At 69.3% G+C, this 57,671-nt stretch carries 54 protein-coding genes (2 of these 54 only partly in view); all 54 read right to left on the bottom strand.

Annotated features, from left to right (window positions below):
- On the bottom strand, positions 1–440 hold the beginning of the coding sequence (gene purL, locus QN206_10230; protein MDR7615185.1) for a phosphoribosylformylglycinamidine synthase subunit PurL. It extends 1,723 nt beyond the left edge of the window; the window shows 440 of its 2,163 coding nt (coding positions 1–440); the start codon lies at positions 438–440; its stop codon lies beyond the left edge, outside the window.
- Entirely contained in the window at positions 425–1,123 is a 699-nt protein-coding gene (gene purQ / locus QN206_10225; GenBank protein MDR7615184.1) for a phosphoribosylformylglycinamidine synthase subunit PurQ, read from the bottom strand. Before purQ ends, purL begins: the two co-directional genes overlap by 16 nt.
- A gap of 1 nt (position 1,124) precedes the next feature.
- A complete protein-coding gene (gene purS, locus QN206_10220; GenBank protein ID MDR7615183.1) occupies positions 1,125–1,346 on the bottom strand; it encodes a phosphoribosylformylglycinamidine synthase subunit PurS in 222 nt (73 codons plus the stop codon).
- Positions 1,343–2,236 (bottom strand): phosphoribosylaminoimidazolesuccinocarboxamide synthase, encoded by an 894-nt coding sequence (locus QN206_10215; GenBank protein MDR7615182.1) that lies wholly within the window; start codon positions 2,234–2,236, stop codon positions 1,343–1,345. The genes purS and QN206_10215 overlap by 4 nt, the downstream gene beginning before the upstream one ends.
- Entirely contained in the window at positions 2,233–3,561 is a 1,329-nt protein-coding gene (gene purB / locus QN206_10210) for an adenylosuccinate lyase (GenBank protein ID MDR7615181.1), read from the bottom strand. Before purB ends, QN206_10215 begins: the two co-directional genes overlap by 4 nt.
- Complete coding sequence (locus QN206_10205) at positions 3,558–4,832, bottom strand: adenylosuccinate synthase (GenBank protein ID MDR7615180.1); 1,275 nt, start codon at positions 4,830–4,832, stop codon at positions 3,558–3,560. Before QN206_10205 ends, purB begins: the two co-directional genes overlap by 4 nt.
- A 10-nt stretch (positions 4,833–4,842) precedes the next feature.
- Entirely contained in the window at positions 4,843–6,120 is a 1,278-nt protein-coding gene (gene purD, locus QN206_10200; GenBank protein MDR7615179.1) for a phosphoribosylamine--glycine ligase, read from the bottom strand.
- A 135-nt stretch (positions 6,121–6,255) separates the two neighbouring features.
- Positions 6,256–7,974 carry an amidohydrolase family protein gene (locus QN206_10195; protein MDR7615178.1) on the bottom strand — a complete coding sequence of 573 codons (1,719 nt, stop codon included), beginning with the start codon at positions 7,972–7,974 and terminating at the stop codon, positions 6,256–6,258.
- A 32-nt stretch (positions 7,975–8,006) separates the two neighbouring features.
- Positions 8,007–8,954 (bottom strand): DUF6282 family protein, encoded by a 948-nt coding sequence (locus QN206_10190; GenBank protein MDR7615177.1) that lies wholly within the window; start codon positions 8,952–8,954, stop codon positions 8,007–8,009.
- A gap of 34 nt (positions 8,955–8,988) precedes the next feature.
- Positions 8,989–9,456, bottom strand: a complete 468-nt coding sequence (locus QN206_10185) for a Rid family hydrolase (protein MDR7615176.1) — start codon at positions 9,454–9,456, stop codon at positions 8,989–8,991.
- 10 nt (positions 9,457–9,466) lie between these two features.
- Positions 9,467–10,402, bottom strand: coding sequence for a fumarylacetoacetate hydrolase family protein (locus tag QN206_10180; GenBank protein ID MDR7615175.1), 936 nt, complete (start codon positions 10,400–10,402; stop codon positions 9,467–9,469).
- 105 nt (positions 10,403–10,507) lie between these two features.
- Positions 10,508–11,347: a VOC family protein gene (locus QN206_10175; GenBank protein MDR7615174.1), complete on the bottom strand. Its 840-nt coding sequence runs from the start codon at positions 11,345–11,347 to the stop codon at positions 10,508–10,510.
- Positions 11,348–11,433: 86 nt separating this feature from the next.
- The gene (locus QN206_10170) at positions 11,434–13,197 is read right to left on the bottom strand and encodes a thiamine pyrophosphate-binding protein (GenBank protein MDR7615173.1); all 1,764 of its coding nucleotides are present in this window, start codon (positions 13,195–13,197) and stop codon (positions 11,434–11,436) included.
- A 2-nt stretch (positions 13,198–13,199) separates the two neighbouring features.
- The gene (locus QN206_10165; GenBank protein MDR7615172.1) at positions 13,200–14,603 is read right to left on the bottom strand and encodes an aminomethyl transferase family protein; all 1,404 of its coding nucleotides are present in this window, start codon (positions 14,601–14,603) and stop codon (positions 13,200–13,202) included.
- Positions 14,604–14,614: 11 nt separating this feature from the next.
- Positions 14,615–15,622 (bottom strand): ABC transporter substrate-binding protein, encoded by a 1,008-nt coding sequence (locus tag QN206_10160; protein ID MDR7615171.1) that lies wholly within the window; start codon positions 15,620–15,622, stop codon positions 14,615–14,617.
- Positions 15,610–16,638 carry an ABC transporter substrate-binding protein gene (locus QN206_10155; GenBank protein MDR7615170.1) on the bottom strand — a complete coding sequence of 343 codons (1,029 nt, stop codon included), beginning with the start codon at positions 16,636–16,638 and terminating at the stop codon, positions 15,610–15,612. The genes QN206_10160 and QN206_10155 overlap by 13 nt, the downstream gene beginning before the upstream one ends.
- A 15-nt stretch (positions 16,639–16,653) precedes the next feature.
- Positions 16,654–17,475, bottom strand: a complete 822-nt coding sequence (locus QN206_10150) for an ABC transporter permease (GenBank protein ID MDR7615169.1) — start codon at positions 17,473–17,475, stop codon at positions 16,654–16,656.
- A complete protein-coding gene (locus tag QN206_10145) occupies positions 17,472–18,284 on the bottom strand; it encodes an ABC transporter ATP-binding protein (protein MDR7615168.1) in 813 nt (270 codons plus the stop codon). Before QN206_10145 ends, QN206_10150 begins: the two co-directional genes overlap by 4 nt.
- A 39-nt stretch (positions 18,285–18,323) precedes the next feature.
- Positions 18,324–20,630 carry a xanthine dehydrogenase family protein molybdopterin-binding subunit gene (locus QN206_10140; GenBank protein MDR7615167.1) on the bottom strand — a complete coding sequence of 769 codons (2,307 nt, stop codon included), beginning with the start codon at positions 20,628–20,630 and terminating at the stop codon, positions 18,324–18,326.
- A gap of 95 nt (positions 20,631–20,725) precedes the next feature.
- Positions 20,726–22,159 carry an aldehyde dehydrogenase family protein gene (locus QN206_10135; protein ID MDR7615166.1) on the bottom strand — a complete coding sequence of 478 codons (1,434 nt, stop codon included), beginning with the start codon at positions 22,157–22,159 and terminating at the stop codon, positions 20,726–20,728.
- A 40-nt stretch (positions 22,160–22,199) separates the two neighbouring features.
- On the bottom strand, positions 22,200–22,976 hold the full coding sequence (locus tag QN206_10130) for an SDR family oxidoreductase (protein ID MDR7615165.1): 777 nt from the start codon (positions 22,974–22,976) through the stop codon (positions 22,200–22,202).
- A 7-nt stretch (positions 22,977–22,983) separates the two neighbouring features.
- Positions 22,984–24,147, bottom strand: a complete 1,164-nt coding sequence (locus QN206_10125) for a dihydrolipoamide acetyltransferase family protein (GenBank protein MDR7615164.1) — start codon at positions 24,145–24,147, stop codon at positions 22,984–22,986.
- 13 nt (positions 24,148–24,160) lie between these two features.
- The gene (locus tag QN206_10120) at positions 24,161–25,498 is read right to left on the bottom strand and encodes a Xaa-Pro peptidase family protein (GenBank protein ID MDR7615163.1); all 1,338 of its coding nucleotides are present in this window, start codon (positions 25,496–25,498) and stop codon (positions 24,161–24,163) included.
- A gap of 27 nt (positions 25,499–25,525) precedes the next feature.
- Positions 25,526–26,506, bottom strand: coding sequence for an alpha-ketoacid dehydrogenase subunit beta (locus tag QN206_10115; protein MDR7615162.1), 981 nt, complete (start codon positions 26,504–26,506; stop codon positions 25,526–25,528).
- A gap of 31 nt (positions 26,507–26,537) precedes the next feature.
- Positions 26,538–27,473: a thiamine pyrophosphate-dependent dehydrogenase E1 component subunit alpha gene (locus tag QN206_10110; protein MDR7615161.1), complete on the bottom strand. Its 936-nt coding sequence runs from the start codon at positions 27,471–27,473 to the stop codon at positions 26,538–26,540.
- A 92-nt stretch (positions 27,474–27,565) separates the two neighbouring features.
- Positions 27,566–28,456, bottom strand: coding sequence for an NAD(P)-dependent oxidoreductase (locus QN206_10105; protein MDR7615160.1), 891 nt, complete (start codon positions 28,454–28,456; stop codon positions 27,566–27,568).
- Positions 28,457–28,490: 34 nt separating this feature from the next.
- On the bottom strand, positions 28,491–29,198 hold the full coding sequence (locus QN206_10100; GenBank protein ID MDR7615159.1) for an ABC transporter ATP-binding protein: 708 nt from the start codon (positions 29,196–29,198) through the stop codon (positions 28,491–28,493).
- The gene (locus QN206_10095; GenBank protein MDR7615158.1) at positions 29,191–29,934 is read right to left on the bottom strand and encodes an ABC transporter ATP-binding protein; all 744 of its coding nucleotides are present in this window, start codon (positions 29,932–29,934) and stop codon (positions 29,191–29,193) included. Before QN206_10095 ends, QN206_10100 begins: the two co-directional genes overlap by 8 nt.
- Positions 29,927–31,057 carry a branched-chain amino acid ABC transporter permease gene (locus tag QN206_10090; GenBank protein MDR7615157.1) on the bottom strand — a complete coding sequence of 377 codons (1,131 nt, stop codon included), beginning with the start codon at positions 31,055–31,057 and terminating at the stop codon, positions 29,927–29,929. Before QN206_10090 ends, QN206_10095 begins: the two co-directional genes overlap by 8 nt.
- The gene (locus QN206_10085; GenBank protein MDR7615156.1) at positions 31,054–31,932 is read right to left on the bottom strand and encodes a branched-chain amino acid ABC transporter permease; all 879 of its coding nucleotides are present in this window, start codon (positions 31,930–31,932) and stop codon (positions 31,054–31,056) included. Before QN206_10085 ends, QN206_10090 begins: the two co-directional genes overlap by 4 nt.
- 25 nt (positions 31,933–31,957) lie before the next feature.
- Positions 31,958–33,175, bottom strand: coding sequence for an amino acid ABC transporter substrate-binding protein (locus QN206_10080; protein MDR7615155.1), 1,218 nt, complete (start codon positions 33,173–33,175; stop codon positions 31,958–31,960).
- A 27-nt stretch (positions 33,176–33,202) separates the two neighbouring features.
- Positions 33,203–34,144, bottom strand: a complete 942-nt coding sequence (locus tag QN206_10075; protein MDR7615154.1) for a cupin domain-containing protein — start codon at positions 34,142–34,144, stop codon at positions 33,203–33,205.
- Positions 34,145–34,186: 42 nt separating this feature from the next.
- A complete protein-coding gene (locus tag QN206_10070; GenBank protein MDR7615153.1) occupies positions 34,187–34,888 on the bottom strand; it encodes an SDR family oxidoreductase in 702 nt (233 codons plus the stop codon).
- 58 nt (positions 34,889–34,946) lie between these two features.
- Positions 34,947–36,290, bottom strand: a complete 1,344-nt coding sequence (locus QN206_10065; GenBank protein MDR7615152.1) for an amidohydrolase family protein — start codon at positions 36,288–36,290, stop codon at positions 34,947–34,949.
- A 107-nt stretch (positions 36,291–36,397) separates the two neighbouring features.
- Positions 36,398–37,150: a FadR/GntR family transcriptional regulator gene (locus tag QN206_10060; GenBank protein MDR7615151.1), complete on the bottom strand. Its 753-nt coding sequence runs from the start codon at positions 37,148–37,150 to the stop codon at positions 36,398–36,400.
- On the bottom strand, positions 37,147–38,208 hold the full coding sequence (locus QN206_10055) for an alcohol dehydrogenase catalytic domain-containing protein (GenBank protein MDR7615150.1): 1,062 nt from the start codon (positions 38,206–38,208) through the stop codon (positions 37,147–37,149). Before QN206_10055 ends, QN206_10060 begins: the two co-directional genes overlap by 4 nt.
- A complete protein-coding gene (locus QN206_10050; protein ID MDR7615149.1) occupies positions 38,208–39,224 on the bottom strand; it encodes a branched-chain amino acid ABC transporter permease in 1,017 nt (338 codons plus the stop codon). Before QN206_10050 ends, QN206_10055 begins: the two co-directional genes overlap by 1 nt.
- Positions 39,225–39,228: 4 nt before the next feature.
- Positions 39,229–40,107: a branched-chain amino acid ABC transporter permease gene (locus tag QN206_10045; protein MDR7615148.1), complete on the bottom strand. Its 879-nt coding sequence runs from the start codon at positions 40,105–40,107 to the stop codon at positions 39,229–39,231.
- Between the two features lie 7 nt (positions 40,108–40,114).
- Positions 40,115–40,840 carry an ABC transporter ATP-binding protein gene (locus tag QN206_10040; protein MDR7615147.1) on the bottom strand — a complete coding sequence of 242 codons (726 nt, stop codon included), beginning with the start codon at positions 40,838–40,840 and terminating at the stop codon, positions 40,115–40,117.
- The gene (locus QN206_10035; protein ID MDR7615146.1) at positions 40,821–41,558 is read right to left on the bottom strand and encodes an ABC transporter ATP-binding protein; all 738 of its coding nucleotides are present in this window, start codon (positions 41,556–41,558) and stop codon (positions 40,821–40,823) included. Before QN206_10035 ends, QN206_10040 begins: the two co-directional genes overlap by 20 nt.
- A complete protein-coding gene (locus QN206_10030) occupies positions 41,555–42,796 on the bottom strand; it encodes an amino acid ABC transporter substrate-binding protein (protein MDR7615145.1) in 1,242 nt (413 codons plus the stop codon). The genes QN206_10035 and QN206_10030 overlap by 4 nt, the downstream gene beginning before the upstream one ends.
- 86 nt (positions 42,797–42,882) lie before the next feature.
- The gene (locus QN206_10025) at positions 42,883–44,772 is read right to left on the bottom strand and encodes a TRAP transporter fused permease subunit (GenBank protein ID MDR7615144.1); all 1,890 of its coding nucleotides are present in this window, start codon (positions 44,770–44,772) and stop codon (positions 42,883–42,885) included.
- Between the two features lie 13 nt (positions 44,773–44,785).
- On the bottom strand, positions 44,786–45,772 hold the full coding sequence (locus QN206_10020) for a TAXI family TRAP transporter solute-binding subunit (GenBank protein ID MDR7615143.1): 987 nt from the start codon (positions 45,770–45,772) through the stop codon (positions 44,786–44,788).
- A gap of 103 nt (positions 45,773–45,875) precedes the next feature.
- On the bottom strand, positions 45,876–46,433 hold the full coding sequence (locus QN206_10015) for a nucleotidyltransferase family protein (GenBank protein MDR7615142.1): 558 nt from the start codon (positions 46,431–46,433) through the stop codon (positions 45,876–45,878).
- Positions 46,434–46,450: 17 nt separating this feature from the next.
- The gene (locus QN206_10010) at positions 46,451–47,569 is read right to left on the bottom strand and encodes an XdhC family protein (GenBank protein MDR7615141.1); all 1,119 of its coding nucleotides are present in this window, start codon (positions 47,567–47,569) and stop codon (positions 46,451–46,453) included.
- Positions 47,570–47,571: 2 nt separating this feature from the next.
- Positions 47,572–48,723, bottom strand: a complete 1,152-nt coding sequence (locus QN206_10005; protein ID MDR7615140.1) for a VWA domain-containing protein — start codon at positions 48,721–48,723, stop codon at positions 47,572–47,574.
- Positions 48,720–49,673 (bottom strand): MoxR family ATPase, encoded by a 954-nt coding sequence (locus tag QN206_10000; protein ID MDR7615139.1) that lies wholly within the window; start codon positions 49,671–49,673, stop codon positions 48,720–48,722. The genes QN206_10005 and QN206_10000 overlap by 4 nt, the downstream gene beginning before the upstream one ends.
- 29 nt (positions 49,674–49,702) lie before the next feature.
- Positions 49,703–51,823, bottom strand: coding sequence for a TRAP transporter fused permease subunit (locus tag QN206_09995; protein ID MDR7615138.1), 2,121 nt, complete (start codon positions 51,821–51,823; stop codon positions 49,703–49,705).
- Between the two features lie 18 nt (positions 51,824–51,841).
- Positions 51,842–52,816 (bottom strand): TAXI family TRAP transporter solute-binding subunit, encoded by a 975-nt coding sequence (locus QN206_09990; protein MDR7615137.1) that lies wholly within the window; start codon positions 52,814–52,816, stop codon positions 51,842–51,844.
- Between the two features lie 94 nt (positions 52,817–52,910).
- On the bottom strand, positions 52,911–53,327 hold the full coding sequence (locus tag QN206_09985) for a hypothetical protein (GenBank protein ID MDR7615136.1): 417 nt from the start codon (positions 53,325–53,327) through the stop codon (positions 52,911–52,913).
- Positions 53,328–53,342: 15 nt separating this feature from the next.
- Positions 53,343–54,560: an ABC transporter permease gene (locus tag QN206_09980; GenBank protein ID MDR7615135.1), complete on the bottom strand. Its 1,218-nt coding sequence runs from the start codon at positions 54,558–54,560 to the stop codon at positions 53,343–53,345.
- Positions 54,557–55,258, bottom strand: a complete 702-nt coding sequence (locus QN206_09975) for an ABC transporter ATP-binding protein (protein ID MDR7615134.1) — start codon at positions 55,256–55,258, stop codon at positions 54,557–54,559. The genes QN206_09980 and QN206_09975 overlap by 4 nt, the downstream gene beginning before the upstream one ends.
- Complete coding sequence (locus QN206_09970; GenBank protein ID MDR7615133.1) at positions 55,255–56,913, bottom strand: efflux RND transporter periplasmic adaptor subunit; 1,659 nt, start codon at positions 56,911–56,913, stop codon at positions 55,255–55,257. Before QN206_09970 ends, QN206_09975 begins: the two co-directional genes overlap by 4 nt.
- A 9-nt stretch (positions 56,914–56,922) precedes the next feature.
- Positions 56,923–57,671: the 3' portion of a TolC family protein gene (locus QN206_09965; protein ID MDR7615132.1), read on the bottom strand. The gene runs 496 nt beyond the window's last position; the window shows 749 of its 1,245 coding nt (coding positions 497–1,245); its start codon lies off the right edge, out of view; it ends in the stop codon at positions 56,923–56,925.

The raw sequence follows: 57,671 nt of genomic DNA, 5'->3' as shown, positions 1-57,671 counted from the left end.
TGGGCGATCCCGGCCACCACGCCTTCCAGGAGCCGCCGCGCCCTCGGGCCATCCCCGAACCGCAGGGAATCAAGCAGGGCCACGGGCCGGGCCCCCATGGCGAGCACGTCCCGGATGATCCCGCCCACCCCCGTGGCGGCGCCGTGGAAGGGGTCCACGGCGCTGGGATGGTTGTGGCTCTCGATCTTCATGGCCACCGCCCACCCGGGCGCGACCTCCACCACGCCCGCATTCCCCCCGGGTCCCCGCAGCACACCGGGCCCTTCCGTGGGCAGGATCCGGAGGTAGGGACGGGAGTGCTTGTAGGAGCAGTGCTCGGACCACAAGGCCTCGAACACCCGCCACTCCACGGAGTTCGGTTCCCGTCCAAGCCGCCGCCGGATCTCCGCCACCTCGTCGGGGAAAAGGCGCAGGTTGCGCTCCGCTACGACCTCCGCCATACCGCCTCCCTGCGATGGGTGCGGATCCAGTCCACCATGCTCTCAAACAGCCGTCGGCCGTCCTCCCCGCCCAGAATCCCCTCCGCGCACCGCTCGGGGTGCGGCATGAGGCCCAACACGTTTCCGGCCTCGTTGCAGATCCCCGCGATCCCGCTGAGGGATCCGTTGGGGTTCTCGCCCTCGTACCGGAACACCACCCTCCCCGTTGCCTCCAGCCGCTCCCGCGTGGCAGGGTCCACGTGGTAACGGCCTTCCCGGTGGGCGATGGGCATGCGTAGAACCTCTCCCGGCCGGTATCGGGAGGTAAAGGGCGTGTCCGTGCGCTCCACCCGAACCTGCACCCACCCGCACCGGAACCGGGCCTGGAGGTTGGTGAGCAGGGCGCCGGGCAGTAGCCTTGCCTCCAACAGGATCTGGAACCCGTTGCAGATCCCCAGCACCAGCCCTCCCCGGGCGGCGAACTCCCGCACCGCCCGCATCACCGGGCTCGTGGCCGCGATGGCACCCGCCCGGAGGTAGTCGCCGTAGGAGAACCCGCCGGGCAGGACCACGGCGTCGAGACCCGTGAGATCCGTCTCCTCATGCCACACGGGCTCCGCCTCGACCCCCACCACCTTCTCCAGCACCCACCGGCAGTCCGCATCACAGTTGGACCCTGGGAAGGTCACCACGCCGAACCGCACCTCACGCCTCCTCCACCCGCCACTCCTCGATGAGGGGATTGGCGAGGAACCGCTCGCACATCTCCATCACGTCCGTCCCATCCGGGAGCACGAGCTCCACCGCACGGCCCACCCGGACCTCCCCCACCTCGTAGCCCAAAGCCCGCAGCCCCGTGGCCACCGCCTGACCCTGGGCGTCCAGAACCCCGGGCTTGAGGAAGATCACCACCCGAACCCGCCTCACCGTAGCCCCCACGCGGGGATCTGCCCCGTGAGACGGCGGTAGGCCTCCAGGTACCGGGAGCGGGTGGCCTCCACCACCTCCGGCGGAAGCGGAGGGGCGGGAGGCTGCTTGCTCCACCCGATGCGCTCCAGGTAGTCCCGCACGAACTGCTTGTCGAAGGAGGCCATGGATCCCCCGCGCTCGTACGCCTCTCGGTCCCAGTACCGGGAGGAGTCCGGGGTGCCGAGCTCGTCGATGAGCATCAGCGCATCTTTGCGCATCCCGAACTCGAATTTGGTGTCCGCCAGGATCAATCCCCGGTCGTACGCGTGGTCGTGGAGGACCCGGTACAGCACAAGACTCACCTCCCGCAGGCGTTGGGCCAGTTCCTCCCCCAACGCCTCCGCCACGGCCTCGAAGGGCACGTTCTCGTCGTGTCCCCCCTCGTTCTTGGTGGCGGGGGTGAAGATGGGCTCCGGGAGCCGCTCCCCTTCCCGAAGCCCCCGCGGAAGCCGGATCCCGCACACCGCCCCCGTCCGTACGTAATCCCGCCACCCGGACCCCGCGAGATACCCCCGCACCACGCACTCGAAGGGGATCCGCCGCGCCCGCCACACCAGCATGGTGCGATCCTCCAGCTCCGCGAGGCCCTCCACGGGCTGACCCAGGGCCTCCGCGATGGCCCTCAGGTCCGTGGTGATGAGATGGTTCCAGATGACGGGAACGGTGCGGGAGAACCAGAAGGCCGAGAGCTGCGTGAGCACCTTGCCCCGGTCCGGGATGGGGGTGGGGAGCACACAGTCGAAGGCGCTCAGGCGGTCCGTGGTCACCATGAGCAGCCGATCCCCCAGGTCGTACACGTCCCGCACCTTGCCCCGGAGGTACAGGGGGAGGGAGAGCACGGCGTTCATGCGCGCTTCTCCTTCGGCGGGATTCCGGCCCGGCTCAGGATCTCATCCACGTGCGCGAGGTACGGCGTGAGATCGAAGCAACCGCGCAGGGCCGCCTCGTCCGCGTACCGCCGGACGACCGGGTCTTCCAGGAGGGCGTGCAGGAAGGCATCCGGAGCCCGATGCGGATCCTCCTCGACCCGGAAGGCGGCCCGCTGCACGGCCCGGTACGCTTCTTCCCGGGGCATGCCCCGCGCCACCAGGAGGAGCAGGACCCGGTGGGAGTACACGAGGCCGCCCGTGCGGTCAAGGTTTCGGCGCATGGCCTCCGGATCCACCCGCAGGTGTTCGAGGACGTAGCGCATCTGCCGCAGGGCGTAGTGGAGGAGGGTGGTGGCCCCGGGCAGGGTGAGGCGCTCGTTGCTGGAGTGGCTGAGGTCCCGCTCGCCCCACAAGGCCTCGTTCTCCAGGGCCACGAGGCCCATCCCCCGCAGCATCCGGGCAAGCCCCGTGATCCGCTCGCAGAGGATGGGGTTGCGCTTGTGCGGCATGGCACTGCTCCCCGTCTGGCCCGCCTCGAAGGGTTCCTCCACCTCGTGGATCTCCGTGCGCTGGAGGTTGCGGATCTCCGTGGCGATGCGCTCGAGGCTTCCCGCGGTGACCGCGATGGCGCACAGCAGCTCCGCATGCCGGTCCCGCGAGACGATCTGGGTAGAGACCGTCTCCGGTACCAGGCCCAGCCGCTCGCACACGTACGCCTCGGCCCACGGTGGAAGGTGCGCGTAGTTGCCCACCTCTCCGGAGAGCTTCCCCACCCGCACCGCCTCCCGGGCCCGCAGAAGGCGCTCGCGGTTCCGCCGCATCTCCGCGAGCCAGCTCGCCACCTTGAGCCCGAAGGTGGTGGGCTCCGCCACCATCCCGTGGGTGCGGCCCGGCATCAGGGTGTGGCGATACCGGTCCGCGAGCTCGACGAGCACCCGGAGCAGCCCGTCCAGTTCCTGCAGGAGGAGGTCCGTGGCCCGCACGAGGAGCACCGCGGTGGCGGTGTCCACCACGTCGCTGGACCCGATGCCCCGGTGCAGGTAGCGGGCGTCCTCCCCGAGGTCTTCCGAGACCACCTCCAGGAAGGCCACCACGTCGTGCCGGGTACGCCCCTCCGCCTCCCGCACCCGTTCGGGGTCGGGGGTCCGGGCCCGGGCCCGCAGGCGCGAGGCGGTCTCCTGCGGAACAAGGCCGTGCGCGGCCTGGGCCTCCACGGCCAGCAGCTCCACCTCGAGCCAGGTGGCGAGCTTCGTGCGCTCGCTCCACAGCTCCGCCATCTCCGGGGTGGTGTACCGGGGGATCACAGCACCCCTCCCGGGGTGTGGATGGTGTGCTCCCGCCGGGCACCCGTACCGATGAGGGTGACGGGTACTCCGCACAGCTCCTGGATCCGGCGCACGAAGGTCCGGGCCTCCGCAGGGAGATCCGAGAATCGGGCGATCCCAGAAGTGGGCGTGCGCCATCCCGGGAGCTCCTCGTACACGGGGCGAACCCGCTCCAGCACGGGGGTGGGCGGAACCGCCTCCAGGAGTTTTCCCCCGAGCTCGTAGGCCACGCAGATCCGGACGCGGTCAAACGCGTCGAGCACATCGAGCTTCATGAGGGCCACCTCCGTGCACCCGTTGAGTCGGGCCGCGAACCGGGCCGCCACGCCGTCAAACCACCCGCACCGGCGGGGTCGGCCTGTGGTGGCCCCGTACTCCCCGCCCAGTTCCCGCAGGCGTTCCCCCACCTCTCCCCGTTCCTCCGTGGGCAGGGGGCCTGATCCCACCGCGGTGGTGTACGCTTTCACCACGCCCACGATGCGGGTGATGCGATGTGGCGGGATCCCGGCGCCCGCGCAAGCCCCGCCCGCCAGGGTGGTGGAGGAGGTCACGTATGGGTACTCCCCCCAGTCCAGGTCCCGCATGGCGCCCAGGTGCCCCTCCAGGAGGACCGGGACGTCGCGTTCCAGGGCCTCCTGCACGACCTCAAACCCGTCCACGATGTGGGGGCGGAGGCGTTCCGCCCACCCCCGCAGCCGGGCCCGCAGGGCCTCGGCATCCACGGGCGCCTGCCCGTACAGGGCCTGCAGCAGGGCGTTGCGCCGTGCGAGGAGCACAGCCAGCTGCCGATCGCAGAACTCCGGATACAGCAGATCTCCTGCCCGCAGCCCGATGCGGGCCACCTTGTCCGCGTACGTGGGCCAGATGCCCTGGCGGGTGGTCCCGTGGGCGCGGGCCTCATCTTCCGCCACGTCCGTCTGGACGTGAAAGGGGAGGGTGAGATGGGCCCGGTCGGAGAGGAGCAGCGCTCCCCGCAGGAGGTTCCGCTCCTGCAGGACCTCCATCTCCTGGAGCAGCACTTCCGGGTTCACCACGCAGCCCGGGCCGATGAGGTTGCGGCACCCGGGATTGAAGATGCCGGAGGGGATGAGGTGCAGCCGGAAGGTTCCCCACTCGTTCACGATGGTGTGGCCCGCGTTGGCCCCTCCGTTGAACCGGATCACCAGCTGCGCCCGCTGCGCCAGCAGATCGATCACCTTGCCCTTCCCCTCGTCTCCCCAATGCAGTCCCACCACCGCGGTCACGGGCATGGCTCACCCCTCATGCTCCGATACCGGCCCGGGCCCGGCGGCCGATGTCCCGGCGGAACTGCATCCCCTCGAAGTGCACCTCCTCCACGGCCCGATACGCGACCTCGCAGGCGGCCTCCAGGGTCCCGCCGAGCCCCACCACGCTCAGGACCCGACCGCCCGCGGTGTAGAGGGCGGCGTCGCGCTCTTCCGTCCCCGCGTGGAACACCACAACCCCCGGCCGTCCCTCCAACCGCTCAAGGCCGTGGATCCGGCGCCCCCGCACGGGCTGCTCGGGGTACCCCTCGCTCGCGAGCACCACGCAGCAACTGGCCCCCTCTGCCCACCGGACGGACACCCGGTCGAGGGTCCCCGAACACGTGGCCAGAAGGATCTCGAGGAGATCGCTTTGAAGCAGGGGAAGCAGGGCCTGGGCCTCAGGGTCCCCCCACCGGGCGTTGAACTCCAGGACTTTCGGGCCCTCCGCGGTGAGCATGAGGCCCGCGTAAAGCACCCCGCAGAAGGGCGTTCCCTCCGTGCACAGGGCCCGGGCGGTGGGTTCCAGGATCTCCCGCACGATCCGCGCCTGCAACCCCGGAGAGACCCGTAACGGTGCGATGGCCCCCATCCCGCCCGTGTTGGGCCCTCGGTCTCCGTCCAGCAGGCGCTTGTGGTCCTGGGCCAGCGGGAGAGGGACCACGCACTCGCCGCTCACCAAGGCGAGCGCGGAGGCCTCTTCTCCCTCCAGGTACTCCTCGACCACCACCCGCCGACCGGCCTCCCCCAGCCGGCCCTGCACCATGAGGGCCTGGATGGCCGCCTCCGCTTCGAGGGAATCCCGGCACACCACGGATCCCTTGCCGGCCGCGAGCCCGTCCGCCTTCACCACGCAGGGACCTCTCCGGGTCCGGACCCACCGTACCGCCTCCTCGGGATCCTCGAAGATCCGGTACCCGGGCTGCGGGATCCCGTGGCGCCCGAGGAGTTCCTTGGCAAAGATCTTCGACGATTCGATGCGGGCCGCCCCCTGGGTGGGTCCGAAGACGGGAATGCCCCTCGCGCTGAGGGCATCCACGAGGCCCAGGGCTAGGGGTTCCTCCGGGCCCACCACGACCAGGTCCGGCCTGTGCTCCTCCGCGAGCGCCACGATTCCCGGGATGTCCGTGGCCCGCACGGGGAAACACCGGCCGTACCGCGCGATCCCCGGGTTTCCCGGGGCAGACAGGATCTCGGAGACCAGCCCACTCCGCCCGAGAGCCCACGCGAGCGCGTGCTCACGAGCTCCGGAGCCCACGAGGAGAACCCGCACCCTCGTTAACCCTCAACCGTTCGGGATTTGCGGATATCCTTTGCGATCCGGCCCCATCATAGCCACGAATCCCCCTGGGGTAAAGGCGAGCGACCAGGTAAAGTTCGCCTTTCGCCGCTAGGGGATGAGGCAGGTCTACGGGTTCGGGGAGGTTGTCCGGAGCAAGCCTTCGTCGTGCCCGGCCCTCCCGCCCACCAGGGTGAGGACGCTCCGGATGCCCTTGAGCCCTTCGTCCGGAACCTGGAACGGGTCGCGGTTGAGGACCACGAGATCCGCCCACTTGCCCACCTCGAGGCTCCCGAGGCGGTCCTCCTCCCGGAGGAACCAGCCGTTCGCGCGGGTGTACAGGCGCAGGGCCTCTTCCCGGGAGATCCGCTGGTCCTCGTTGATGGGTTCCCCGCGGGCGTTGACGCCGGTGGTGGCGTAGTAGATGTGCAGCCACGGGTTCATGGGCGCGATCTGCATGCCGTCCGAGCTCAGCCCCACGGGGATCCCGCTCTCCACGATCATCCGGAAGGGAGGGCCGTTGGCTTCCCGGGTACCCGCGAGGTACCGCCACCCGGTGAGGAAGAGGCCGCCCCCTAGGGCCTTGAGCCGGTCCACCCACTCCCGGGTGATGAAGGGGACGTGCGCGAGGACCCAGCGCAGCTCCCCGATGGGGAATTCCCGGTTCACCTCTTCCCAGCCCCGGATGATGGCCTGGTAGTCGGTCCGGGTCAGGGAGTGGTTCTCGTTCCGCCAGCCCGCCGCGGCCACGAGGCGGGTACCCACCCGCCAGGCCTCGCTGGGCTCCGCATGGGCGAAGAGCTCGAAGGGATCCCCCGCGGTGAACTCCCCGATCCCCACGGTCCGCACCCACTCGTCCCCGAAGTAGGGGAAGCTGTTGCGCAGGCGCTCCCGTAGGGTGGGGACCTCTGGGGAGAGGTCCGCGTGGAGGAAGTTGATCCGGATCCGGGCCGGGAGAGCTCCTTCCGCGTGCAGCTCAAAAAATGGCCTGTGCATGGTGTAGTTGTCCTCGTGCGCGGCCCCGTCCGCCGGGGTGTTCGTGGCCTGAAAGGCCCCCTGGTCCAGGTGGGTGGTCACCCCGAGGCTGAGGCCGTACCGCAAGGCGTCCAGGGCACTCCGCCGCCGTTCCTCGGGAGTCAGCAGCTCCCGGCGCAGGGCCAGCAGGGCCCGATTCGAGGCCTCCCCCGCGGCGATGGCCCCGTCCTCGCGCACGGGGATGCCCCGCTCCGAGAAGAAGCGCTGCCCCAGGGAGTTCGTCACGGAGGGTCCGCTGAAGCCGATGGAGAGGTACACGGGATTGTGCGGTACCGCCTCGTCCAGTTCCCGCCGCGTGGGCAGACGGCGCTCCCGGAACTGGTTGAAGTGGAACCCGCCGATGGTGGTGAGGAAGGCCCCCCGAGGCGCCGCGGCGGCCCGGGCGGCCAGGGTCTCCTGGACCTCCCGGACGGAGGCGCAGTTCTCCAGCGGCGTGTGGTATCCGGGACGGTTCCCCATCAGGGCGATGTGGTTGTGGTTGTCGATGATCCCGGGGATGACGGCCCGTCCCCGGAGGTCAACCTGTCGGGCCCCCAGACCCTGGACCGGGAGGGCGTTTCCCACGTACGCGATGCGGCCATCGCGGATCAGCACCACGGAGGCCCGAGGGTTGCGGGGATCCATGGTGTAGATCCTCCCGTTGAACAGGAGGAGATCCCGAGGAGCGGGGACCCGCTGCCCCCGGGCCTCCCCGCGGGAGCCTGCCGTCCGGGTCGCGTCCCACCGCCCGACGGACGCCACGCCCGCAAGGAATCCGAACCGCAGGAACTCCCTCCTGGAAAAGGTCTGCCCGACCCCGTGCCGCGTCTCCATGTTCGTCCCCCCTCCAGATGCTCCACCTGCCCTCACAGCCCCAAAAGGGCCGCGGGGTTCCGGCGTCCCATCCAGTCCAGTTCGCGGTCGGTGATCCCCAGGGCCCGGAGCTGGCGCACGAAGGCCAAATATCCCTCCGCGGGCCGAGGGAGGGGGGAGGCGCCGAGGTCGCTTGAGAGGATGCAGCGCTCAGCCCCCACCGCCTTGATGGCCGCGGCCATCTGCTCCACGGAGACCCCTCGCCAGGCCCGGAAGCGCTCCGCGGGGGAATCCGGCCCGAGGAAGACCCCACAGTACGCGTGCTCGATATAGGCCCCCAGCCGCGCCGCCTCCCGCTGTTCCTCCAGGGTCATGTTGATGGGATCGTAGTCCGCATGGGTGCACACGATGCGCTCCACGCCCATGGCCCGGGCCTCCCGGATGAGGGCGAGGGCCTCCTGCGGGGAGAGGTGCCCGGTCTGGAGCACGAGGTCGTACTCCGCACACAAAGCCAGGATCTCCCGGGCCGCGGGCAAAAGCCGGGTGCCGTCGAAGACCTCCACGCCCGGCTTGGGGATTCCGAACCGCTCGTGGTGGTTGCGGGCGTGGATGCTGGGCATCCACACCACCTTCCCGATCCCTTCCGCGCCGCCGCCCCGGAAGGCCACCATGGCCTCCACGGCCGCGGGGTTCAGGCCGCCCATGGGCCAGTTGAGGACCACGCCCCCGAACGCCCGGATGCCCCCGCCCACCTCCGCGTTGGCCTGCGCCGCGCGGGTCACCGTCTCGAAGGCCCCGCCCTTGAGCACCACGGCCCGCATGCCGAGCGCGCGGGCGGTTCGGGTGGCCTCCACCGCGTCCACGGTGCGGTCGAAGGTGTCCGGGAGGGTGTGCACGTGGAAGTCGATCATCCCCTCCGTGGCCTCCTCCCGCACGCGATTCAGGGTCTCCGGCTCAGAGGACGCGGGCGGCGCAGCCGCGTGGATCCGGGGGTACGGCACACAGGAAGCAAAGCTCCAGCACACGATCCGCCCCCTAGCCGAGAGGAACAGCGAGGGCCCGCGCCCGCTCCACGACCTCCGGGGGTCCTGCGGCCAGCACCTCGATCTCCACCCGGGCCTCGGGGATCACCAGGGAGGAGACCTGGACCGTGGTGCTGGCCACGGCGTGGTCTTTCAGGAACTCCCGCTGCACCTCGTTGAGCTCGTCCTGCTCCCGGATGTCCGTGAGGAACCGCGTGACCTTGACCACGTGCCGCCAGCTAAGCCCCAGGGCCGAAAGCGAGAGCTGGACGTTCTCGAAGGCCCGGCGGGCCTGCTCCCGCATGGAAGGCGGCAGCACGTGCTCCTCGGGGATGTGGGGGTGGTGGTGGTAAACGGGGGAGGCATGGCACCCCGAGATCACCACGAGGGCCGCCCCCGGCGGGACCACCACCGCAGGGGCATAGGGCATCCGGACCTTCCCGCGGAGGGGATGGTCCGGGTAAACGGGAATTCCGTGCATCCTTCCCTCCTCAGGCGAGTCCGTCTTCCCGGATGACCGGATTCACCAGTTCCCCGATTCCAGAGGCCCGCACCACCACCCGATCCCCAGGACGCAGGAACACCGGGGGGGTGCGGACGAACCCCACCCCCGCAGGCGTTCCCGTGGCGATGACATCCCCGGGCTCAATCCCACAGGTCTGAGAGACGAAGGAGACGATCTGGGGAACGGAGAAGATCATCTCCGAGGTCCGGCTCCGCTGCATCGTCTCCCCGTTCAGCTGGAGCTCCAGCTCGAGATCGTGCGGGTCCGGGATCTCGTCCGCGGTGACGATCCACGGCCCGAAAGGCGTGGAGCGGTAGAAATTCTTGCCCGCGGTCCACTGGCTCACCGCCCGCTGGTAGTCCCGCACGCTGACGTCGTTGAGGAGGCTGTAGCCGGCCACGTACCGCATGGCGTCTGCCTCGGAGACGTACCGGCCCGCCCGGCCCAGCACCACCACCAGCTCCGCTTCGTAGTCCACCTGATCGCTCAGCCGGGTGATGGGGATGGGATCCCCATGCCCGATCAGGCTCGTAGGGAACTTGCAGAACAGCACCGGGACCTTCGGGAGGGGCTGCCGGGCCTCCTCCGCGTGGTCGCGGTAGTTCAGGCCGAGGCAGATCACCTTCCCCGGGTCCGGGATGGGCGGCAACAGGCGCACCCCTTCCAGCGGAAGCACGGTCCACGGATCCCGGTGGGTGAGGGCATACTCCACCGCGGGACGAACCCGCTCCGCGGACTCCGGCCACCGGGCGAGGAAATCCCGGGCCCGCGGCGGGACCTCCCAGCCAGCCCGCTCCACCGCGTCCGAAGCGCCCCGTGCACGCAAGTAGGCGGCATACGCGGCGTTCGCGTCTACCACCTCCGACCCCTCCACGATCCCCAGGCGCGGCCCCAGGGGGCTCTGAAAGGTCACCAGCCGCATGCAACCCTCCTCACATTCGCGAGATGGAATCTGGACCGGAACTGTACGCCATGGATTCCGCAAGATCCTCCGCCGCATCCGGCCCCGCGCCCTCGTGAAACCGGGCTACTCCAGGAACTCCGGGGGTGGGGCCGGCCCCCACTGGTTGATGGTCTCGGGGCGGTCCTCCCAGACGAGCGGCGTGTACTCGTCGTCGTTCCAGATCTGGAGCATGTCCGCGAAGAGCTCGTTGAGGACCCCATCCGGGTTGCGGACGTACAGGAACAGGTTGAAGCCGGGGCCGTGCCGACCGGGTCCGTACAGGAGCCGGACGCCATGGTTCAGCATGTGGTCCGCCAGGGCCCGCAGCGCGCTCCAGTCCTGGACCTCCCAGGCCAGGTGGTGCAGATTCGCCCGGTCGGCCTGGATCCACGCCACGCCGTGATGGTCCGGACTGCAGCGCATCCACACCATCACGGAGGCCATCCAGTCGGAGACCCGGAACCCCAGCACCTTCTCGTAGAACGCCACCTGCCCGCGGATGTCCGTCACCTTCGCGGTGATGTGCCCGAACTTCCGGGGCGCCCACACGGGGAACCGTGTCCCGTCGTACCGTCTCCGCATGCCGCAGTAGATCCAGACGGGATATCCCTCCGGATCCTGGAACGCGATGGTCAGGCCCTGCCCCGGGACCGTCACCTCCACGGTCTCCACCCCTGCGCTCCGGAGCTCCTGGGCCGCCTGCTCCACCGCCCGCTCGTTTGGAGCTTCGAACCCGAAGTGGTGCGCCCCCGGAGGATTCCCCTCGTACAGGATCAGCCCGTGGTGAGTGGCATCACAGCTGAGGTATGCGGCTCCGTCCGCGCGCTCCGTGACCTCCAACCCCAGGATCTCCTGGTACCACCGGGTGCCCGCATCCAGGTTCCGGGCATAGAGGCCGATGTGCCCCACCCGCCGGATCTCCATGACTCCCCCTCCTTCCTCCCCGGAATCGTACCTCCTCCTGCGGCCCCGGACCACGTCCCTCAGAGAGCCCTCCCTCCGTGCCCTGCCTATCGGGGGGCGCACAGGACCTCCACCAGCGCAGGACACCGCTCCTCCATGCAGACCGTGACGGCCCTTCGGAGCGCTTCCGGAAGGGCCGTGGGGTCCTCCACCCGCCCTTCCGCGTACACGCCGAAGGACTCCGCCAGTTTCCGGTAGTCCACGTCCGGGTGATCCAGACGCGTCCCGATCCCCCGGTTCTCCACAGGCCGTCCCCGAAGGCGGGCCACCTCCGCTTGGTGCTCCTCATCGTTGTAGTACGAACGGTTGTTCACCAGGACGATCAACAAGGGCAATCGGTAAGCGCTCGCGGTGTACAGGGCTCCAGGCGTGTACAGGAAATCTCCCTCGGACTGAAGGTTCACCACGAGACGCTCCGTACTCCGATGCGCCAGGCAGGCGCCGATGGAGACTCCCATGCCGTACCCGAGCCCTGCCCCTTCGTTGTGCCCCAGGAAGCAATCGGGTTCCTCGAAGACCCACAGCCGCCGGGGCCACCCTCCCAGCCAGCCATTCGCCAGCTGCCAAGGGATCCCGCGGATGGCCTGCCAGACCTCGTACGCGAGACGAGGCGGGGAAACGGGCCGCTCCCCCCAGCGCTCCTCCAACCCGCGCCGGACCCCCTGCTGTAAGGACGTGTGCAGATCCTCCAGATACCGACGGCGCTGCTCCCGGGCCCCTCTGCCGGCTTCCGACCGTCTCAACCGCCTTCGCACCCGCTCAACCAGGAGCGGAAGCGTCACCGTGGTGTCCGCAAGGACGGTGAGCGTCGTGGGCTGCGGTTCGTTGATGTCGTGCACCCATCCCCGCGCATGCAGGTCTCCCAGGGTGATGTGGACGATCCGGGCGGTCGGGGCCACCAGGCTCCGGCTCTCCCGGGATCGGGGATGCACAGGCGCGCGAAGGGCCCCGAAGAGGTCGTACACCTCCAGGGCCACCACCAGGTCTGCCTGGGCCAGAACCTCCTCCCTCGCATCGCTCACATCGAGCGGGTGGGAGGAAGGGAAGTTGTGCCGGCGTCCCGTGTCCACCACCGCCGCCCCGACCTCCTCTGCGAGCTCCACCAGGTGCGGGATCGCTTGGGGGTCCCGTCCCACCCGATCCGCCAGGAGAACCGGGAACGAGCTCTCCACCAGCCACCGGGCCACCTGGTCCAGGGCTTCCTCCTCCGGTGCCAGGCGCGTCACCCGGAGGTACGATTCCGGGTCCGGGATCTCCACCGGCTCCTCTAACCGCGCCTCCTGTAACGCCACGTCGTAGCACAGGTATACTGGACCCCTGGGCTCCTGGATGGCCAGGCGGTATGCCCGGTAGAAGGAGGCGGGAATGGCCCGCAGGCTCGCGGGTTGGTCGTCCCACTTCACGTAGTCCCGGACCAGGTTGGCCTGCACGTGGGCGGTGTGTACCCAGTCGATCCAGGGGCGCCGCTGCGTGGCATCCAAGGGACCTGTTCCCCCGATGACCAACACAGGCTCCCGATCACACCATGCGTTGAAGATGGCCATGCTGGCGTGCTGGAGTCCCACCACGTCGTGGACCAGAGCCACCATGGGCCTATGCTTCGCTTTGGCATACCCGTGGGCCACGGCCACCGCGATCTCCTCGTGCGTACAGAGGATCAGCTCTGGGGAACGGTTGCCCGCGTAGTTCACGATGGAATCATGGATCCCCCGGAAGGTCGCTCCCGGGTTGAGGGCTGCATACTCGATCCCGCACCGGCGCATCAGCTCCACGATCAGGTCCGACCCGTACTCCGGCCCGCGCTCCCCCATCCTCATCTCCGGCCGCGCACCAGGGTCCGGTATTCCCGGGCCGCCTGGGAGTAGGGCACCGGCCCTACCGTGGCCCGGATCTCCACCTGCACGTGCCGCTCCACGCTGGGCTTGCGGGACCCACCGTCCGGCTCCCCCCACACCACGATGACCTCTGTTCCCGGCGCGCGGTACGCCTCCTCCACCATGGCCAGGGACAGCATGGCCCCCTCATTGGAGCTGTACCCGCACGAGGTGGAGAACCCGACGCACTCCCCCTTTCGATTCAGCACCTTATCGTACGGCCACATGCAGTACCGGGGCACGGGCAGATCCATGTACTTGGCCCGCTCGCCCTTGGGCTTCGTGAAGAGGTCACGGAACACTCCCGTGACGTCCTCCGGGTGCCACACCAGGGTCACCTTCTGGCGGTGAGGCTCTCCCACCTTCCGCTCCAAAGCCTCCCGCCCGATGAAGTCGTGGTCGAATTTCAGGATGTGTCCGTAGCCCAGATCCCAGGGGGTGAGGTAGTAGTCCTCGATGTTGGGGGAGTAGAAGCTCCCGCCCAAGGATCCCGTCGCCTCATAGCTCGTGGCCGGGAGCCACTCCCGGTACGCCCTCAGGGCAGGGCTCGTGTAGATGGCAGGCAAGACTCCGGAGATCCATCCGGATTCCAATGTGTTCGTGGCGTACGCCCGAGAGCCCACTTGCCGCAGCCCGAACGCCTCCCCTGCCTCCAGGATGGCCTCCCGCACCGCCTCCCGATCCTCCCACGGGCCGAAGATCTCCCCACCCGCCACGCCCGCCATGCCGTGGTGCAGGAACCGTGCCCGGCGTCCCCGGATTTGGAGCCAAGCCATGTGGAAGAACTTCACGTCCGGAAGGGGGCCCCCGTTCAGCGCCTCCAGCAGGGCCGGGGCAAGAGGTCCCTGCAGCTGAAACCGATACACCCGGCGGGGCCGATGGGGATCCACCAGGGACCACTCGTCCCGCTCAAAGCGCACACGGTAGCCGCCGGTCTCCCCGTGGTACTGCACCCAGTTGAGCGCGGAGGGACGCCCCACCAGCTGGAAGACCTCTGGCTCTAGGTAGAAGAGCACCGCGTCCCCGATCACATACCCCTCCGGGGAGCACACCACCAGCTGCTTGGCCTGTCCGGGCTCAAATCCCCGGAAGCTGTTTATGCCGAGGAAGTTCAGGAGCGGGAGGGCATCGGGTCCGTACACGTACAGGTCCGACATGTGGTACGAGAGATCCAGGAGCGCCACCGTCTCCCGCCACGCATGTTGCTCGTCCCGCCAGTTGGTGAACTCCGCGGGGACGACGGGGAAGGCTCGCGCTCCCGTCCGGTTGTTGTACAGATAGTCCGTGATGTTGGGGACCTGCTCCAGGATCTCCTGCAGATTCCGGGGTCCTGCGCTCCCCATCGCCTTCCTCCCTATTGCCCTTCGAAGACGTGGACAGGGGCAAATGCCTCCTCGAGAGGCATCGGCCGGGCCAACAGCCCCTGCTCCTGGAGGTACCGGAGCAGTGTCTCCAGAACCTTCCGGTTCGGCTCGATTCCGTACGGCCAGGGATCCGCCCCAAAGAGTTCCTGGAGCTCCTCCAGGTCCGCGTGCAGCCAGGGCAGGCTATAGCGCAGCGCGGGGCTGTAGGCCATGCGCTCGAACGCCACCTCCTTCGCCCGACAGAAGGCCCGATAGAGGCTCGTGGCCACCCAAGGGTGCTGGCGGAGCAATTCCTCCCGCACCACCACCGTGTGCATGATGGGGAAAATCCCCGTGCGGCGGTAGTACGCCCGCTCCACCTCCCGGTAGTTCGGGAAGAGCCGACGGATGCGGGGATCCACTCCGAAGGAGCGAGGGCGCACCGCCCCCATGTACGCATCCAACAGCCCTTCCACCAACATCCGGTCCAGGCTGTAGCCCTCCGGAGCGGGCTCCAACTTCCACCCCTCCCCCCGGGGCCGGCCGGAAATGACCGCCGGCCGGTGCCCAGGTCGGTTCGCCTCCCCTACCACCCACGTAATGGACCGAAGATCCACCCCGTACTCCTCCTGCAGGATTCCCCGGATCCAGACCAGGGCCGTCTGCGTGAACTCCGGAACGCCCACCCTTCTCCCTTCCAGATCCTTCGGGTGCTCGATCCCCCTCCCTTCCCGGACGAAGACGTACCCGTGCCGGAACATGCGGGAAGGGAAGACCGGCAGGGCCACGAAGGGAAAATCCCCTTCCGCCCGCCGGGAGAGGTACAGGGAGCAGCTGAGCTCGAAGGCGTCGAACTCCCCCGCGAGCCCCCGTAGGAACGCCTCTGGAGGTTCCTCCACAGGGACGTACACAAGCCGCATTCCCTCCGGCCTCACGGTACCGTCTCGGAGGGGCTCCAGACGGTCGTAGGGGCCCGCGGCCAGGGTCAGCGTGAGAGAGGGTTCCATCACCGGGCGCACACCCCCGCCCACCGGGGCTCCAGGGCCTCCTCGAAGGGCACGGGTTGCTTGATGACCCCCGTGTCCATCATGCGGCGCAACTCGGCTTCGTATCCTGTCCGGCTCAAGCACCCTGTCCCATACCCGTGTCGGATCCGGTTGATCATCTTCACCGCCAGCTCCGGAGCCACGCCCTGGAAGAGTTGAGCCGTCTTGGGGTCCCTGACCACCAGCTGCACGATCTCCTGGGAGGAGTGACTCCGGATGTACGCCAGCCCCTTCTGAACGGCCCGCACCATGGCCGCCACCACCTCCGGCTGGCTGCGGATCACGCTCTCCGTGGTCGCCAGGACGCCCACCAGAAGCAGATCGGTACCCATCCACCGCCTGAGCACGTAAGGATCGAAGATGTTCACCAGCATGAAGCCCACCCCGTCTACCTCCACTCGGCTCAGCACGGGCTCGCTGAAGGCCAAGGCGTCCACTCGTCCCGTCTGTAGGGCGGTATACATCACGCTTGCGTCGGTCCCAACCGGCAACAGCCGGACATCCCGCTCCGGCTCCAGTCCCGCCTTCTTCAAGAATGTCACCGCGATGGACCACGTAAAGGAGCCCGGTGCCGTAACGCCCACGGTCCGGCCCTTTAGGTCCTCCACGCGCCTCACCTGCCTCCGCAGGGCCGAGCGGACGATGAGGGTGACGTGCAGCCGGTCGTAGACGGGAGCGATCCCCTTCAGGGGAGCGCCCGCGAGTCGCGCGAGGGGAATGTGCTCCGTTCCGATGACCCCGAAAGACGTACGGCCACCGATGAGGAGGTTGCGGATCGCCACACCGCCGGACAGAAGAATCCGTCCGACCTCCACCCCCTCCCCACGGAAGTACCCTGCCGCTTCCGCCACCAAAACGGGCAACGCAGGCTCCACGGCAGCGACCACGGGGAGGTCCAGCTGCACGGGCCCCTGTTGTGCAATCCCGGGGGACACGCTTACCAGACCCACCAGCAACCCAATCAGAACCAGCAATTCCGATCTCCGCATGACCTCTCCTCCCGGTCAAGCCTCCCGCTGCCACCGCAGGAGCCTTCGCTCTACGGCAGTCGCCAGGCTCACGATGCTATACCCGACCGCGGCCAGGATCAACACGATGGCGAAGGTACGGGGCGTGTCCAGCACGCCCACGGAGATCACCATCCGGTAGCCGAGGCCCTGCACGGACCCCACGAACTCGCCCACCACCGCCACCCCCAGAGACACCCCGATGGAGGTCCGCAGGGCCGCCACCACCCAGCTCACCACGTACGGCAGGATCACGTAGCGGGCGATCTCCCGTGGTCCCCCGCCCATCACCTCAATTCCCCGCACCCAGTTGCGGTCGATCGTCTGTACCCCCTGGTACACGTTGAAGAACACCACGAAGAACACCGCGAAGAACACCAGGGCAACCTTGGACGCCATCCCAAGCCCGAACCAAATCACGAACAGGGGCGCGAGCGCGTACCGGGGCATGGCGTTCAGGGCCACCATCAGGGGCTCTGCCGCCTGGCCCAGCAGCCGCACGTAGGCGAACAGCACCCCCACCGCGATCCCGATGACGATGGCCAAGGCCAGGCCCCCCGTCGCCTCCGAAAGGGTGTAGAAGGCGTCGGCCGCTAGATCCCCGCTCTGCGCGTACGCCCACAGGGCCTTCAAAACCTCCCCGGGGGACGGCAGGAGGGCACGGGGCATGGCCCGCCAACCCGGCACCAGATCCCCGCTCACCGAGGCCCAGGCCAAGAGCATTGTTGCCACGAACCCGGCCCGCAGGGCCAGGATCCTTGCCCCGCCCCGGTACACCCCGACCCGGGCCCGCCGGGATGGAGAGAGCGCCAGGTTCACAGAACACCCTCCCGAAGGAGGTGCTGGTCCGCGCGCCGGAATTCCTCTGCGAGGCGTGACCACACCTCCGCCTGCAGCATGGCGAACTCCTTCCGTCCCTGGAGGTCCACCGGATCCCGTGGATACGGGAAGGGCACGGAGTACTCCGCCGTGACCCGGCCGGGCCGGTTGGAAAGCACCACGACCCGCTGTCCGAGAACGATGGCCTCGGAGAGGTCGTGGGTGACAAAGAGTATGGTGGCCCGATGCTCCGTCCAAAGGCCTGTGAGCTCCCGCTGGAGGTGCATCCGGGTGTGGGCGTCCAAGGCTCCAAAGGGCTCGTCCATCAGCATCACTTTCGGGCCGTACACCAGGGTGCGGGCCAACGACGCCCGCTGCCGCATCCCTCCGGACAGCTGGTGCGGAAAATGTCGTTCAAAGCCGCTCAGCCCGACCCGGGTAATCTCCTGGCGCGCCCGGCGGATCGCCTCGTGCGGCGGCACCTGCCGCACGCGCAGGCTCACCAGGACGTTCTGCTCCAAGGTGTACCAGGGAAGGAGGTTGTCCCGCTGGAACACGTAGCCCAACTCCCCCTTCCAATCCCGGTGGCTCCGGATCACCCGGCCCTGCCACCGCACCGTCCCTTCGATCTCCGGATTCCCGGGGAGTCCAAACCCCGCCACCACGTTGAGAAGGGTAGACTTTCCACAACCACTCGGCCCCACCAGGCAAACGAACTCTCCTTCTCCCACCTCTAGATCCACGCGGTCCAGCACGAGGAGGTCTCCGAACCGCAGGGAAAGCCCCTCGATCTGCAACCCTTCACCCACGGCCGTGCTCCTCAAGCGACATCCAGCTCCACACCCTGCCTAGGTCCGTGTCGCACGCTCCCGGATGGCCCGCCACACCCGCTCCGGCCGGAAGGGGAAGTCCAGGTGCCGTACCCCCAGCGGCCCCAGCGCGTCCATCACCGCGTTCGCCACCGCGGCAGGCATCCCGATGGTCCCCGCCTCCCCGAGTCCCTTGACCCCGAGGGGGGTCAGCGGGCTGGGCGTCTCCATGAACTCGGACGTCACCTCCGGAACCTGCTCCGCCCGCGGCAGGGCGTACTCCGCGAGGCTCGCGGTCAAAAGCTGCCCGTCTCCTCCGTACACCACCTCCTCCAGGAGCGCCTGTCCGATCCCCTGCGCGATCCCGCCCCGTACCTGTCCTTCCGCGAGGAGGGGGTTTACGATGCGTCCCGCGTCGTCCACCGCCACCAGCTTCAACAGCCGGACTTCCCCCGTCTCCCGATCCACCTCCACCACGGCCCCATACGCGCCGTAGGGGAACACGAGCCCTGGCAGGGCGAAGTACCCGTACGCGTTGAGCCCCGGCTCCACCTCCCGCGGAAGACGGCCGGGTTGATACGCGGCGGCTGCGATCTCCTGCCAGGAGATCGCCCGGTCGGGAGACCCACGCACCCGCAGCTTCCCCTCTGCCCACTCGAGGTCCGCCTCCGCCGCTTCCAGCAGGTGGGCGGCGATGTGCGCAGCCTTTTCCCGGATCTTCTCCAGCGCCACCACCAGGGCGGACCCCCCGATGGTGGTGGAACGGCTCCCGAAGGTTCCCACCCCCGGGGGGACCATCGCGGAGTCGCCGTACTGGACGGTGATGTCCGCCACGTCCAGGTGCAGGAGTTCCGCCGCGATCTGCGCGAAGGTGGTCTCGTGTCCCTGACCGTGGGCGGTGGACCCCGTGCGCACCACCACCCGGCCGGAGGGGAGCACGGAGACCGAGGCGCTCTCCCACTCCCGGGCTCCCACCCGCTCCACGTACAGCGCCACCCCGATCCCCACAAGCCTCCCTTCCACCCGGGCCCGCTCCCGCAAGGTCCGCCATCCCTCTGCCTCCAGGAGGGCCTGCAGGCGCTGCAGGGCCTGAGGGTAGTTCCCGGAGTCATAGGTGAACCCGAGGGGGGTGCGGTACGGAAAGGCGTCTGGAGGGATGAGGTTACGGAAGCGCAGCTCCACGGGATCCACGCCCATCTCCTGGGCCACGAGGTCCACCATGCGCTCCACGAGGTAGGCGGCCTCGGGACGCCCCGCGCCCCGGTAGGGTCCGGTCGGAACCTTGTTCGTGGCCACCCCCAGCACCGTGACCTCCGCAGCGGGGACGGTGTAGGCACCCGTGAGCAGCAGGGCGGTGGTAACGGGCGGGATGACGGTCGAAGGGTAGAGATAGGCACCCACGTCGGCCCATAGGGTGGCCCGCACCCCAGTGAAGCGCCCGGTCTCATCCACCGCCATCTCCACTTCCGCTTCCAGTCCCCGGCCCTGGTAGGAAGCTTGGAGGTTCTCCCGACGGGTTTCCACCCACTTCACGGGGCGCCCCAACCGCATGGCCAGCCATGCCGCGAGGGCCGCCTCCGGTGGCAGGCTCCCCTTGCTCCCGAAAGCCCCTCCCACGTCCGGCACCACCACCCGGATCCGGTCCTCGGGGAGCCGCAAAATCCGGCTGAGCTGCGCCCGGGGCTGGTGCGGTCCCTGGGCGGAGCACCACAGGGTGAGGGTCTCCGTGCCCGGGTCATAGGAGGCAAGCGCCCCGCGGGGCTCGAGGGGGACCGCGGCCAGGCGGGGGATCCGGAAGCGGCCCCGCACCACCCGTGCGGCTTTCCGGAATGCCGTCTCGACCTCCCCTCCCGCCCGGTGCCACCGGAAGAGCACGTTGTCCGGGACGGATTCGTGAAGCCGTATCTCCCCCCGTAACGCCTCCTGGACCTCCACCAGCGCGGGCAGCGGCTCCACGTCCAGCTCCACCTCCGCCGCGGCGTCGTACGCCGCGGCCCGGCTTTCCGCCACCACCACGGCCACGGGTTCTCCCACGTACCGCACCCGGTCCCGGGCAAGCAGCGGATGCGGGACGGATGCCACCTCTGCTCCTTCCACCGGCGCGGGGGGGACCCCCTGCAGGTCCGGGGGAAGGCCTTCCGCGGTGACCACCTCCACCACCCCAGGGCAGGCCCGGGCCCGCTCCGTCCGGATCGCCCGGAGCACCCCGTGGGCATAGGGGCTCCGGATCACCACCATGTGGAGCGTCCCCGGGAAGACCAGGTCGTCGAGGTAACGGGCCTCCCCCCGGAGGAACCGCCCATCCTCCCGACGCCGCAGGGGTTTCCCGATCCACCGCGTCTCCATCCAACACCTCCACACGGGCTCAGAAGGTGGCAGGCCTGCGAGCTCTGGGATGGGGGCGCCCGAGGCTTCGCTTACCGCGCCTCCACACCGACGGCTTAAGGATTCAGCACGATGAGGCGCAGGTCCGTCATCTCTTCGATGGCGTAGCGGGGGCCTTCCCGTCCGATGCCGCTTCGCCGCACACCCCCATAGGGCATGAGGTCCACCCGGTAGCCGGAGGTGTCGTTGATGATGACCCCGCCCATGCGCAGGGTCCGGGCCGCCCGCATGGCCTTGCGGAGATCGCGGGTGAACACCCCCGCCTGCAGACCGTACTCGGTTCGGTTGGCCTGCTCCAGGGCCTCCTCGAAGCTCGAGCACGCCACCACGGAGGCCACGGGACCGAAGACCTCCTGGCAGACGACCTTCATCTCCGGCCGCACGTCCACCAGGACCGTGGCGGGATACAGCACGCCCTGGCGCGGGCCACCCAGCACCCGCTTCGCGCCGCCCTGGAGAGCCTCCTCCACCCAGGCTTCCACGCGCTGGGCGTCCGCTTCGGAGATCATGGGGCCGATGTCCGTCTCGGGGTCCTCGGGATCTCCCAGCTTCATGGCCCGGGCAGATGCCACGAACTTCTCCAGGAAGGCCTCGTAGACGGGCTCTTCCACGTAGATGCGCTGGACGGAGATGCAGAACTGTCCGGCATAGAGATACGCGAACCGGGCCAACAGCTGCGCCGCCTGATCCAGATCCGCGTCTTCGGCCACGATGTTGGGGGAGTTGTTGCCGAGCTCCAGGATCACGCGACGGAGGCCCGTGGCGGCCTTGATGCGCTCACCCACCTCCGGGCTCCCGGTGAAGGTATAGAGGGCGATCCCGGGATGCCGGAGCAGGGCCTCGCCCACCGTGCGCCCGCTTCCCACCACCACGTTGAGGTACCCGGGGGGGAGCCCGGCCTCTTCCAGGAGCTGCGCGAGCAGGAGGCTCGTGAGGGGCGTATACGTGGCGGGCTTGAGCACCACCGCATTCCCCGCCGCCAGGGCCGGGGCCACCTTGTGGGCCACGAGGTTCAAGGGGAAGTTGAAGGGCGTGATGGCGCACACCACGCCGACGGGGACCCGGAGGGTGAACGCGATCCGGCCCTCGGAACCTGGCGCCGCATCGACGGGCACCTGCTCCCCGTGGATGCGCTTTGCCTCCTCCCCGCTGAGCGAAATGGTCTGGATCGCCCGATCCACCTCCACCCGGGCGTACTTCAGGGGTTTCCCGGCCTCCTGGGCGATGGTGCGGGCGAACTCTTCCTTCCGTGCGCTCAGGAGATCTGCGGCCCGGCGCAGGATCTCGAACCGCCGGTAGGGTGCCAGCGGCCGCTCCTCAACCGCCCGCTGTGCGGCCCGCACCGCCTCCTCCACCAGGGCCTCGTCTGCCTCCGCGACCTCCGCCATCACCTCCTGCCGGTACTTGTGGAGCACCGGCACGTACCGCTCTCCTTCCCGCCACTTCCCGTCCACGTACAGCCCCCACCGGGGCACCGTCCGCGTGGCCATCTCATCACCTCCCTCTCACCCGCCCCATCCGGGCCCCGCGCTAGATCAGGGAGTAGCTCTGTCCCCCATCGATGTTGATGCAGGCGCCGGTAATGAGGGACGCCCGCTCCGAAGCGAGGAACGCCACGAGATCCCCCACGGGCTCCGGCCAACCGAACCGGCCCATGGGGAGGTTACGCGCGATGAACTCCTCCACCACCTCCGGCGGGTTCGTACGGATGAACCGATCCCAGCCCCCGCCCGGGAACAGGATGGACCCCGGCGCCACGGAGTTCACCAGCACGTTGTCCTTCGCCACTTGCCGGGCCAGGCCCTTCGTGAACGCGATGAGGGCGGCCTTCGCGGTCATGTACGCGATGGTCCCCCCGTACTCCCGCCCCCAGATGGAGGCGATGTTGATGACCCGGCCCCAGCGCCGCCTGCGCATCTCGGGAAGGGCAAGCCGGGTGAGCCGGATGGCGCTGAACAGGTTGAGGAGGAGGGCGTCCAGGAAGTCCTGCTCCGTGGTGTCCTCCAGGGACTGCCCTCCCCGCCGCCCTCCGACGTTGTTCACGAGGATGTCCACCTGCCCGTACCGCTCCACCGTCTCCCGGTAGACCCTCTCCGGTCCCTCCGGATGCGTCACGTCCGCCACCACGCCCATGGCCTCCGCTCCCAGGCCGCGGAGCTCCTGCACGGTCCGGTGGAGGTCTTCGGGGTTCCGCGCGCAGATGGCCACCCGGACTCCCTCCCGGGCGAGGGACATGGCCGCGCTGCGCCCCAACCCCCGGCTTCCTCCCGTGACGATGGCAACCCTCCCCTGGATTCCGAGATCCATGCGCTCTCTACCGCAGCAGCGCCAGCGGCTCCTCCACGAACCCCGCCAACGTCTCCAGGAACCGGGCGGCCCGGGCGCCGTCTATCACCCGGTGGTCACAGGAGAGCCCCAAGGTGAGGCCGGGGCGCACCACGGCCCTCCCTTCCTCCGCCACGGCCCACTCCGTGATCCGTCCCACGCTCAGAATGGCCGCCTGCGGCGCGTTGATGATGGCGAAGAACCGATCCACCCCGTACATGCCCAGGTTCGTGAGGGTGAAGGTCCCTCCCTCCACATCCTCCAGACGCAGCTTTCCGGACCTCGCCCGCTCCACGAGCTCCGCCCGACGACGTGCGATCTCCTCTACGGGAAGTCCATCCGCTCCGTGGATCACGGGCACCACGAGCCCCTGCTCCGTGGCCACCGCAAGCCCGACGTTCACCTCCGGGAGTCTCCGGATCCGCCCTTCCTCCCAGCGGGCGTTCACCTCGGGATGCGCCCGGAGGGCCGCCGCAACCAGCTTCACCAGAAGGTCCGTGTACGTGATCTCCGCCTGGATCCTCGTCCGCAAGGCGTCCCGCCAGGCCAGGAGCCGGTCCGCCCGGACGTCCCGCTGGAGGAAGAAATGCGGGACCGTCGTCCATGCGCGGGCGGTCCGGTCCGCCATGAGCTTCCAGATGTGCGGGAGCTCGGCGGGCTCTGCCCGGGCCGCGGCCCGCTCCACATCCGCGGCGAGCACCGCCCCGCCCGGACCCGACCCTTGAACCGACCTCAGGTCCACGCCCATCTCCCGCGCCATCCGGCGCGCCTTGGGAGACGCCCGCGGCCGGGCGGGGGCAATCTCCGCCTCCGGCCCTGGCCCCGGCGCCGCCTCGGGGGCCGCAGTCGTTCCCGCCTCCCGCTCCGCCGCCGCAGCCGAGGCCTCCGGAACCGGGAGGTCGGACGCCTGCTCCCCGGGCAGGAGGATCCAGCCGATCACCTGCCCGACGGGGACCTCCGCGCCTTCGGGCGCCAAGACCCGGGCCAGCACGCCGCTCGCCGGGGCCTCGATCTCCACGTTGGCCTTATCGGTCTCCACCTCCAGGAGGGGGTCGCCCTGACGGACCTCCTGCCCCTCCTCCCGCAGCCACCTCAGGACCTTACCGGTCTCCTGGGCCAACCCCAGGGCGGGCATGATCACCTCTTTCGGCACGTCTCCCTCCGACCTAGGGCCGGACGCCCTCCACCGCCGCGGAGGCCACCACGGCCTCCCGAGGGCTCGTTTCCCGGTTCAGGTGCGACTGCACCTCCCGCCGCAGCGGGAGCGGCCCGTCCACGGTCCAGTACCGGGCTCCCGCCACCAGGAGCTGCTCCGCGGGGAACCGGGTGATGACCTCGCACCCGTCCTTGGTGACCACCAGCTGCTCCTCGATGCGGGCCGCACTCCATCCATCGGAAGCGGGCCAGAAGGTCTCCAGGGCCAAGACCATGCCCTCCTCGATGACCTCCGGCTTCTCGAAGGACACGAGCCGGCTGAAGATGGGCTTCTCCCAGATGGACAGACCGACCCCGTGCCCGTATTGCAGCGCGAAGGCGGCCTCCTCGTTGGCAAACCCGAACTCCTCGGCCCGGGGCCAGACCTTCACCACGTCCGCGGTGGTCACTCCCGGCTTGATGAGGCTGATGGCCGCGTCCAGGTAGTCCCGGCACCGCTTGTAGGCGTCGACCATGGCCGGGGAGGCGCTTCCGACCACGAAGGTGCGGTAGTAGCAGGTGCGGTAGCCGTTGAAGCTGTGCAGGATGTCGAAGTACACGGGGTCTCCGGGCCGCAGGACCCGATCCGTGTACACGTGGGGATGCGGGCTGCACCGCTCTCCACTGATGGCGTTCACCCCTTCCACATGCTCGGAGCCGAGGTCATAGAGGACTTTGGCCACGAGCCCCACGCACTCGTTCTCCCGCACGCCCGGCCGCAGGAACTTGTAGAGCTCCTCGTAGGCGGCATCCACCATCATGCAGGCGGTGGTGAGCAGGGTGATCTCGTCCTGGGTCTTGATCTTCCGGGCCTCCGTCATCACCCACTGGCCGTCCACCACCCGGAGCCCCTCCTCCTGGAGGGCGAAGAGCACCGTGGGTTCCACGACGTCCACGCCCAGGGGTTCCCTGTGGAGCCCCCTCGCCTCGAGCTCCACCCGGATCTTCCGGGCCACGTCCTTCGCCCGCTCCGGGTAGGACCCCCGGAGGGTGGAGATTCCGGCCCGGGATCGCTCCCCCAGCCACGGACAGTACAGCTGGTGGTGCCGGGCCGCGGACCCGAAGTCCCAAAGGATGGGCTCGTCGTCCTGGGGCAGCAGGCAGAACCGCACGAGCTTGTCCATGGCCCAGGTGCCGATGTGGGTGGCGGTGATGTAGCGGATGTTGTTCATGTCGAAGCACAACAGGGCCCCGAGCTCCGACCGCTTCAGGAAGGCCTTGGCGCGCTGGAGGCGCTCCCGGCGCAGCCGCTCGTAGTCCACGCGGACTTCCCAATCCACGCCCATGAGGCCATACGTCTTAATGCCCATCTCCTCACCTCCTCCCAGCGTCCTCCCTCACGCTCGCCCACAGAGTTCCCGTGCCACCGCGGCCACCTGTTCGGGGGTCGGTACGGTCTGGTCCTCCAGGACCGGCGAGAAGGGGACCGGCACGTCCATGGCCCCCAGGCGGCGCACGGGCGCCTCGAGATCGTAAAAAGCTTCCTCCGCGATCACCGCGGCGATCTCCGCGGTCACCCCGTACCCTCGGTATCCCTCGTCGATCACGATCACACGGCCGGTTTTCCGGGCACTGGCCACCAGGGTCTCCACGTCCAGGGGGAGGGTGGTGCGGGGGTCCACCACCTCCGCCTCAATCCCCTCCTGCTCCAGGATCCGGGCCGCGTCCAGGGCCACGTAGACCATGCTGCTGGTGGCCACCAGGGTCACGTGGCGCCCCGGCCGCTTGATGTCCGCTACCCCGAAGGGGATGGTGTACTCCTCCTCCGGGACCGGTCCCTTCACCTGGTACATCATCTTGTCCTCGAAGAAGAGCACGGGGTTGTCGTCCCGGATGGCGGTCTTCAACAGCCCCTTCGCGTCGTAGGGGGTAGCGGGCAGGGCCACCTTGAGTCCGGGGATGTGGCTGAACCAGGCGTGCAGGCTCTGGCTGTGCTGGGCCGCGGACCGGCGGGTCGCCCCCAAGGTGGTCCGGACCACCAGGGGCACCTTGAGCTTGCCGCCGGACATGTAGTGGATCTTGGCCGCCTGGTTCACGATCTGATCCATGGCCAGGGTGAGGAAATCGCCGAACATGATGTCCACCACGGGCCGCATCCCCGTCATGGCCGCGCCCACCGCGATCCCGGTGAAGCCCGCCTCCGAGATGGGGGTGTCGATCACCCGTTCCCGGCCGAACTCGTCCACAAGCCCCGTGAGCACCTTGAAGGGGTGGCCGGCTTCCGCCACGTCCTCGCCCAGGAGGAACACCCGGGGATCCCGGCGCATCTCCTCCGCCAGGGCCTCCCGGATGGCCTGGGCCATGGTGATCTCCCGCACGCCCGCGGGTGCGCCGGATCCGACGGAGAGACTAGGCGTAGACATGCTGGCTCACCTCCCGGGGATCCGGATAAGGAGCCTCCAGGGCGTAGGCCACCCCGGCCAGGATCTCCTCCTGGACCGCCCGATGGATGCGCTCGAACTCCGCCTCCTCCGCGAGCCCCGCCTGCACCATCCAGTCCCGCAGGATGCGCAGGGGATCCCGCTCCCGCTTCCACCACTCCTCCTCCTCCTTGCTCCGGTAGTAGGAGCGGTCCACGTCGCCCACGTGGTGGCCATAGAATCGGTAGGTGTTGCACAGCAAGAACGAGGGTCCTTCCCCGCGCCGGGCCCTGGCCACGGCCCGACGGGCCGCGGCCAGCACCAGCCGCACGTCCTGTCCGTCCACCTCCTCCGCGGGGATCCCGAAGGCCCGGGGCCGTGCCAGGATCTCTCCCGCCGTGGTCTCCCGGTAGTGGGTGTACTCGTTGTACAGGTTGTTCTCGCACACGTAGATCACCGGGAGCTTCCACAGGGAGGCCATGTTCATGGCCTCGTACAGGATCCCCTGACCCAGGGCCCCTTCCCCGAAGAAGCACACCGCCACCTGATCCGTCCCCCGCATCTTCGCGGACAGCGCCGCCCCTGCGGCGATCCCCGTGCTCCCGCCCACGATGGCGTTGGCGCCGAGATTCCCGGAGTCCGGGTCCGCGATGTGCATGGAGCCCCCCTTGCCCCGGCAGTAGCCCTCCGCCTTGCCCAGGAGCTCGCAGAACATCCGGTCCACCCGGGCCCCCTTGGCGAGGCAGTGGCCGTGTCCCCGGTGGGTGCTGGTGATGTAGTCGTCCCGCCGCAGGGCCTGGCACACGCCCACCGCCACCGCCTCCTCCCCGCTGTACAGGTGGGTGAGTCCCGGCATCTTCCGGGTGATGTACAGCTCGTTCGCCTGCTCCTCAAAGGCCCGGATCTTCGCCATGAGCTCGTACATGTGGAGCCACTGCTCCCTCGGCACATCCCGCACTTCCGGAGGGAGCTCCGGGCCCACGGACGTCACAGGCCGCTGCATCTCCTCCTCACCTCCTATTCCAGTCCCGGCATCCGCCCGCTCAGGCGGGACAGGACCTCGAACAGGACCGCGAAGTCGTACCGGTCCAGCCCCATGCCCCGGGCGGCGGTGAGGTACTCGTTGGTCACCGCCGTGGTGGGGAGGGGAACGTTGAGCTCCCGGCCCGCCTCCAGGGCGAGCAGCAGATCCTTCTGCATCATGTTCACGTCAAACCAGGCCTCCTCCGGCATCCGGAGGACGAAGGGACCCCGGTACTTGAGCATGGGAGAGGCCGCCACGCTGTTGAGCAGCACCTGCACCGCGGTCTCCCGGGGGATCCCCCCTTTCTCCGCCATCAGCACCCCCTCGCTGAAGGCCAGCATCTGGACCGCGAGGCTGAGGTTCGTGGCGATCTTCATGAGCACCGCCTGCCCGTTCCCGCCCACATGGGTGACCACGGGCCCGATGTCCTGGAGGATGGGGAGCACCCGCTGGAAGGTTTCCACCTCTCCTCCCACCATGATGGAGAGCCGCCCCTCTTCGAGGGTCGTCACGCTCCCGGACACCGGGGCATCCAGCATCCGGGCGCCCCGCGCGGCGACCTCCGCGGCCAGGGCCCGGCTCTCCGCGGGGCTCACGGTGCTCATGTCCACGTACACCTTTCCCGGGCCGAGCCCGGCCAGGATGCCGTCCGGGCCGCGGGTGACCGCCCGGAGGGCCTCCGTGTCCCGGACCATGGTGAAGATCACGTCCGCGGCCTCCGCCACCGCCCGGGGAGAGTCCGCCCACTCCATGCCCAGGTCCACCAGCCACTGCGCTTTGGACCGCGTGCGGTTGTAGCCCACCACGGGGCGGCCTGCCTCCAGGAGCCGCTTCACCATCCGGCCGCCCATCACGCCGAGCCCGACGAATCCGATCTTTTCCACCGCCGTCCTCCCGCCCGTCTTCCCCTCGCTCCCGCTATCCCACCCCGAGGTAGGCGTCCTGGACCCGCGGATCCCGCCGCAGCGCCTCCTGGGTGCCCTCCGTCACGATGCGACCCCGATCCATCACCACCCCCCGATGGGCCACCGCCAGGGCCCACACCGCGTTCTGCTCCACCAGGAGGATGGACAGACCCAGGGTGCGGGCCTCCTGCACGAATCGGAAGACCGCCTCCACCATAACGGGAGCCAGGCCCAAGGACGGCTCGTCCATCAGCAACAGCTTCGGCATCCCCATCAGCGCGCGCCCGATGGCCAGCATCTGCTGCTCCCCGCCGCTCAGGCTTCCGGCCCGCTGTCCCAGACGCTCCCGAAGCCTGGGGAAGAGGTGGAGGACCTGTTCGAGGGTCTCGGGAGCGCGCTGCCGGGCGCGGGGATGGAACGCGCCCAGCTCCAGATTTTCCTTCACCGTCAGGTCCGCGAAGACCCGCCGGCCCTCCGGCACCAGCCCGATCCCCCGCGCGCAGATCTGTTCGGGAGGTAAGCCCACGAGGGACTCTCCCTGGAACCGCACCTCCCCCTGCCGGATGCCCACCCAGCCTGCAATGCTCTTCACCAGCGTGCTCTTGCCCGCGCCGTTGGGGCCCAGGACCGCCACCACCTCACCCTCGTGGACCGTGAGGGTGATCCCCTCCAGGGCCCTCGCCTCTCCGTAGCGGACTTCCAGGTTCTGGATCTCAAGCATGCGCGGGAGACCCCCCCAGGTAAGCCTGACGCACGCGGGCATCCTGAAGCACCTGCTCGGGCAACCCCTCGGCCAGGACCCGACCCTCGTGCAGCACCACGATTCGGTCCGCCAGCGCGCGGATGGCCTTGATGTTGTGCTCCACCACCAGGAGCGCCACGCCCATGTCGCGGATCCTCCGCAGCGCTTCCATCACCCGTTCCGCCTCCGCCACCGTGAGCCCCGCCAGCACCTCGTCTGCCAGGATGGCCCGGGGCCGGCTTGCGAGGACCCTCGCCAGTTCCAACAGACGCCGCTCCTGCAGGGTGAGGGCGCTCACCGCCTCCTCCGCCACCGCCTCCAGGCCCAGCATCCTGAGCCACTGCCGGGCCGCCTTCCGAGCCGATTCGGGTGTGCGCTCCCGGGCGTTCCGCCCGAACAGGTCCCCCATGGCCACGTTGTCCTGCGCGTTGAGCTGCCAGAAGGGCCGCGGGTGCTGGTACGTCCTGGCCAGGCCCAGCCGGGCGCGGCGGTGGGGCGGCAACCGTGTGATGTTGACCCCACCGAACCAGATCTTCCCCCCGTCCACCGGGTAGTACCCGGTGGCGACGTTGATCAGGGTGGACTTGCCGGAGCCGTTCGGGCCGATCAGGCCCACGATCTCCCCCTCCCGGACCTGCAGGGACACGCCCTGAAGCGCCCGGACCCCTCCGAAGCTCTTCCACACCTCCCGGAGATCCAACAGCACATCAGCCACGGGCGGCCTCCACCTCCCGGGCCTTGCTCCTGTGCCAGGGCCCGAGGGCAAAGCGGTGCGTCCGAAGCACCAGGAAGACCACGGCCACGGCAATCCCGATGGCGAGGGCATCCAGGAAAGCGAGGCGGGCCACCAGCGCGACCCCCAGACCGCTCAGTCCCACGAGTCCCGCGGCCATTCCCCGCTGGCGCAGGTGGCTGGAAATGCCTTCCGGGAGGGCGGCTACCACCACCATGAGGAGCAGGCCCATCAGGACCTCGCTGAGGCTGCTCAGGCCGGGCCCGCTGAGCCGGTCGTTGAGGGCGTGGATCACCCCTGCCCCCACCAAGGGTCCCAGCCAGTGACGGCGCCCCCCCAGCACGCACATCATGATCACCAGGAGCGGCACGCGCAGGGAGAACACCGCATCCGCGGTGACATACCGGATCTGCAGGGCGTGCAACCCACCGCTCAGGCCCGCCAGGGCTCCGCTCAACGCGAGCGCGCCCATCTTGTACGCGAAGGTGGGCACCCCCAGGCCCTCCGCCACGCGCTCGTCGTCGTGGATGGCCCGCAGGCCCCACCCGTGCCGGTTTCGGTACGTCCACCACCCCATCGCCACGGCCACCAGCCCCACCCCGAGCCCCGCGTAGTACAGGAACTCCACGTCCGAGAGACCGAAGGGGTAACTGAGCTTGGGCAGCGGGATCCCTCGCCCCCCATCCAGGTAGCTGACGTTGTTCGCGAGGCTGTGCATGGCCAGCGCCACGGCCAGGGTGACCAGGGCGAAAACCGGCCCGCGGATCTGGCGCAGGCGGAAGGTCACCACCCCGATGGCGGAGGCGATGAGGGCGCTGACCGCGGCACCCGCCAGGATCGCGAGCCCGTAGGGCACTCCGTGCCGGTCGATGAGCACCGCGGCGCCGTACACCCCCGCGCCATAGAAGGCGCCTTGTCCGAAGCTGAAATATCCCGCATAGCCCGAGATCAGGTTCCAGCTAGTGGCCTGGGCCACCCAGAAGAAGTAGAAGTAGAGGAACACCAGGTAGTAGGCAGGCAGGCCCAGCGCCCGCACCACGGTCGGCACCAGGAGCAAGCCGACCAGAACGCCCGCGATCGCTCCCCAGATCCGCAACTCGCTCATCCCTCCCGGCGTCCCAACACGCTGGGGAAGAGGCCTTCCGGACGCACGAGGAGCCCGATCACCAGGGCCGCAGCACCCACCAGACGCGCCACCGCGGTCGCCCCCAGTCCCTGCGCCAGGGCCTCCGCCACCCCGATCACGATCCCTCCGAACACGAGACCCGCGGGGTTCCCGATGCCGCCCAGGATCACGGCCGCGAACAGAAGGCCGACCCACTGCTCCGCCGCGTTGGGGAAGAGGGCGTAGTTCATGGCCACAAGCACCCCTCCGATCCCGCCGGTCGCGCCTCCCAGGGCCGCGATCAGGAGCCGGAGCCGTTCCACGTCGGCCCCGCAGGAACGCACCATCTCCTCGTCGGACACCGCCGCCCGGAGGGCCTTCCCCGCATAGCTCCGCCGCAGCCACAGGCCCACCGCCCCCGCCACGATCAGTGAGAGGGAGAACGAAACCACCTGCGTGAACGGGAGGGCCAGGGGACCCAGGGTCGCCGCTCCCATGGCGTAGGGGTTCTGGGCGGTGGGGATCCGCCGGTAATCCGCCGTCCACACCAGCTTGGAGAGTCCTTCAAAAACCACGAGCGCGCCGAACGTGAACACCAGGGAGCGGGCCTCATCCAGCCGCAGCCGACGGAGTACCCACCGCCAGCCCATCCCCACCAGGGCCCCGGCAGGGGCCACGAGGAGGAGCACGAGCCGGAGATCCACGCCGCGGGTGGCGAGCTCGTACGCCACATACCCGAACCCGAAGACCACCGCGAAGTGGGTGAAGTCGATGGTCTCGAAGAAGCCCCAGGCCAGGGTCAGACCGAGGGCGAGGAGCGCGTAGAACGTCCCCATGAGGACCCCGGAAGCCACCGCCTGCCCGAGCTCTACCATGGGGAGCGTCCAGCCTCTGGGAGTCTCACCGCAGCCGTCGGCCCTCCGCCGCCAGCTGCCTCGGCCACACCGCCCACCACCGGCCGTCCTGGATCTGCATCACCGCCTGGATGTCGTCCCCGTAGTTCTGCTGCTGCGGGTCGAACTTCAGATATCCCTGCACCGTAGGCACCGGCTTGGAGAGCAGGACTTCCGCGATCCGCGCGTGATCCAGGCAACGGCATTCCTGGACGCCGAAGGTCAGGACCTGCCAGGCAGACCAGGAAGCGGCGGACTGCACGTCCGGCTCCGAGTAAGCCAGGCCCGTGGCCTTCGCCCACGCCCGGTAACGGTTCACGAAGTCCCGGGCGCCCGGGTTCGAGAGGTACGGCTCATGGGGGACGAAGATGGTCACGCTGGTGGCCCGGTCCGTCAGGGGCAGGGCGGTGAGCATGGCCCCGGGGGAGGGCCACTGGTAGAAGTGGTGCCGGGGCCGCCATCCGAGCTGCGCCAGGGCCTGGAGGAGATTGACCCCATCCAGAGCCAGGCCCGCCACGTAGAGCAGATCAGGGTTCGCCCGGCGCACCTGCTGGGCCACGGGGATCCAGTCCGTGGTCCCGAGATCGAACTGGACATCCAGTACCACCCGCAGGCCCTTCTGCTGCGCGATCCGCACCGCACCCCCTGTGTTGGCCCGGCCGTACGCGAGGAACTGGGTACCGGGGAACTTGTTGACCACGAACCCCACCGTCCGCGGCCGCTGTCCCGGCGGCAGGGAGAGGTAGGCGTCGAACACCTTGGAGGGCGTGGTGATGTGGGTGTTCAACCCCACGTACCACGTGGGGAAGTGCCGCCGGTATGTGTACGCGTAGGTCAAGCTGGCGGTGTGGTGGGGGAACACGTACCCGTACTTCTCCGCCACCCGCATGGCGGCCGTGATGGCCGCGGTCCCGTAAGGTCCGATGATCAGGTCCACCTTGTCCTCCGTGATGAGCCGCTCGTACAGGGCCGCGGCCTTGTCGGGCTGGGACTCGTCGTCCAGGAGCACCCACTCGAGAGGCCGTCCCAGGAGCCCCCCCTTCTCGTTCATCATCTGGACGAAGGCCCGCCCCGCTGCCTCGTGGACCTTCCCCTGCGCGGCGAAGACCCCCGTAAGGGGCAGGGTTCCGCCCACCCGGATGGGGCGCGGCTGCGCAGGGAGCCGGGCCTGGACGAGGAGCAGGGCAAGAAGAGCCACCAGAAGCACCACACGTCCTGTCTTCATCGGTCGTGCACCCCCCTTCGAGTGTGGTTACGGCGTTCGCATCGCGGAGGAACCCCGAGCGGGTTCCGCCCCCAGCAGCCGTGCCAGGTATTCCCAGTCCCGGTTGAACCGGTAGGAGTGCTGGCGCGGGGGCTGAGGGGCCTGCGTCTCCAGCCACCGGACCTTTCCGGAGGAACGGTTGTAGAAGGCATGGACGGTTCCCACGCCGGTCCAGAAGAAGTCCCCGGCCCGGAGCCGATATGTCTGGCCATCCGCCACCGCATCCACCTCCCCCTCCAGGATCAGGTACGCCTCCTCCAGGGGATGGTCGTGCGGGTGGGCGACACCGCCGGGCTCGTACTCCACCATGAACATGGTGAGCAGGTTCGCACCCTGCTGGGCGTCCACGAGCATCTTGATGCCGATGCCGCTGTAGACCAGCAGCGCCGTCACCATGCTCGGGGAGACCGTGGGGGCGTCCACGGCGCTGCCCCGCCGCGCGCTGTCGAGGTCCATCTGGGCCTTCTCGAAGTGGAAGAAGCGGGAGTGCCGGGGATCCCGGACGTCCACCCGCCGCGCGGGCCCGGCCGCAATGGGTTCCCGGAGGAAGAACACGTCCGGGGGGTCGTTCTTGCCATCCCGCGGCCGGGGTGAGACCATCTCCACCCACGTGCAGGGGCGATCCCCCGGGTTACGCCAGCTGTGCGGCGCACCCACGGGGATCAACCCTCCCTCGTTGGCCCCCAGGAGGACCGTCTCCCCCTGCACGGTGAGTTCCACCTCGCCCTCGAGGACGAACACCGCCTCCTCGTAGGACTGCACGTGGGGGGCGATGTGCCCGCCTCCTTCCAGCATACAGACGGAGAAACCCATGTGCACCGATCCCGTCGTGCCGTCCACCAGGGACTGCCGCCGAAAGCCCTCGCTGTGGGCGGCGAACCGCTCCGGCACCCGCATGACTTCCCGGTCTACCCGTGCGACCCGATGCATCCCTTCCTCCCTCCTTAGCCCCCTCTACCGGACTTGCTCCGCCTATCCGAACACCCATCCACCGTCCACGTAGAGCTCGACCCCGTTCACCGCGGGATTCTCCAGCAAAAAGGCCACCGCGTGCACCACATCCGCCATCCGCACGAGCCTTCCCGTAGGCGTCCGGGCCTGCACGCGCTCCAGCATGGCGGTGTTCCCCGCCCAGTACGGGCTGTCCGCCACGATCCCCGGGTGGATGGCGTTCACGCGGACGGGGGCCAACTCGATGGCCAGGGTCCGCACCAGCCCCGAGACTCCGGCGTTCACCGTGGTGACCGTGGTGGATCCCGGGTAGGGCCGCTCCTTCGCCAGGCCCCCGAAGATGACGATGGCGCTGTGGGGCGTCAGGCGGGAGTGCAGCGCGTGGACCACCGCGGTGTAGCCCACCAGCTTCAGGGTCACGAGGTTCATGGCGCTCGGGATGTTGTACTCCCGCACCGTGTTCTGATCCCGGGTGATGGCGGCCAGCACCAGGCCATCCACCGTCCCGATGCCCGACAGCCGGGAAGGCACCTCCTCCGGGCGGGTCAGGTCAAGCCCGATGCCCTGAACCGTGGGCCCGATCTCCCGGGCCACCGTCGCGGCCCGGTCCGGATCCCGTCCGGAGATCACCACGGAACGCCCCTGCCCCGCATAGTGGCGCGCGATCTCGAGCCCGATGCCCCGGGTCCCCCCGATGATCACCACCGCACCTTCCTGTGCCATCCCGATCCCTCCTCGATAGACTCCTGTGCCACCGACGCCGAACCCGTTCCAGGCCACCTCAGATTTCAGGCAACCGGAATCCGGACTTGGACACCACGTAGTCCCGGGACTGCTCCGCGAGCCGCCGCACCCGGTTCAGGTCCACCCCCACGAGCTGACCGTTCCGCTTGAGGATCCGACCCGCCACCATCACCGTGTCCACGTTGCTGGTGTCCATCCCCCACACCACCGCGCCGATGGGGTCGTTGACGGGGAAGATGTTGGGACGATCCGTACGCAGCAGGATGATGTCCGCCTCCTTCCCGGGCGTGAGGGTCCCGATCTTGTGGTCCAACCCGTTGGCGCGCGCACCCTCGATGGTGGCCCACTCCAACACGTCCCGGGTGGTCGCAAGCGGCGGTGCGTCCTCCTTCCCCGCCAGTCGCTGCTCGAACACCAGCATGTGCTGCAGGGAAATGGCAGATCGCATCTGCGTGAACATGTCGTTGGGGACGTTGGTCTCCACGTCCACGCTCAGGCTGGGACGCAGGCCCAGATCCAGGAAACGCTGGATCGGGGGCATCCCGTGTCCCATCATCATCTCCACGGGGCAGGCCAAGGAGACGGTGGCCCCCGAGTCCACGATCAGCTTGATCTCCTCGTCGCTCAGGGTGCAGCAGTGGATAAAGGTGGTATCCGGCCCATACAGACCCGTCCGGCCCACCTCCCCGACCTTGCCGTGCCGTCCGAAGGTGCCCACGCCCACGTGGGTCGTGATGCGCGCGTCCAGCTCCCGGGCGAGCGTCCAGTCCGCCCGGCATCCCTCCAGGGAATCGAACTCCGGCCCGAAGATGGCCAGGCCGAAGGTCAGGAGCTGGTCCTTGGAGGAGAAGTACTGCTGCGCGGCCCGTCGGATCCAGGCCGGGTGCTCGGGCTTGGGCGGCTCGAACCACGGCCGGCCGTACGCGAACACCGCGCGGATCCCGGCTTCCTGCAGGGCCCGGACGGCCGCATCCGTGTGCTCCGGGGTCGTCTGGATGTGGGACCAGTCCAGGACCGTGGTGATCCCCGCGTCGATGCACCCGAGCGCGCTCACCAGGTTCGCGATGTACACATCCTCGGGCCGGTAGGCGGGCGCGAGCTGGTTCAGCACGAAGGCGAGGTAGCTCCTCTCCCCCTCCAGCGGCACGTCCGTCCCGATGTTCCGCAGGATCCCCTCCCAGCAGTGGCGATGCGTGTCCACGAAGCCCGGCATCACGATCATCCCGGAGGCATCGATGACCTCCGCGTCCCCTGCGGTGAGGTTCGGACCCACGGCCGCGATCCGGGAGTCCTCCACGAGCACGTCCGCCTGCCGGAAGTTCCCCAGCGTCCGGTCCAGGGTCAGCACGCACCCGTTCTTGATCAGCGTTCGCTTCGCCATCCCCTTTCCCCCCTTATCCGGAGTGGTATCCCGTGCGTTGACATTTGACACGGCCCCGCAAGATCCCTGCGGGGAAACCCCCCGATCCCCGGGAGACGGGTCTCATCTCAACCCCCGGTCTCCCCTGGACCATCCCCGCCCTTCCCCTGGAGGACCCGCCGGATGTCCGTGTACACCCGACCCAGGTGCTCCTGCATCCGCTTCCGGGCCGCTTCCGGGTCCTGCGTCCGGATGGCCGCCAGGATCTCCCGATGCTGGGCGATGGAGGCTTCCGGACTTCCCGGAATGTGATAGACGGACTGAAGGGCCCGGTGCAGGGGATCCCGGATGGCCCGCATCACGTGCACCGCCACCCGGTTGCAGGTGGCCTGGGCCACGGTGAGGTGGAAGCGGAGGTCCGCGGCGATGTACCGCTCCGGTTCGCCCGCTCCGAGGCCCGCCCGCATCTGCTCGATGGCCTCCGCCATGATCTCGAGGTGCTCGGGGCTCCGGCGCTGAGCGGCCAGGGCCGCGAACTCTGCCTCCAGGATCCTGCGCAGCTCGTAGAGTTCCAGGAGATCGAAGGCCTCCAAGGTGAGGAGGAACTTCAACGAGTCCGCGAGGGCGTTCTCGTACTCCGCGACCACGAAGGTGCCGTGTCCCGCAGGACAGATCACCCCCTTGGACTCCAGCAGGCGCAGGGCCTCCCGCACGGAGGAGCGGCCGACTCCGAACCGCCGCTTGAGTTCCTGCTCCGTCGGGATCAGGTCTCCCGGCTTGAGCCGCCGGGTCCGGATCTGGTGGAGGAGCCGGTCCGCCAGCAGTTGGTAGACCTTGGGGCGCTCCAGGGGCTCGTCCATGGTCCCTTCACCCGTCCTCATCCGCTCGGATCCACCAACACCTTCCCCGCCGCCTCCCGGCGCGCGAGCGCGAGGAGGCCCGCGGGCACCACCTCACCAAGCGGGATCACGCGGTCCACAACCCGTGCCGCGAGGTCCGTCGAGGCGAGCACCTGCAGGGCCTCCGGCAGGTCCCGATCGCACACGTGGGCCACCGTGGTGATCAGGTTAATCTCCCGTAGGACCATCTCCCGGATCGGCACCTGTGGGGCCCGGTGGGGCAATCCCACCTGCAGGACGGTCCCGCCGCGTCGGACCAGTTCTGCCGCTTGCTCCAGCACGCCTTCCGCTCCTGAACTCTCCACCACCACATCCGCACCTTCCCCCCCGGTCACCTCCTGCACCCCCCTGCGGACCTCATCCCGCCCGATCTGCAGCCGGTGTGAAGCACCCACCCGCTCGGCCAGCTCGAGCCGGGAGGAGTCCACATCTACCGCCACGATGCCTTCCCCGCCCCATGCCCGGGCGACTCCGATCAGGAGGGACCCGATGCCGCCCGTTCCGATCACCACAAGGCGCATCCCGGGGGCCCACCCGCTCCGGCGGAGGGCGTGCACCGCCACCGCGGTGGGCTGGGCGATGGCAGCCGCCTCGTCGGAGCACGCGGGAGGGACCTCCCGACACGTCCGGGCGGGCACGCGCACGAACTCCGCGAGCCCCCCGTGCGTCTGAAGCCCCAGGGTGTAGTACCGCGCGCACAGATTCGTCCGGCCCAGTCGGCACCACGAGCAGAGGCCGCACCACACCCCGGCCCCGCACGCCACCCGCTGGCCCACCCGAAACGTCCCCGCGTCCGGCCCGCAGGCCACCACCTCGCCCATGAACTCGTGCCCCAATACGGTGGGGCCCTGATGACCCGTGACGGGATCCGGCTCGTGCACGGGGATCATGAGCGGGCCGTGCAGGTACTCCGAGACGTCGGTCCCGCACAGGGAAGCCCGACGGACCCGGAGGAGCACCTCTCCGGGCCCGGGGTCTTCGGGTTCCGGGACCGAGGTGACCCGCACGTCCTGGTTCCCGTAGTACACCGCCGCCCGCATCACACCCGCAACCGACGTCCGCGGAAGGGCCGCAAGAGTCCCATGAGGCCATCCGGCGCGTACAGGGCGATGAGGATGAGGGCTCCACCGAACACCACCCGGTTGAACTCCGCGGGAATCCGTGCCCCGAACACTCCCAGGTGCACCACGCCCACCCGCAGCAGCTCTGCCACCAGCATGACGAGAGGGACACCCAGGAGCGGGCCCTGCCAGGTTCCCGCCCCTCCAACCATGGCCATGAGGACCACGTCCACGGAGATGTCCAGGCTGAAGACCCCCGTGGGCTCGATGTACCCGATCCGCTGGGTGTACAGGCCTCCCGCGAGACCCGCCCAGAAGGCCCCCAGCAGCAGGGCCGCCACCTTCACCCACGTGGTGCGCACCCCCAGAACCGTGGCGGCCACCTCATCCTCCCGCACGGCCACGAGGGCGGCCCCGAACCGGGAGGACTGGATCCGCGCCGCCATCCCGGTCACCGCCAGGGCGAGGGCCAGATAGGTGAAATAGAAGAACTGCTCCACCGCCCGCCGGTCCCACGACAGCGGGGAGACGTAGATCCCCATGGCGCCCCGGGTCCAGGGCACGTTGTACGCCAGCACCTGCACGAGGAATCCGAGGATCATGGTGAGCACCGCGAAGTACGGGCCCCGTACCCGGAGGCTCGGGATCCCCACGGCGGCCGCCCAGAGCACCGCCACGAGTCCGCCCAAGGGGGCCGTGAGGAGGGGGGAGGCGCCCCAGCCGTGGGCCAGGATGCCCGTGGTGTAGGCCCCGACCCCGAAGAAGACCGCCATGGCCAGGTTCAGGTAACCGGCATAGCCGCCCAGGAGGTTCCAGGCCTGGGTGAGGGCGAGGAACAGGAAGACGTTGGTCAGGGTGCTGAGGAGTCCCAGGCCCTCCCACCACAGTCCGATCCCCACGGCCAACCCCAAGAGCGCGGCCGCGCCCACGACGGACCCACGGCCGAGTCGGGCGGGCTCCGCCGTCCAGGTCTCCGTCCAGACAGAGGACCGCATGGCGCTAGAGGATCCGCTCCTGGACACCCTGTAACCCTCGCCCGCGGAAGATCAGGGTAAGGGCCAGGAACGCGTAAAGCACCGCGTACACGTACTGGAAGGGGAGCAGCACCCCGGCCAGGGCCTCCAACTGCCCCACGAGAAGTCCCGCGAGGAGGGTGCTCCGCACGTCTCCCAACCCGCCCACCACCACCACGAGGAAGGCCCAAGCCAGCCAGCGCAGATGTTCTTGAGGCGCGAACGGGAACATCAGGGCCAGGGCCACCCCTCCCATGGCGGCCGTGGCCGTCCCCGCTCCCACCACCACCATGGAGACCCGCGCCACGTCCACACCGAGCACGGTGGCGGCGTCCGGGTTCTGCCCGACCGCACGCACCACCTTCCCCAGCAGGGTGCGGCGAAGAAGGAGATCCAGGCCCACGATCATTCCCAGGGCGAGGCCTGCGGCCAGCACGCGCCCCAACGCCACCCGGAACCCTCCCACGGAAAGCACCGCCTGCGCCGTCTGCCACGGGAGGACCCGGGTGTCCGTGGTCCACACCAGGATGGAGCCGTTCTCCAGCACAAGCAGGAGACCGAACAGGACCAGCAGGCCCATGGCCTCCGAGGTAGACGCGGTACGCCGGAGCAGCAACCGGTGCACCGCCGCCCCGGCCCCGAAGAACACGGGGGCCGCGGCCACAGCGGCGAGTACCGGCGAAATCCCCCACCACCGCAGCATCTCGAGGGCGAAGAAAGACCCCAGCATGACGAAGGCGCTGTGGGCCATGTTCACGATCCCCAGCACGCCCAGGGTGAGGCTGAGCCCCACGGAGACCAGGGCGTACACCAGGCCCAGGAGCACACCGTTGACCACCGCCTCCACCAACAGGGCCGGCGTCATCTCCTCCTCACACCCGCAGCCAGTCCCGGACCACCGCGTGCATCCGCTGCTGGAACTCCTCCCTCGTCCCCTCCAGTTGATTGCGGCCAAAGGCCAGGGTGTAGACGTGGTCCGCGAGGGAGACCGCGGCCCGGACGTTCTGATCCACGAGCAGCACCGTCCGCCCCTCGCGGCGCAATCGGGCCACCTCCTCGTAGATCTCCTGCGCGGCCACCGGCGCCAGACCCGCCGTGGGCTCGTCCAGGAGGATCAGCCAGGGATCCGCGACCATCATCCGGGCGATCTCCACCAGGCGCTGCTGTCCGCCGCTGAGGATTCCGGCCGGCCGGTCCCACCAGGCTTTCAGGGCGGGGTACCGCTCGTACACCCGGTCCAGGGCGGCCCGCCGGGCGGGGCGCGGGAGGGCCCAGGTCCCCACCTCCAGGTTCTCCTGCACCGTGAGGCCGGGGAACACGCTCCGGCCCTGGGGGAGATACCCCATGCCAAGGTCCACCCGCCGGTGTGCGGGCACCCAGCTTACCTCCCTCCCGTCCACCCACACGGTCCCCCGCCGGGGTCGGAGAAGGCCGTACACCACCCGCAGCACCGTGGACTTCCCGGAGCCGTTGGGGCCCAGAAGGGCCGTGAGCTGGCCCGGACGGGCCACTAGACGCACCCCCTGGAGGACGGTCTGCTCCGGGTAGTACCCCGCCTCCACGTCCACCACGCGGACCTCAGGAGACCTTCCCGACACGCCCACCTCCCAGGTAGGCCTCCACCACGGCCTCGTTGCGGGCCACCTCCTCCGGGGGGCCGTCCGCGATCACCCGTCCCTGGTTGAGGCAGAGGACGCGCTGGCTCAAGGACAAGAGCACCGGGATCTCGTGGCTCACCACCACGAAGGCCACTCCCTCCCTCCGGAGGGACTCCACCCGCTCCTTCATGATCTCGATGGCGTCCGGATGCACGCCCGCGAAGGGCTCGTCCATGAGCACCACCCGGGGCCCGGTCATGAGGGCGCGCACGAACTCCAACAGCCGCTGCTGCCCTCCGGAGAGCTGACTTGCGGGGACGTGCGCGTATGCGGACAGCCCCACGGAGCTGAGGAGTTCCATGGCCCGGGTCCGGGCCTCCTGCATCCGCGTGGGACGGTGGAGGAGGGGCACCAACATGTTCTGCAGGACGGTCAGGCTCCGGAAGACCCTCGTGTTCTGGAAGGTCCGCATGACCCCCAGGTCCGCGAGCCGCTGCGGCGGACCTCCCTCCACCCGGTGTCCCGCGAGCCAGACCTCCCCCGCCTCCGGCGGGTAAACGCCGTTCAGCAGGTTCAGCAGGGTCGTCTTCCCCGAGCCGTTGGGGCCGATGATCCCCAGTATGATCCCCGCCTCCAGCTCGAAGGACACCCCGTCCACGGCCACGATGCCGCCAAAGCGCTTCACGAGGTTCCGCACACTCAGTACCGGACGGCTCACGGCATGGGGATTATGGGCTTCGCGGTGGCCCGGTTCGGCGGCCAGACCACCTCGTTCCGGCCCCGGAGGAACTGCAGGATCACCTGATTGTAACTCGGGATCCCATCCTTGTCGTACTGGATGAGGCCGTTGGCCGTGGCGAACTTCCGGCCCACCACGTACGCCCGCAACTTCGCCTGATCCAGGGTCCCCGTAGCCTTTACGGCCTGCTCCATGACCTGGAGGATGGTGAGGGCCACGGTGGCGTAGGAGGGAAGCTCCGGATACCCCATCCGCTGGAGCAACGCGTGGAGGGTGTTGACCTCCTTGTAGCGGTCCGTGTGCCAGGCGATGGTGGTGCCCATGATCCCCTCCGCGGCCGGCCCGAGATCCCGCCAGTACGGGAGCATCGTCACCGGGGATCCGCACTGGCAGTAGATGGCGGGCTTGAATCCCAGTTCGTGGGCGGTACGGGCGAGCAGGGCCGCCGGGTTGGGGAGGGCCAGGGCGAAGAAGAGGTCCACGTTCGCCGCCTTGGCCCGCTGGATGAGCCCGCGCACGTCCGTCACCGTGGGGGCGAACTCCTCGTTCAGCACCACGGGGATGTTGCGCTGCCGGGCAAACCCCAGTACCCCGCCGTACCCCTGATACCCGTTCTTCACCACCAGGGTAAAGGGGTTCTGCTCCGTGACCACCCCGATCCGCCGGGGCCTCTGCTGGGGCGGGAGGCTGTCCACCAGCTCGAAGATCCCCCGCGGGTAGTCCGGCTCCTGGTACGCGTACGCGCCCACCATCCACCGGGACTTCTTGAAGAGCTCGATGCCCACGAATCCCCCGTTCCACAGGACCTTCCCCGCGGATTCCACGATGGGGATGATGGATCCCCCCACGAGGGTGGTGTACGGCGCGAGGACGAGGTCCACGTTGTCCTCCTTCAGCAGCCGCTGGTAGAGGGCCTGGGCCACCGCGGGCTTGCCTTCGTCGTCGTACAGCACGAGCCGCACGGGGCGGCCGAGAAGCCCGCCTTCCCGGTTCACCCGGCTCACCCAGTACTCATACACCGCCTTGTACACCGCGGAGGGACCGGAGAAAGGGCCGGTGAGCCCCAGGGTCCCGCCCACCAGGATGGGGCGCGCGGACGGAGCGCCGGAACCCACCCGAGCCGAGCCGACCACGAAGAGGAGCACGAAAACCCCAATCCCCCACCCCACGCGCTCTCGGACCCTGAGGATCCCACCGCCACCCCGCAGCCGCCTCATCCCACTCACCTCCTGACCATACAGTCAGACTGTCAGACAGCCTTCGATCCGCCTGGGCTCTTTTCCTTCCGAACATAGGTTCGCGGCTACTTCACCACCGCCGCCTGGGAGGGAACTTCCGCTTCTGTCCTCTCCCGGAGGAGCCGGTGACGCTGCCACAGATACACCAGGACGAACAGCCCGATCCCCGCGAGATCCGTCGCCAGGGTCGGGATGAAGCACAGGACCGTGGCCGCGGCCAGCACCAGCCACTCCCAGACGCTGGTGCGCACCAGGAAGTATGCGGTGCTCATGATGGAGAAGGCCACGGTTCCCACCACGGAGGAGATGGCGGCCCAGAGGTTCTCCTGCCAGGTTCCGGTCATGAGGATGTGGGTGTAGGCGAACAGCACGGGCATGACGTAGATCATCTTCGCGAACCGGAAGCTGTTCCAGCCCGTGCGCCACGGATCCGCTTGAGCGATGGCCGCGGCGGTGACCGCCCCCAAGGCCACGGGGGGTGTGATGTTGGAATCCAAACTTAGCCAGAAGATGATCATGTGGGCCGCGAGGAGCGGCACCCCGAGTTTCACCAGAGCCGGAGCCGCCACCACGGCGAGCACCAGGTATGCGGCGGTGATGGGCATGCCCATGCCCAGCACGAAGCTGGCCGCGGCCACCAGAAGCAGCGCAAGGGGAAGATTCCCGCCGGAGACGTCCAGGACCAGTTGGCTAAAGCGCACGCCGATCCCCGTGAGGGTCACCACCGCCACCACGATGCCGATGGCGCCGGTGGCCGCGGCCACGTAGGTGCTGTTGCGGCCCGCATCCACCAGGGCTTCCCAGATCTCCCGAGGACCCATGCGGGTCTCCCGTCGGACCCAGCTCACCAGCACGGTGCTGGCGATGCTGGTGATGACCGCCAAGGGAGCGGAAGTGGTGCGCATCAGGACCGCCACCAGCACCGCCAGGGGCAGCAGGAGGTACCAGCCTCCCCGCAGCACCTCCCCCGGACGCGGGATCTGCTCGGGCGGCAGCCCCTCCAGCCCCAGCTTGCGGGCCTCGCAGTACACCATCACCCCCACGCCCAGGAAGTACAGCAATCCAGGGAGGACGGAGAGGGCCGCGATGCGTGCGTAGGGGATCCGAGTGAGCTCTGCCATGAGGAAGGCGCCCGCGCCCATCACGGGCGGCAAGATCATGCCCCCGGTGGAGGCCGCGGCCTCCACCGCGGCTGCGATGTGAGGAGGAAACCCGCATCGCTTCATCAGGGGAATGGTGAAAGCGCCTGTGGTCGCGGTGTTGGCCACGGGGCTTCCGTTGATGGATCCAAACAGAGCACTGCTCACCACCGCTACCTGCGCGGGCCCTCCTCGCATCCGTCCGACGAGCGCGACGGAGAGGTCCATGAAGAACTTGGCCACCCCCGCCCGCATGAGGAACGCGCCGAAGGCCACGAAGGGCAGGATGTAGCTGGCGAGGATATCCGGCATCACGCCGAACAGTCCTTCCGGGGTCAGGTAGAAATACTCCACGACCCGACGGAAGGAAAACCCGCGGTGGCCTACCACGGAAGGCAGGTGGTTCCCCCAAAGGGCGTAGGCGATGAGGAGCAGCACCACCACGGTCATGGAGGGCCCCAGGACCCGGCGGGTGACCTCCACGCTCAGGAAGAGCGCCAGGGTGCCCATGGCGACGTCCAGGTTCGTGAAGGCCCCCGCGCGGTAGGCCAGGGCCTCGTACTGCACGATCCAGTACCCGGCCACCCCACCGGAGGCTACGGCGAGGGCCACGTCGGCCCAGGAGGGACGGTCCTCCGGGGCACGTGAGGTGGCCCGGTAGAGGAGGAAGGCGGCGGCGAGGCTGTAGAGCACCGCGATCCCGCGGTGGTACTGGAGGCTTGTCCCGCCCACCGCGGCGGTCCACAGGTAAAATCCCACCGTGGCCGCGAGACCCCCCTGGATCAGGCGGTCCCACGGCCTCACGAGCTTCCGCATCTTCGCTTTGTCCCTACCGGGCCCGGATGCCCTCCGGGATCTCCAGACCTACGGACCGCCAGTGGGCTTCCGCGCCTGGATGCAAGGGGATGGTCACACCGAGCAGAGCCCGGCGAACGGTCATGTCCGCGGAGGCCCCGTGCACCTGCAGCATGTGCGCGTGTCCCTCGCGACTGTAAGCGGCGGCCACGAGGCGACGTACCAGGGCTGACGAAACATCCTTGTGCGTGAACCACAGGCCCGGTACCGCGATGGTGCTTACGGATTCCGTAAGCCCGGGGTATCCCCGGCTCGGGACCACATACCGGATGAAGTACGGGTACTTCCGGAAGAATTCCGTGCGGGCAAGCGGCCCGTACAGATCCAGGAGGTGCACCTCCTTGGCGATGGCGGCCTCGATGGTCGAGCGATCCGGATACGGACCGGTGAAGAAGAAGGCGTCCACCCGCCCGTCCCGCAGGGCCGCGGCTGCCGCGGATCCCAGAAGTGGCACCCGCTGGATCCGGTCCCACAGGCCCAGCTCGGTGAGGATGCGCTGAGCGTTCGCGAAGGTGCCGGATCCCGGAGAGCCCACTGCCACGCGCTTCCCCACGAGGTCCGCCACGGTCCGGATGCCGCTGTCCCGGTAGGTGACGAAGTGTCCCACGCCGATGAACAGGAGACCCACGGCCCGAATGTTGCGCTGGGGATTCCCCTGGAAGGCCTCAAGCCCGTAGTAGCCCTCGTGCACATCGCTGCTGAAGGCCACCGCGAACTCCGCTTCCTTTGCATTCACCCGCCGCACGTTCTCCACGGATCCTCCGGTAGCGGCCACCGTCACTTCCACACCGGAGACGTTCCGGGACAGAAAGGTCGCTAGGCCCGTGGCGAAGATGTTGAACACCCCTGCGGCAGGCCCTCCCAGGATGGTCAGGCGCTCCACGGGCCCTGCGGAAGCCTCCGAAAGTCCCAGGGCCACGAGCAGCACGACGAGGATTCCCCCGCCCCACCGCCTCCGCACCGTGCTCACCTCCAATCCGTCAGATCGTCAGACAAAGCCTACGCCGGGGAAGGCATCTCCTCCTGCCGAACCCGTGTTCCCCGAGGGGGGTGGGGCCTCCGGCTCACGGCTTCTGGTGGATTCGCGCCCAGTCCTCCGGGGTGTCCACGTCCAGGGCCGCCTCCTCGAGGGGCAGGAAGACCGCCTCCTCCCGGTGCGCCTCCAGCACGGGCTTTGCCCCCACGTCCCCCCGCAGGGCCCGCAGTTCCCCGAAGAGGCTTCGGTGGAAGAGGGCGGGAGGTCCTACGGTGCCCCGGTACGCGCAGGCCACGATCCTCGCCCCGGTGCGCTCCCAGGCCTCCACGAGGCGCCGGAGGTGGCCGGGGGTGAGGGCGGGTTGGTCCGCGAGCAGGAGGAGTGCCGCGTCCGCGTCCGCCACGGCCTCAATTCCCCTTCGCAGGGAGGTGCTGAGTCCCAGGACATGGTCTGGGTTTTCCACGATCGTTACCGGGAGATCCCTGAGCTCCTCCCGCATACGGTCCGCCTCCGGCCCCACCACCACGACGACTTCGCCACAGACCGCCAGGGCCGTCTCCACGGCCCGGCGCAGGAGGGTCTTCCCGCCCAGCCGCAGCAGGAGCTTCGGCTGGCCCATACGGCGGCTACTTCCCGCCGCCAGCACGATACAGGCGAACCCGCTCAAACGGGAAGCGGCTCGTGGATGGGGGCGGGCCGGTCCCGCAGGAAGCCTCCCTTCCGGCCGTTCATGGCCGCCAGGATCTCCGCGAGGATGGCGAGGGCGATCTGTTCTGGCCCCTCCGCCCCGATGTCCAAGCCCACCGGCGCGTAGATCCGTCCTGCCAGCTCTGGGCTCGGCTGCACCCCTTCGGCTTCGAGTTCCCGGAGGATCTTCTGGGTACGCTGTCGGGGGCCCAGGAGGCCCAGGTAGGCAGGCGGAGTCGGATACGCGAAGAAGGACCGGATGAGGTTCTTGTCGTGCAGGTAGTTGTGGGTCATCACCACCACGCAGGTCCTGGAGTCCGGCCGGATGGCCTCCGCGGCCTCCGGGAACTCCGTGTGGAGGAACCCATGGGCCTCGGGGAACCGCTCCCGGGTGAGGAACTTCTCCCGCCGGTCCACCACCACGGGCCGGAAGCCCAGCTCGTGCGCCAGGCGCACCAAGGGGATGGCGTCGTGCCCGGCCCCGCACACCACCAACCGCAGGGGCGGCTGGAGAGGTTCGAAGAAGAGCTCAACCCCCCCGAGGGTCTCGCGGGCCGGCTTTCCCCGTCGCAGCGCCTCCTGCGCCCGCGTGGCCGCGGACGCGTCCAGATCCGCGTCTCCGAGGCTCCCCTCCCGGGTGCCGTCTGGGTAGACCACCAACCGCCGTCCGAGCTGCGGGGCGTCTTCCGGTCCGATGAGGGTCACCACCACCAACGGCTGCTCCCGCTCCACCGCCTCCTCCAGGAACCGCTCCGGGGAGGGCTCCGCCGTCCCCACCTTCTCCACCAGCACGTCGATCACCCCGTTACAGCCCAATCCCAGGCCCCATACCGCCTCGTCGTCCGCGGTGAGGTCGTAGTGCAGCAGGCGCGGCCGCCCGTCCCGCAGCACCTCCTCCGCCACGATCTGCACATCCCCTTCCAGGCACCCGCCGGAGATGGAGCCCACGAGATCCCCGGTAGACCGGATCAGGAGCCGGGCTCCCTCCCGCCGGTAGGTGCTTCCCCGCACCCCGACCACGGTGGCCAGGGCCGCCGCTTCTCCGTGGCGGCGCACGTCCCGGAGGGCCTGGAGGATGTCGAGGAGCTCCCGCATGGCTACTCCCTCCTTCCGGTGCGGCGCACCCGCGCCGCCAGTGTGCGTTCCAGTTCGCGAAGGCTCTCGAGGTTGTGGGCGGCGGCGAACACGTCCACAAAAGGCAGGGCCGTCTGCATGCCCCGGGTGAGGGGCTGGTAGCCGGGGCTGCCGAGGAGGGGGTTCAGCCAGATCACCCGGCCCGACCGGGCCCGGATCTCCCGCATGGCCCGGTGCAGGATCTCTACGTCCCCGGTGTCCCAGCCGTCGCTGAGGATCACCACCACGGTGCGGGGATCCAGCAGGTGTCGCCACCCCTCCAGGAACTGCATGAGGCTCGCCCCGATCCGGGTGCCCCCGGACCAGTTGGGAACCGTGCGGCTCAGCCGGTCCAGCGCCTCCCGAAGGGTCCGGGATCGGAGGGCGGGGGTGACCCGGGTGAGGGAGGTGCTGAACACGAAGCTCTCCACGTTGCCCACGGCCTCCTGGAGCGCATACACGAACTGGATCAGAAACCGGCTGTAGATGTCCATGGAGCCGGAGACGTCGCACAGGAGCACCAGGCGGGTCTTCCGGACCCGCCGCCGCTTAAACGCCAGCTCCGGCAGATCCCCGCCCCACCGGAGGTGGAGCCGCATGGTCCGCCGCAGGTCGAGCCGATGACTGTGCCGCGCCCGCTGCATCCGGCGGCTCATCCGGGTGGCGATGCGGCGGGCGATGGCCACCACCAGCTTCCCGATCTCCTCGAGCTCCCGATCGGTGAAGGTGGAGAAGTCCTTCCGGGCCAGGACCTCCAGGGCGCTGTAGCCCGGGACCTCCTGCTCCCCCTCCGTCTCCTCGGCATCCGCCCACCGTTCCATGGAGAGCTGCCCCTTCTCCGAAGCGGCCTCCTGCGCTGGCCCGTCCTCCCCGTCCTCCTGGGAGGAGGACACGGGCGGGAAGGGGGACCAGTAGAGGGGGAAGAGGGCGTCGAAGACCCGCAGGTCGTGGTGGCCGTGGACCAGGGTGGTCCGCAGGGCCAGCCGGAACTGCTCCGGGTCCAGGACGTCCACCCGCTCCAGGGCCCGGAGGGCATCCGCGATCTCCCCGGGACCGCACAGGACCCCGTGCTCCCGAAGGGCTCGGCCGAAGGCCACCACGTGGGCGGTGAGATCTCCCAGGTCCGGTCTTCTCACGCCTTCAACGTCCGCTCGATCCGGTTCAGGGCCCGGGCGAGCCCTTCCCCGTCCCGCTGGGCCTCGTGGATGGCCGCGAGCGCCGCGTCCAGCCAGGGCCCCCGCACCAGCCGCTGGTCCTCATGGTGCTTAAATAGGCACCCGATGGTCTCCTCCACGCTCGTCCGATCCAAATGGTCCCGGTGCAGGCGCAAAAGGGCCAGGCTCCAGTCCAGGGTCTCCGCCACCCCCGGAACCTTCTGGAGGTCCAGCCGCCGCACCAGGTGCATGAAGGCCGCGATCTGCTCCGCCAGCTGCTGCGAGATCCCGGGCACCTTGCGGAGCACGATGCGCAGCTCTTTCTCGAAGCTGGGATAGTCGATCCAGAGGTACAGGCACCGCCGTCGGAGGGCGTCGCTCAGCTCCCGGGTGCGGTTGCTGGTGAGCACCACATATGGGATGTGCCGGGCCCGAATGGTCCCGATCTCCGGGATGGTCACCTGCCAGTCGCTCAGGACCTCCAGCAGGAAACTTTCGAACTCCACATCCGCCCGGTCGATCTCGTCCACCAGGAGCACCGGCGCCCGGTGGTGGGTGATGGCCTGGAGGAGAGGTCGGCGCAGCAGGAAAGCCTCGGAGAAGATGGTCTGCTCCTTCTCCTCCACGGTCCGATCGGTCCCTTCCTCCAGGCGGATGCGCAGCATCTGCTTGGGGTAGTTCCACTCGTAGAGGGCGGTGCTCACGTCCAGTCCCTCATAGCACTGCAGCCGGATGAGATCGGTCCCCAGGGCCTGGCTCATGACCTTCGCGATCTCCGTCTTCCCGACCCCGGCCGCGCCCTCCACCAGGAGGGGCTTGTGGAGCTCGATGGAGAGGTAGATGGCGGTGGCGATCTCCCGGTCCGCAATGTACCCCTCCTGCTCCAATGCCTGGAGAATCTGCTCGATGTTGCCCAGGGTCGGCCGTGACACGACACACGCCTCCTGATGGTCTCACACCCCTATTGTAAACGCCCCAGACCGCGGCGTCCTCCCTCAGGAGGGCCGAGGAGCGCGAGGACAGGTCGTAGCCGTTGGAGGAGGAGGACGGCGCCCAGGAGCCCGAACCCCAGCAGGTCGGTGGCAAGGCCCGGCTTGATCAGCGACAGCGCTGCCACCAGCAGCATCCCCCGCTCCAGCCAGGTGGCCGGCCGGCGGAGGTATCCCACCACCGCTCCCGCCAGACACAGGGTCCCCACGCTTCCCGAAGCGAAGGCCCACGCCACCTCGTACCAGGGGCCCTGCATGAGGAGGGGAGGGCCGAACACGAACATGTACGGCACGAGGAAGCCGGCTAGGGCGAACCACACGGACTGCCAACCGGTCTCCCACAGGGGTGCCCGCGCGAGGCTTGCGGCCGCATAGCTCGCCAGGGCCACGGGCGGGGTGAGGGCCGAAAGACACGCGAAGTAGAACAGGAAGAGGTGAGCCGCGATGGGCGGGACTCCCGCCTGCACCAGGGCCGGAGCCAGGGTGCTGGCCATGATGGCGTAGGCGGCGGTGGTGGGAAGCCCCATCCCCAGGATCAGGGCCACCACCATGGCCACGACCAGCATGGAGATCAGGTTGCCGCCCGCGAGGGCGAGAAGGGCCAGGGAGAGCTTTCCGCCGAGCCCTGTGAGGGAGAGGATCCCCACCACCATCCCCGCGGCCGCGGTGGTGGCCGCGATCTCCACGGACCGCCACGAGCCATCGTACAGGGCATCCAGCATCCGGCGGATGCCCTCCCGGCTCTCGGGTCGCGCCGCGTACACGCCCGCCACCACCCCGCACCCCACTCCGAGGCTCCAGAGCACCGGCAAGTCCAGACGGCGAGCGAGGAGGTATGCCACAACGCCCAGCAGGATCCATGGATGGGCTACCCGCTCCTCTCGGCTCATCCAGGAGGCCACCACCGCGGCCGCCAGCCCCCACAGGGCCGCCCGAAAGGGGGAGTAGTCGAAGCCCATGATGAGTAGAAGGATCAAGACGAGCGGACCGAGAAGGTAGCCGCGGCGGCGCAGGACCGCGCCGAGGGGTGGGAGCTGCGTCCTGGGAAGGCCGTGCAGCCGGTTTTTGGCCGCGTAGAGGTCGATGATCCAGTACGCGGCCACGTAGTAGAGAAGAGCGGGGATGAGGGCGCTTAGGGCGATGTGGGAGTACGGAACCCCCAGGATGTCCGCCATCAGGAAAGCGGCAGCCCCCATCACAGGCGGCATGAGTTGCCCGCCCGTGGAGTTCATGGCCTCGACGGCGCCCGCCACGCTGGGCCGGAAGCCCGTGGCCTTCATGAGAGGCACGTTGATCACCCCGTCCACCATCACGTTGGCTGCGGAGGACCCGGAGGCGGTGCCGAAAAGGGCGCTCGTAAAGATCGAGACCTTGGCGGGACCGCCCCGGCGGTGGCCCGCGAGGCTCAGGCCCATCTCCACGATAAACTTCCCGATGCCAGAGGCCTCCAGCACCGCACCGAACAGGATGAACAGGTACACGTAGCGGGCTGAAGCCGCGATGGGGGCGCTGTAGATCCCATTGTCGCTGAACAGGAAGGAGACGACCGTGGCCACGGGGAAACCACCGTGTCGGAAGAGCCCCGGCAGGTACGGCCCCACGAAGGCATAGACCACGAACGCCAGTCCCAGCGCCGGCACCGCCCACCCGGAGGTTCGGCGGCTCATCTCGATCACCACGGCCAGGAGCAACACCCCCACGGCCACGTCCGTAGGGGTGGGCATCACCCCCGCCCGCGCGGTGAGCGCGGAGAAGGTCAGGAGCTGGTAGACGACCACCGCCACGCTCGCAAGACACAGCAGGAGATCCCAGAGGGTGGGGACAGGGGAACCGTTCCGGCGGGCGGGCAGGAGCAGGAACACCAGGAGCGAGGCGAACATCAGGTGGAGGGCGTACATCTTCTGGGGATCGGTGGAGTAGAAGCCCAGCACCACGATGTGGTAGGTGGCCATGGCCACCCCGACGAGACGCGCGAGGACCCACCACCCGCCCCGCAATTCCCGGCCCCGTAGCTCTTCCGCGGGACCGACCTCCGTCACGAGGGAGGGGATCTCCCCCCGGGGTTCCTGTTCGTCCTCCGTTGCCTGCTTCACGCCAGCCTTCCCAACGGGCTAGCGCGGAGGCTGGTGCTCGGTCCGCAGCCGCACGCCCCGCTCCCGGTAGTACCGGAGGGCGCCAGGATGGAGCGGGCCCGCGATGTAGTAGATGTTCACAGGCCGGGTCTCCGCGGCAGTGGGATGCACCTGCTCCAGCAGCTCCTGGTTATCGAAGATGGTCTTGGTGAGCTCGTACACGAAGTCCTCCGGCATGTCCCGGTGCACGAAGGCCGCGTTCCACATCTGGACCGTGCGGATCACGTAGTCCTGTCCCCGGTACACATTGGCGCGGATGGCTGCGGACGCCAGGTACGGGTACGCGGCGGTGAGCCGTTGGATCTGGTCCGGCGTGAACCCGAAGAACCGCACGGGCCGCGTGATGGACAGCTCCAGCCAGGCAGGGACCGGAACCCCGATTACCCCGAAGTTGGCGTCCACGAGTCCGTCCCGCAAGGCGTTCGCACCCTCCGCAAAGGACAGGTTCACGATGCGAGCCGGGCGGATGCCGAAGAGGGAGAAGACCTTGTGCCCTACGAACTCCGCCGACCCGCCTCTCGGACCCAGATCCACCACCTTCCCGTTGAGATCCGTGATGGACCGGATGGGGCTATCCGCCCGGGTGATCCAGTGGGCGAAGGAGGTGTACATGGGCCAGGTGAACCGGATGGTGTCATACCGGGTGCCCTGGGCCCACCCGATGCCCCGTAGAGCCTCGTGGGCGGGTCCCATGGTGGTGAGGCCGAGCTCGATCTGCCTGGCGTGCACCAGCTGGATGTTCTGAACGGGACCTCCCGTCACCCGGTTGCTGGCCGGGATCCCCATCTTCTCCTGGATCACCTTGGCATAGCCCCCGGCCACCACGTAGTACACCCCACCGATGGAGGCGCTCCCGATGGTGATGCTCCGGGGCCAGTTCGCCCTCGGCTGCCCGTACAGCGGGAAGGCGAAGAGCACCCCCATGAGGAGGATCCAGATCGCCCGCCGCTTCATCCCGATCTCCCCCCTCGGTCAGAATCCCTTGGCGCGTATATTTTTGTTCTGTCTCCGGGGGAGGTCCTCCTCCACTCAGGAGCGGCGGGCCGGCTCAACGGCCCCGGGCCCGCCGCTCCAACAGCTGCATGGCCTGCCCCACGAGCCGCCTCCGGAACTCCGCGGCCCGCTCCGGATCCACAGGGCCGGGTCGGGGGGCGGAACGAATCCGTTCCTGCAGGCGCTCGCGCGCGGTCCGCAGGGCCTCCTTCTGCGTGGGGGTGAGGAGGGCATCGAACCGGGCCAGGAGCCTTTGGGCCACGTCCTGTTCCTCGGGTCGCAGGTTCCGCAGGACGTCCAGCAGGGGGAGCACCTCTTTTGCCTGCTGCGGGGTGAGGCCCCTTCCGCTCCGCTCCAGGGCCAGCACCGCGGCCGCTACGCGGAAGGCGGGGTCCCCGCGGGGCGCCGCCCGGCCCTGGGCGCATCCCCCCAAAAGCACGGCCGCAAGCGCGATGGCAGTGAGATTCCGCATCCGCTCCCTCCTCGCCTACTCGTACCGCAGGGCCGCGATGGGATCCAGACGGGCCGCCCGGTACGCGGGATACAGGCCGAAGAACAGCCCCACGGCCACCGCGAACCCGAAGGCCAGCACCACCGCCTGCGGGGTCACCACGGTCATCCAGCCCGCGAATCCCGAGATCGCCCGGGTCGCCAGCAGGGCCACGCCGATCCCGAGGAGTCCCCCGCCCACGCTCAGCAGCACGGATTCCACCAGGAACTGCAGGAGGATGTCCCGCGGGGTGGCTCCCACGGCCTTGCGGATCCCGATCTCCCGGGTGCGCTCGGTGACGGAGACCAGCATGATGTTCATGATCCCGATCCCGCCCACCACGAGCGACACCGCGGCGATGGCTCCCAACAGGAGGGTGATGGTCTGGGTGACGCCGGTGAAGGCCTGCACCACCTCTGCCTGGTTGCGCACCACGAAATCGGACTCCTGGTCCTCCCGGATCCGGTGGCGGGTCCGGATCAACGACTCCACCTGGGCGGCTACCGCGTCCATGCGCGAGGCGTCCCGCACCTTCACGTACACGGCCCGCACGTGGTCCACCCCGAACAGGCGCTTCTGGGCCGTGGAGAGGGGCACGAACACCACGTCGTCCCGGTCTCCGAACCCCGTGGAGCCCTTGCGCTCCATCACCCCGATCACGGTGAAGAGGACCCGGTTGATGCGGATGGGCTGTCCCAGGGGATCCCGGTCCGGGAAGAGGGTTTCCCGCACCGTCTGCCCGATCACCGCCACCCGGGCCCGGGTCCGCATCTCCATCTCCCCGAAGAAGGTCCCCTCCACGGGGTGCCAGTTGCGCACCTCCGGGAAGGAGGGCGTGACCCCGCTGATGTTCGTGGTGTCGTTGTAGGGACCTGCCACCACCTGGGCCGGCCGGCTGAATTCCGCGGCCACCGCCTCCACGTCCGGGAGGGAGGACTGAATGGCCTCCGCGTCGTCCCATGTGAGGGTCTGCACCGTACCGAGCCCGAATCCGATCCCACCGGGACCCGCGGCCCGGCCCGGGAGCACGGTGAGGAGGTTGGTGCCCAGCGCCGTGAGCTGCTCCTCCACGCTGCGGCGGGCCCCGGACCCGATCCCCACCGTGGTCACCACGGCCCCCACCCCGATGATCACGCCCAGGGTGGTCAGGAGCGAGCGGAGAGGGTTCGCGGCCAAGGCCCGGAGCGCGATGCGGAGGCTCGCGAGCAGGGTCACGTCTGCACCTCCAAGACCCGGCGGGGTCGGTTGGGACGGTCCTGCACGATGCGGCCGTCCCGAAACTGCACGATGCGGCGGGCGAAGGCCGCGATGTCCGGCTCGTGGGTCACCATCACCACGGTGACCCCCCGCTCGTTCAGCCGCTGCAAGATCCCCATGATCTCCAAGCTTGTCTGGGTGTCGAGGTTGCCCGTGGGTTCGTCCGCCAGCACCAGGGCGGGTTCCATCACCAGGGCCCGGGCGATGGCCACCCGCTGCTGCTCCCCGCCCGAGAGCTGCGTGGGGAGGTGATGGGCGCGGTGCTCCAGACCCACCCACCGCAGGGCCTCCCGGGCCCGGGCCCGATCCCGGATCCCCGCGTAGATCAGGGGGAGTTCCACGTTCTCCAGGGCCGTGGTGCGCGGGAGGAGGTTGTAGGCCTGGAACACGAACCCGATGCGCCGGTTACGCAACCGGGCCCGCTCCACCTCCCCCAGGCCCGATACGTCCCGGCCCTCGAACCGGTACACGCCCGAGGTGGGCCGGTCCAGCAGGCCCAGGATGTTCATGCACGTGGACTTCCCGGAACCCGAAGGTCCCATGATGGCCACGAACTCTCCGGCATCGATCTCCAGGCTAACGCCCCGTAGGGCCCACACCTCCACCCCGTCCATCCGGTAAACCTTGCTCACCTCCTCGAGCTCGAGGAGCCTCATGGGACCCTCCGCAGGCCTGGAGGGGTGGGGGAACGGCGTGGGAACTGGGGCAGGAACGGGTTCCGGGGCGCCTGGACCTCCGGGCCCCGCTCCACCCCCAGGAACACCGTCTCCCCTTCCCGTAGGCCGCTTCGCACCTCCACCATCCGGCCGTCCGTCTGCCCCAGTTCCACGCGGCGGGGATGCAGTTCCCCGTTGACCACCACCAGCACTCCCTGCCCGCGAACCGCCTCCCGGGGGATAAGGAGGACCCCGGACCGGTGGAGGAGGGTGAACTCCGCCTGCACGGTCATGCCGAGTCGCAGCCGGTGTCCGGGATCCGTCACTTGGAGGGTGACCTCGTACTGCACCACGTTGTTGTTGATCTGGGCGTTGGGGGAGACGGAGAGCACCGTGGCGGGGAAGGTCTGGTCCGGGAGGGCATCTGCCCGGACCGTGGCCCGCATCCCCGGCTGGATCCTCGGGATGTCCACCTCGTCCACCAGAACCTTCGCCAGCACGGGCTCCACCACCGCGATCCGCATCACCGGGGTCCCACCCTGAGTGCTGCCGATCACGGACTGCCCCACCTGCACGGAGAGGGCGGAGATGAACCCGCCCACGGGCGCCCGGATGAGGGTCTCGCGGACGCGATCCTGGGCGTTCCGCAGCTGCGCCTCGGCCTGGCGCACCGCGGCCTGGGCCGCCAGGAGCTCCGCGGCCCGGGCGGGCTCCTGGAGGGCACTCTGCCGGGCCTGCCGCAGCTGCGCCTCGGCCTGGCGCACCGCGGCCTGGGCCGCCAGGAGCTCCTGCCGGCGCACCGCCTCGTCCTGGGAAGCCGCGAGGACCTGCTGCAACTGGGCTTCCGCCTGCCGCACCGCGGCCCGGGCCTCCTCGATCTGCTCCCGGGTGGGGCCAGAGCGGAGCTCCTGGAGGCGGGAGGAGGCGGACTCGACCTGGGCCCGGGCGCTCGCCAGCCGCGCGGCCGCGGTGTCCAGCTCCTGACGCGCCACGAACCCCTGTCGCACGAGTTGCTCGACCCGCGTGTAGTTCTGTTCGGCAAGCCGGAGATCTGCCTGGGCGGCGGCCAGGGCCTGCTCCGCCTGGGTGACCTCCTCGGGCCGGGTACCGCCGAGGAGCTGCTGGAGCCGGGCCCGGGCGGCTTCCACCGATGCCCGGGCCTGGGCGATCTGGGCCTGCTGCTGGGCCTCCCGCTGGGCGTGCTCCGCGAGCAACTGCTGCAATCGGGCCCGGGCGGCTCTCCAGGCCGCCTCCGCCCCTGCCACGAGCTCCCGCTCCTGGGCCCGCTGGGCCCGGTGCTGGGCCTGCAGCTGCTGGAGGCGTGCCACCGCGGCATCGTAGCCGGCCTGCGCGGAGCGCAAAGCGCTCAGGGCATCCGGATCGTCGATCTCAACCAGAACCTGCCCTGCCTGGACCCGATCCCCTTCCCGCACGAGCACCCGGCGTACGATCCCCGTGGCCCTGGACTTCACCTCTACCTCGGAGTAGGGCCGGACGGAACCAGAGGCACTCACGGTGACCAGGAGCTCTCCCCGGACCACCGGGGCCGTGCGCCACCGGGGTGTCTGAGCGGTGTTGTTCCGGGACCACATCGCTGCGTAGACTCCGCCTCCCACCGCCAGGACCAAAACCGGGATCCACCACCAACGCCTCATCCCGCACCTCTAAGGCAGCACGCGCATCCCCACCGCCCGCCGGAGGGAGGCGAGGGCGGTCCACCGGGTGGCGGTGGCCTGGGCCAGGGACTCCTGCACCGAAGCGAGCTGCGCCCGCGCCTGGGCCACCTCCAGGAGGCTCCCCACCCCCGCCGCGTACCGTCCTTCCGCCACCCGCAACGCCTCCTGGGCCGCCTCCTGAGCCCGACGGGCCGCCTCCTCCCGCGCGAGGGCCGACTGCCATGCGAGCCAGGCCTGCACCGCCTCCCGCTGCGCCTCCAGCCGGGCCTGCTCCAGCGTGGCCCGGGCGGCCTCGAGGTTGGCCCGGGCCGCCTCGACGGCGGCCGAGCGCTGGCCCCCGTCGTAGAGGGGCACGGACACGGAGGCCCCAATAGACCACGTGCCCGCACCCCCGGGAGTTCCCACAGTCAGGAGCCCATACCGGCCGTCCAGGCTCACGGTCGTCCCGCCCTGCAGCTGTGCCACCACCAGGGCCGCCTCCGCGGCCGCCACCTCCGCCTGGGCCTTGCGCACCTCCGGTCGCTGCAAGGCCCGGGAGCGCACCTCCTCCTCGGAGAGCTCGAACGGAGGGGGGACACCGGGTGCGACCACCGCGATGGGCGCGCCGGGATCGAGCCCCAGCAGGGAAGCCAGCTGCGCGCGGCTGACTTGCGCGTTTGCCTGGGCTTCCAGCAAGCTCACCTCCGCGCTTGCCAGCTGCGCCTGGGCGCTCACCACGTCCGCCTGAGGCGCGGTTC

Source organism: Armatimonadota bacterium, from assembly GCA_031460175.1.
Classification (GTDB): domain Bacteria; phylum Sysuimicrobiota; class Sysuimicrobiia; order Sysuimicrobiales; family Sysuimicrobiaceae; genus Sysuimicrobium; species Sysuimicrobium tengchongense.
The sequence above is the reverse complement of the archived record's forward strand: the minus strand, read 5'-3'. Positions and strand labels throughout refer to the sequence as shown.

Excerpts from the sequence above, each read along its gene's own strand:
- QN206_10050 (MDR7615149.1), bottom strand. The coding sequence starts at position 39,224 with ATGCGGTCCTCTGTCTGGACGGAGACCTGGACGGCGGAGCCCGCCCGA.
- QN206_10010 (MDR7615141.1), bottom strand. The coding sequence starts at position 47,569 with ATGCGGGAGCTCCTCGACATCCTCCAGGCCCTCCGGGACGTGCGCCGC.
- QN206_09990 (MDR7615137.1), bottom strand. The coding sequence starts at position 52,816 with ATGAAGCGGCGGGCGATCTGGATCCTCCTCATGGGGGTGCTCTTCGCC.
- QN206_10165 (MDR7615172.1), bottom strand. The coding sequence starts at position 14,603 with ATGGGGAGCGCAGGACCCCGGAATCTGCAGGAGATCCTGGAGCAGGTC.
- QN206_09975 (MDR7615134.1), bottom strand. The coding sequence starts at position 55,258 with ATGAGGCTCCTCGAGCTCGAGGAGGTGAGCAAGGTTTACCGGATGGAC.
- QN206_10215 (MDR7615182.1), bottom strand. The coding sequence starts at position 2,236 with ATGAACGCCGTGCTCTCCCTCCCCCTGTACCTCCGGGGCAAGGTGCGG.
- QN206_10140 (MDR7615167.1), bottom strand. The coding sequence starts at position 20,630 with ATGGAGACGCGGTGGATCGGGAAACCCCTGCGGCGTCGGGAGGATGGG.
- QN206_10060 (MDR7615151.1), bottom strand. The coding sequence starts at position 37,150 with ATGAGGACGGGTGAAGGGACCATGGACGAGCCCCTGGAGCGCCCCAAG.
- QN206_10080 (MDR7615155.1), bottom strand. The coding sequence starts at position 33,175 with ATGAAGACAGGACGTGTGGTGCTTCTGGTGGCTCTTCTTGCCCTGCTC.
- QN206_10120 (MDR7615163.1), bottom strand. The coding sequence starts at position 25,498 with ATGGGCATTAAGACGTATGGCCTCATGGGCGTGGATTGGGAAGTCCGC.
- QN206_10170 (MDR7615173.1), bottom strand. The coding sequence starts at position 13,197 with ATGGGGGAGCGCGGGCCGGAGTACGGGTCGGACCTGATCGTGGAGCTG.
- QN206_10065 (MDR7615152.1), bottom strand. The coding sequence starts at position 36,290 with ATGGCGAAGCGAACGCTGATCAAGAACGGGTGCGTGCTGACCCTGGAC.
- QN206_10085 (MDR7615156.1), bottom strand. The coding sequence starts at position 31,932 with ATGGTAGAGCTCGGGCAGGCGGTGGCTTCCGGGGTCCTCATGGGGACG.
- QN206_09985 (MDR7615136.1), bottom strand. The coding sequence starts at position 53,327 with ATGCGGAATCTCACTGCCATCGCGCTTGCGGCCGTGCTTTTGGGGGGA.
- QN206_10185 (MDR7615176.1), bottom strand. The coding sequence starts at position 9,456 with ATGCACGGAATTCCCGTTTACCCGGACCATCCCCTCCGCGGGAAGGTC.
- QN206_10025 (MDR7615144.1), bottom strand. The coding sequence starts at position 44,772 with ATGCGGAAGCTCGTGAGGCCGTGGGACCGCCTGATCCAGGGGGGTCTC.
- QN206_10055 (MDR7615150.1), bottom strand. The coding sequence starts at position 38,208 with ATGCGGGCGGCGGTGTACTACGGGAACCAGGACGTGCGGGTCACCTCG.
- QN206_10180 (MDR7615175.1), bottom strand. The coding sequence starts at position 10,402 with ATGCGGCTGGTGACCTTTCAGAGCCCCCTGGGGCCGCGCCTGGGGATC.
- QN206_10195 (MDR7615178.1), bottom strand. The coding sequence starts at position 7,974 with ATGGAGACGCGGCACGGGGTCGGGCAGACCTTTTCCAGGAGGGAGTTC.
- QN206_10135 (MDR7615166.1), bottom strand. The coding sequence starts at position 22,159 with ATGGCCACGCGGACGGTGCCCCGGTGGGGGCTGTACGTGGACGGGAAG.
- QN206_10110 (MDR7615161.1), bottom strand. The coding sequence starts at position 27,473 with ATGTACGAGCTCATGGCGAAGATCCGGGCCTTTGAGGAGCAGGCGAAC.
- QN206_10100 (MDR7615159.1), bottom strand. The coding sequence starts at position 29,198 with ATGCTTGAGATCCAGAACCTGGAAGTCCGCTACGGAGAGGCGAGGGCC.
- QN206_10090 (MDR7615157.1), bottom strand. The coding sequence starts at position 31,057 with ATGAGCGAGTTGCGGATCTGGGGAGCGATCGCGGGCGTTCTGGTCGGC.
- QN206_10205 (MDR7615180.1), bottom strand. The coding sequence starts at position 4,832 with ATGCCCGTGACCGCGGTGGTGGGACTGCATTGGGGAGACGAGGGGAAG.
- QN206_10075 (MDR7615154.1), bottom strand. The coding sequence starts at position 34,144 with ATGCATCGGGTCGCACGGGTAGACCGGGAAGTCATGCGGGTGCCGGAG.
- QN206_10175 (MDR7615174.1), bottom strand. The coding sequence starts at position 11,347 with ATGGAGATCCGGCGGGTGGGGCACATCGGCCTCTATGCCCGGAACCTG.
- QN206_10045 (MDR7615148.1), bottom strand. The coding sequence starts at position 40,107 with ATGACGCCGGCCCTGTTGGTGGAGGCGGTGGTCAACGGTGTGCTCCTG.
- QN206_10030 (MDR7615145.1), bottom strand. The coding sequence starts at position 42,796 with ATGAGGCGGCTGCGGGGTGGCGGTGGGATCCTCAGGGTCCGAGAGCGC.
- QN206_10155 (MDR7615170.1), bottom strand. The coding sequence starts at position 16,638 with ATGCGGAGATCGGAATTGCTGGTTCTGATTGGGTTGCTGGTGGGTCTG.
- QN206_09970 (MDR7615133.1), bottom strand. The coding sequence starts at position 56,913 with ATGAGGCGTTGGTGGTGGATCCCGGTTTTGGTCCTGGCGGTGGGAGGC.
- QN206_10130 (MDR7615165.1), bottom strand. The coding sequence starts at position 22,976 with ATGGATCTCGGAATCCAGGGGAGGGTTGCCATCGTCACGGGAGGAAGC.
- QN206_10070 (MDR7615153.1), bottom strand. The coding sequence starts at position 34,888 with ATGGCACAGGAAGGTGCGGTGGTGATCATCGGGGGGACCCGGGGCATC.